General features: G+C 64.1%; 49 protein-coding genes (1 of these 49 running past the window's edge). 23 read left to right on the forward strand and 26 right to left on the reverse strand.

The features are described from left to right. Positions 1-243: 243 nt before the first annotated feature. Both HV773_RS31105 and HV773_RS31110 read right to left on the reverse strand, forming a co-directional pair. Positions 244-1,941 (reverse strand): Na/Pi cotransporter family protein, encoded by a 1,698-nt coding sequence (locus HV773_RS31105; RefSeq protein WP_175197823.1) that lies wholly within the window; start codon positions 1,939-1,941, stop codon positions 244-246. Between the two features lie 137 nt (positions 1,942-2,078). Further along, entirely contained in the window at positions 2,079-6,923 is a 4,845-nt protein-coding gene (locus tag HV773_RS31110) for an NAD-glutamate dehydrogenase (RefSeq protein ID WP_175197824.1), read from the reverse strand. Between the two features lie 318 nt (positions 6,924-7,241). On the opposite strand from HV773_RS31110, the gene HV773_RS31115 reads away from it, so the two are divergent. Next, positions 7,242-7,568: a hypothetical protein gene (locus HV773_RS31115; protein WP_175197825.1), complete on the forward strand. Its 327-nt coding sequence runs from the start codon at positions 7,242-7,244 to the stop codon at positions 7,566-7,568. Positions 7,569-7,609: 41 nt separating this feature from the next. On the opposite strand, the gene HV773_RS31120 is transcribed toward HV773_RS31115, so the two are convergent. The 12 genes from HV773_RS31120 to catA form a co-directional block, all read right to left on the reverse strand. Beyond that, on the reverse strand, positions 7,610-8,668 hold the full coding sequence (locus HV773_RS31120; protein WP_175197826.1) for a porin: 1,059 nt from the start codon (positions 8,666-8,668) through the stop codon (positions 7,610-7,612). 3 nt (positions 8,669-8,671) lie between these two features. Then, complete coding sequence (locus HV773_RS31125; RefSeq protein ID WP_175197827.1) at positions 8,672-11,032, reverse strand: glucose/quinate/shikimate family membrane-bound PQQ-dependent dehydrogenase; 2,361 nt, start codon at positions 11,030-11,032, stop codon at positions 8,672-8,674. 46 nt (positions 11,033-11,078) lie between these two features. Beyond that, positions 11,079-12,185 carry a porin gene (locus HV773_RS31130; protein ID WP_175197828.1) on the reverse strand — a complete coding sequence of 369 codons (1,107 nt, stop codon included), beginning with the start codon at positions 12,183-12,185 and terminating at the stop codon, positions 11,079-11,081. Between the two features lie 264 nt (positions 12,186-12,449). Next, positions 12,450-13,121: a trimeric intracellular cation channel family protein gene (locus HV773_RS31135; protein WP_175197875.1), complete on the reverse strand. Its 672-nt coding sequence runs from the start codon at positions 13,119-13,121 to the stop codon at positions 12,450-12,452. Positions 13,122-13,153: 32 nt separating this feature from the next. Further along, positions 13,154-14,452 (reverse strand): M20 family metallopeptidase, encoded by a 1,299-nt coding sequence (locus HV773_RS31140; RefSeq protein WP_175197829.1) that lies wholly within the window; start codon positions 14,450-14,452, stop codon positions 13,154-13,156. Positions 14,453-14,476: 24 nt separating this feature from the next. After that, complete coding sequence (locus HV773_RS31145; RefSeq protein ID WP_246282532.1) at positions 14,477-14,929, reverse strand: MarR family winged helix-turn-helix transcriptional regulator; 453 nt, start codon at positions 14,927-14,929, stop codon at positions 14,477-14,479. Between the two features lie 121 nt (positions 14,930-15,050). Then, on the reverse strand, positions 15,051-16,247 hold the full coding sequence (locus HV773_RS31150) for a benzoate/H(+) symporter BenE family transporter (RefSeq protein ID WP_175197831.1): 1,197 nt from the start codon (positions 16,245-16,247) through the stop codon (positions 15,051-15,053). 12 nt (positions 16,248-16,259) lie between these two features. Beyond that, positions 16,260-17,030 (reverse strand): benzoate diol dehydrogenase BenD, encoded by a 771-nt coding sequence (gene benD / locus HV773_RS31155; RefSeq protein ID WP_175197832.1) that lies wholly within the window; start codon positions 17,028-17,030, stop codon positions 16,260-16,262. A gap of 2 nt (positions 17,031-17,032) precedes the next feature. Then, positions 17,033-18,055, reverse strand: a complete 1,023-nt coding sequence (gene benC / locus HV773_RS31160; RefSeq protein WP_175197833.1) for a benzoate 1,2-dioxygenase electron transfer component BenC — start codon at positions 18,053-18,055, stop codon at positions 17,033-17,035. 54 nt (positions 18,056-18,109) lie between these two features. Further along, the gene (gene benB, locus HV773_RS31165; protein ID WP_175197834.1) at positions 18,110-18,598 is read right to left on the reverse strand and encodes a benzoate 1,2-dioxygenase small subunit; all 489 of its coding nucleotides are present in this window, start codon (positions 18,596-18,598) and stop codon (positions 18,110-18,112) included. Continuing rightward, positions 18,595-19,953: a Rieske 2Fe-2S domain-containing protein gene (locus tag HV773_RS31170; protein WP_175197835.1), complete on the reverse strand. Its 1,359-nt coding sequence runs from the start codon at positions 19,951-19,953 to the stop codon at positions 18,595-18,597. The genes benB and HV773_RS31170 overlap by 4 nt, the downstream gene beginning before the upstream one ends. 126 nt (positions 19,954-20,079) lie before the next feature. Next, positions 20,080-21,015 (reverse strand): catechol 1,2-dioxygenase, encoded by a 936-nt coding sequence (catA, locus tag HV773_RS31175; RefSeq protein WP_175197836.1) that lies wholly within the window; start codon positions 21,013-21,015, stop codon positions 20,080-20,082. A 192-nt stretch (positions 21,016-21,207) separates the two neighbouring features. Between catA and HV773_RS31180 the strand changes: the two genes are divergently transcribed. The 3 genes from HV773_RS31180 (at position 21,208) to catC (ending at position 23,712) form a co-directional block, all read left to right on the forward strand. Next, complete coding sequence (locus tag HV773_RS31180; RefSeq protein ID WP_175197837.1) at positions 21,208-22,125, forward strand: LysR family transcriptional regulator; 918 nt, start codon at positions 21,208-21,210, stop codon at positions 22,123-22,125. 136 nt (positions 22,126-22,261) lie between these two features. Continuing rightward, entirely contained in the window at positions 22,262-23,380 is a 1,119-nt protein-coding gene (locus HV773_RS31185; protein WP_175197838.1) for a muconate/chloromuconate family cycloisomerase, read from the forward strand. Between the two features lie 53 nt (positions 23,381-23,433). Beyond that, on the forward strand, positions 23,434-23,712 hold the full coding sequence (gene catC, locus HV773_RS31190) for a muconolactone Delta-isomerase (protein ID WP_175197839.1): 279 nt from the start codon (positions 23,434-23,436) through the stop codon (positions 23,710-23,712). Positions 23,713-23,752: 40 nt separating this feature from the next. Here the strand turns inward: catC and HV773_RS31195 are convergent, their stop codons facing one another. Further along, on the reverse strand, positions 23,753-25,078 hold the full coding sequence (locus HV773_RS31195) for a type II toxin-antitoxin system HipA family toxin (RefSeq protein ID WP_175197840.1): 1,326 nt from the start codon (positions 25,076-25,078) through the stop codon (positions 23,753-23,755). 3 nt (positions 25,079-25,081) lie between these two features. Further along, complete coding sequence (locus HV773_RS31200; RefSeq protein ID WP_175197841.1) at positions 25,082-25,345, reverse strand: helix-turn-helix domain-containing protein; 264 nt, start codon at positions 25,343-25,345, stop codon at positions 25,082-25,084. Between the two features lie 250 nt (positions 25,346-25,595). On the opposite strand from HV773_RS31200, the gene HV773_RS31205 reads away from it, so the two are divergent. After that, on the forward strand, positions 25,596-25,976 hold the full coding sequence (locus HV773_RS31205; protein ID WP_175197842.1) for a DUF427 domain-containing protein: 381 nt from the start codon (positions 25,596-25,598) through the stop codon (positions 25,974-25,976). A 44-nt stretch (positions 25,977-26,020) separates the two neighbouring features. Here the strand turns inward: HV773_RS31205 and HV773_RS31210 are convergent, their stop codons facing one another. Further along, positions 26,021-27,382 (reverse strand): MFS transporter, encoded by a 1,362-nt coding sequence (locus HV773_RS31210; protein ID WP_175197843.1) that lies wholly within the window; start codon positions 27,380-27,382, stop codon positions 26,021-26,023. Between the two features lie 381 nt (positions 27,383-27,763). On the opposite strand from HV773_RS31210, the gene HV773_RS31215 reads away from it, so the two are divergent. Beyond that, on the forward strand, positions 27,764-28,771 hold the full coding sequence (locus HV773_RS31215; protein ID WP_175197844.1) for a zinc-dependent alcohol dehydrogenase family protein: 1,008 nt from the start codon (positions 27,764-27,766) through the stop codon (positions 28,769-28,771). A gap of 16 nt (positions 28,772-28,787) precedes the next feature. On the opposite strand, the gene ftrA is transcribed toward HV773_RS31215, so the two are convergent. Continuing rightward, complete coding sequence (gene ftrA, locus HV773_RS31220; protein WP_175197845.1) at positions 28,788-29,810, reverse strand: transcriptional regulator FtrA; 1,023 nt, start codon at positions 29,808-29,810, stop codon at positions 28,788-28,790. A gap of 97 nt (positions 29,811-29,907) precedes the next feature. Here ftrA and HV773_RS31225 point away from each other — a divergent pair, with 97 nt between their 5' ends. The 3 genes from HV773_RS31225 (at position 29,908) to HV773_RS31235 (ending at position 32,305) form a co-directional block, all read left to right on the forward strand. Beyond that, on the forward strand, positions 29,908-30,318 hold the full coding sequence (locus HV773_RS31225; protein ID WP_175197846.1) for a rhodanese-like domain-containing protein: 411 nt from the start codon (positions 29,908-29,910) through the stop codon (positions 30,316-30,318). A gap of 91 nt (positions 30,319-30,409) precedes the next feature. Beyond that, the gene (locus tag HV773_RS31230; protein ID WP_175197847.1) at positions 30,410-30,715 is read left to right on the forward strand and encodes an NIPSNAP family protein; all 306 of its coding nucleotides are present in this window, start codon (positions 30,410-30,412) and stop codon (positions 30,713-30,715) included. 60 nt (positions 30,716-30,775) lie between these two features. Next, positions 30,776-32,305 (forward strand): sensor domain-containing diguanylate cyclase, encoded by a 1,530-nt coding sequence (locus HV773_RS31235; RefSeq protein WP_377730527.1) that lies wholly within the window; start codon positions 30,776-30,778, stop codon positions 32,303-32,305. A gap of 268 nt (positions 32,306-32,573) precedes the next feature. Here HV773_RS31235 and HV773_RS31240 read toward each other — a convergent pair whose 3' ends face one another. The 7 genes from HV773_RS31240 to HV773_RS31270 form a co-directional block, all read right to left on the reverse strand. After that, positions 32,574-32,849 carry an HU family DNA-binding protein gene (locus HV773_RS31240; protein WP_175197848.1) on the reverse strand — a complete coding sequence of 92 codons (276 nt, stop codon included), beginning with the start codon at positions 32,847-32,849 and terminating at the stop codon, positions 32,574-32,576. 174 nt (positions 32,850-33,023) lie between these two features. Beyond that, positions 33,024-34,370 (reverse strand): glutamine synthetase family protein, encoded by a 1,347-nt coding sequence (locus HV773_RS31245; protein WP_175197849.1) that lies wholly within the window; start codon positions 34,368-34,370, stop codon positions 33,024-33,026. 143 nt (positions 34,371-34,513) lie between these two features. After that, positions 34,514-35,071, reverse strand: a complete 558-nt coding sequence (locus tag HV773_RS31250; protein WP_175197850.1) for a helix-turn-helix domain-containing protein — start codon at positions 35,069-35,071, stop codon at positions 34,514-34,516. A gap of 14 nt (positions 35,072-35,085) precedes the next feature. Further along, positions 35,086-36,375 carry an NAD(P)/FAD-dependent oxidoreductase gene (locus HV773_RS31255; RefSeq protein ID WP_175197851.1) on the reverse strand — a complete coding sequence of 430 codons (1,290 nt, stop codon included), beginning with the start codon at positions 36,373-36,375 and terminating at the stop codon, positions 35,086-35,088. A gap of 98 nt (positions 36,376-36,473) precedes the next feature. Continuing rightward, a complete protein-coding gene (locus HV773_RS31260) occupies positions 36,474-37,184 on the reverse strand; it encodes an outer membrane protein (protein WP_175197852.1) in 711 nt (236 codons plus the stop codon). A 101-nt stretch (positions 37,185-37,285) separates the two neighbouring features. Then, complete coding sequence (locus HV773_RS31265; protein WP_175197853.1) at positions 37,286-37,942, reverse strand: response regulator transcription factor; 657 nt, start codon at positions 37,940-37,942, stop codon at positions 37,286-37,288. Then, positions 37,939-39,393 (reverse strand): sensor histidine kinase, encoded by a 1,455-nt coding sequence (locus tag HV773_RS31270; RefSeq protein WP_175197854.1) that lies wholly within the window; start codon positions 39,391-39,393, stop codon positions 37,939-37,941. Before HV773_RS31270 ends, HV773_RS31265 begins: the two co-directional genes overlap by 4 nt. A 490-nt stretch (positions 39,394-39,883) precedes the next feature. On the opposite strand from HV773_RS31270, the gene HV773_RS31275 reads away from it, so the two are divergent. The 14 genes from HV773_RS31275 to HV773_RS31340 all read left to right on the forward strand — a co-directional run bounded on the left by HV773_RS31275 (position 39,884) and on the right by HV773_RS31340 (position 57,585). Further along, positions 39,884-40,825, forward strand: a complete 942-nt coding sequence (locus HV773_RS31275) for a hypothetical protein (protein WP_175197855.1) — start codon at positions 39,884-39,886, stop codon at positions 40,823-40,825. Between the two features lie 117 nt (positions 40,826-40,942). Then, entirely contained in the window at positions 40,943-42,127 is a 1,185-nt protein-coding gene (locus HV773_RS31280; RefSeq protein WP_175197856.1) for a hypothetical protein, read from the forward strand. A gap of 58 nt (positions 42,128-42,185) precedes the next feature. Beyond that, positions 42,186-42,620: a hypothetical protein gene (locus tag HV773_RS31285; protein WP_175197857.1), complete on the forward strand. Its 435-nt coding sequence runs from the start codon at positions 42,186-42,188 to the stop codon at positions 42,618-42,620. Positions 42,621-42,641: 21 nt separating this feature from the next. Further along, the gene (locus HV773_RS31290; protein ID WP_175197858.1) at positions 42,642-42,875 is read left to right on the forward strand and encodes a hypothetical protein; all 234 of its coding nucleotides are present in this window, start codon (positions 42,642-42,644) and stop codon (positions 42,873-42,875) included. 18 nt (positions 42,876-42,893) lie between these two features. Beyond that, positions 42,894-47,657: a hypothetical protein gene (locus HV773_RS31295; RefSeq protein ID WP_175197859.1), complete on the forward strand. Its 4,764-nt coding sequence runs from the start codon at positions 42,894-42,896 to the stop codon at positions 47,655-47,657. Positions 47,658-47,683: 26 nt separating this feature from the next. Continuing rightward, positions 47,684-48,403 (forward strand): hypothetical protein, encoded by a 720-nt coding sequence (locus HV773_RS31300; protein WP_175197860.1) that lies wholly within the window; start codon positions 47,684-47,686, stop codon positions 48,401-48,403. Then, entirely contained in the window at positions 48,404-48,898 is a 495-nt protein-coding gene (locus HV773_RS31305; protein ID WP_175197861.1) for a hypothetical protein, read from the forward strand. Between the two features lie 2 nt (positions 48,899-48,900). After that, complete coding sequence (locus tag HV773_RS31310) at positions 48,901-49,548, forward strand: hypothetical protein (RefSeq protein WP_175197862.1); 648 nt, start codon at positions 48,901-48,903, stop codon at positions 49,546-49,548. Continuing rightward, a complete protein-coding gene (locus HV773_RS31315; protein WP_175197863.1) occupies positions 49,545-51,677 on the forward strand; it encodes a hypothetical protein in 2,133 nt (710 codons plus the stop codon). Before HV773_RS31310 ends, HV773_RS31315 begins: the two co-directional genes overlap by 4 nt. An 11-nt stretch (positions 51,678-51,688) precedes the next feature. Next, on the forward strand, positions 51,689-52,048 hold the full coding sequence (locus HV773_RS31320; RefSeq protein WP_175197864.1) for a superantigen-like protein SSL4: 360 nt from the start codon (positions 51,689-51,691) through the stop codon (positions 52,046-52,048). A 39-nt stretch (positions 52,049-52,087) separates the two neighbouring features. Then, positions 52,088-52,582: a GPW/gp25 family protein gene (locus HV773_RS31325; protein WP_175197865.1), complete on the forward strand. Its 495-nt coding sequence runs from the start codon at positions 52,088-52,090 to the stop codon at positions 52,580-52,582. Then, positions 52,575-54,023 carry a baseplate J/gp47 family protein gene (locus tag HV773_RS31330; RefSeq protein WP_175197866.1) on the forward strand — a complete coding sequence of 483 codons (1,449 nt, stop codon included), beginning with the start codon at positions 52,575-52,577 and terminating at the stop codon, positions 54,021-54,023. The genes HV773_RS31325 and HV773_RS31330 overlap by 8 nt, the downstream gene beginning before the upstream one ends. A gap of 55 nt (positions 54,024-54,078) precedes the next feature. Continuing rightward, positions 54,079-56,439 carry a hypothetical protein gene (locus HV773_RS31335; protein ID WP_175197867.1) on the forward strand — a complete coding sequence of 787 codons (2,361 nt, stop codon included), beginning with the start codon at positions 54,079-54,081 and terminating at the stop codon, positions 56,437-56,439. Positions 56,440-56,448: 9 nt separating this feature from the next. Then, entirely contained in the window at positions 56,449-57,585 is a 1,137-nt protein-coding gene (locus HV773_RS31340) for a hypothetical protein (RefSeq protein ID WP_175197868.1), read from the forward strand. Between the two features lie 46 nt (positions 57,586-57,631). On the opposite strand, the gene HV773_RS31345 is transcribed toward HV773_RS31340, so the two are convergent. Next, positions 57,632-57,671, reverse strand: partial view of a pyridoxamine 5'-phosphate oxidase family protein gene (locus HV773_RS31345; RefSeq protein WP_175197869.1) — the 3' portion only. 641 nt of this gene lie beyond the right edge of the window; only the last 40 of its 681 coding nucleotides appear in the window; the start codon falls outside the window, past its right edge; its stop codon occupies positions 57,632-57,634.

The raw sequence follows: 57,671 nt of genomic DNA on the forward strand, positions 1-57,671 counted from the left end.
CAACGACCGCCTCGATGACCTTGACCCGCTCGAGTTCGCGCATGCTTGCCGTGATCAGCTCACGTCCGTTCATGGTTCGCCCCTGGTCGACGCCTCGCGTGAGCGTGCGCTTCAACCAGGGCAGGAATCGGACATTTCTAATGAGCCAGAACCGGACATTTCAAAAAAGCCGTAACACCAAAAACTTCGATAATTTGTCTTATGTAAAATCAAAGATGGAAAGGAGCCCGCCCGCACAATCTCCTATTTTCCCTGCATCTCCCCAACGACCTTCGCCATCCCTCGAGACAGCCGCGCAATCTGCCTATATAGCTCGATCATATCAACGGCCAATTGATAATCCAGCACCGCTGACTTCTGCGCCAGATCCAGATCGCCGAGAACACCTTGTCGAGCCTGTACGGCAAGCGCCTTGATCTCGGCCTTCGTTCCGGCATCGCGAGACGCCGCATCCGCATCGGGCCCGCCAATCGCCGCGATAACCGCACCCAGATTCTCCACGACGACTTCCGCAAAACGCGAGTTCGCAACATCGTTCAGCCGCGTGAGTTCGATTTGCTCAGTCAACCGCTGCTGGCTTACCGCCATCAGATTGGTGCCAATAAGGTCGCCGACGCTCTCAAGACTCGTGACGATCTGCGTAAAACCCACCATCCACCGTCCCTCTTCTTCCGAGTGCTCGGTCTTCGAAAGCTGCCCAATGTAATGCAGAATTTCCGCCGAGAGCCGGTCCGCTTCCTTGTCCCGCTCCAGCAACGCATTGATCTCTTCAATCGACCCGCTCACCACCACATGGGCGCCGTCGCGCACGATCCCGACGACCTCATCGCCCAGCCGGATCACCTCCAGACGAACGCGCTGAAGTCCAAGCGATGGTACGGCCATGGACGTTTCGTCGAGGTAAGCAGGATTGCCGATCGGCTTCGTTTCAGGTTCGCGCGAGCGCACGATCATTCTCGCCAACCGCGCGATCCCTCCCGAGAACCAGATCAGCACCAAGGTGTTGGCCACGCTGAATATCGTGTGCGTGTTGGCGACCTGACGCGGTGTTTCTGCAGCCAGCCGGGCAACACCGTGCAATTCAGGGTATGCAGGGGAAACGAAGCGGGCCAGGTCGGCCATTTGCGGAATAAAAAAGGCCCAAAACAGAACACCGAGAACGTTGAATATGAGGTGCACCACGCCAACCTGAATCGCCTCGGTGGATTTGCCGATCGAGGCAAGCAACGCGGTTCCGCAAGTGCCCACGTTGGCGCCCAGGATTAGTGCGATGCCCGCATCGAGCGGCATCAGCCCCTGTGCGCCGAGCGCAATGACGATGGCAAGCGTGGCGGCGGAGCTTTGCACGATCGCTGTAAAAATGGCGCCCGCGAGAATGCCCAACAACGGGTGCTCCATGTTTTGCATCGCGTCGATGAACGGCGGGTACGTTCGCAACGGCCGCGTGGCGTCGCCCATAAATTCGATGCCAAGAAATAGGAGCCCGAGCCCCATCACCACTTCGCCGACTCTGCGAATCAGTTCGCGCTTGCCGAACGCATACAGGGCAAAACCAATGGCCAGCATGAACGGCGTCAGTTTCGAAACGTCGAATGCAATGATTTGCGCAGTGACGGTCGAGCCGATGTTCGCGCCCATGATCATCGGAACCGACTGGGCCAAGGTCATCAAGCCCGCGGAGACGAATCCGACCAACAATACGGTGGTGATCGTGGACGAATTCAACACCGCCGTCACCAACGCGCCGGCCAGTACGCCACGAAACCGGTTGGCCGTGAGGATGCCGATCAATGCCTGGAGTCTCGAGCCGGCGATGGCCTTGAAGCCGCCGGTCATGAATTGCAGCCCGAGCAGGAAGAGCGCGAGCCCACCGATAAGCAGGCCGAACATCGGCACCAGGTTCAGACTGGCCTGATCGATCGCCGAGGGATCGGGTGTCATGATTGCGCCTCGCACCGGACTGTCGAGTCCGCTAGCGTGATCTTTTAGTTTACTGACGCAATGCGAATCCTCGCATTATCCAGGTACGGGAACCGCCCCGCCATTGAACAAGCGGTTCCCGCGCGACGCCCTGCACCTCAAGGCCGTTCCAGCGCCGCCATTGCGCGCACGATCACCAGCAGAACGGAAAGGCTCACGCCGCTCGTCGCACGCAACTCCGTAAGCAGGTGCTCGTAGCGGGCGAGCGCCGCCTCGTGCTGTTCGCACCAGGCATCCACGAGTGCTTGTGCATCGGTGGTCTCGGGCGCGGCGGCGAGCGCGTTGGTGGTGAGCGCGCACTTGAGGCGCGCCACCTCCGCAAGCGCGGCCGCGCGCGCCATCGTGTCCCAATGCGTGGGCGTGGGCAGCGCCGCCGCGCGCTCGCTGATCCAGCCGTAGTTCAGGCGCATATCCAGCGCAAAATACGCTGCAGCCACGTGCTCGAGCGGTCGATCACATGCCGCCGCCACATCGGCGATATCGAGCAGTGCGATGGAAATTTCACCGCTCGCCACACGCACCGCCAACGCGCTCTCCACACCCGCGTTCACGAGCTCCGCCTGGCGTACCGACAACGCTTCGAGATCGCTGGCCGGCAGCAGCGTCGGCAATTGCGGCGCGAGCCGCTGCGCCGCATCGCGGCAACGCGCGAGCAGCGCGCCCTCGCTGTCCACCGCGCCAGCCTGCAAATGCCGCAAGAACCAGAGCGCAGCGCGCTCCAGCAGCCTCGCAACGTCGACGAACATGCGCGCCTGCACGTCGTCGGGCACGCGGTTGTCGAGCGCGTCGATGTCGCGCCACACATCGGTCAGGTCGAACACGTCCCGCGCCATGATGCAGGCGCGCACGATGTCGCCTGGCAGCACGTCAGATTCTTCCATCAGTCGATGCACGAATGCGCAGCCCACGCGGTTCACGAGCGCGTTCGTCAGGTGGGTCGCGAGAATCTCGCGACGCAGCGGGTGGCGCTGCATCGGCTCGCTGAAGCGCTGTTGCAGCGGCTTCGGAAAATAGTCGATCAACAAGTTGGCGACGAGCGGATCTTCCGGCACGTCCGATTCGAGCAGCGCATCGTAGAGCCACATCTTGCTGTAGGCGAGCAGCACGGCGCGCTCGGGCGACGTGAGGCCGAGCTTCGCGCCCTGACGCTCCGCGATTTCGTCGTCGGTGGGCAGGAACTCGATCGCGCGGTTCAGGCGGCCCGCGCGTTCGAGCCAGCGCATGAGCCGCGTTTCCGCGTCGAGCAGTTCCGTGCTGTAGCGGCCCGCGATCGAGAGTGCCTGGGTCTGGTAATAGTTGTCGCTGAGCACGAGCAGCCCGACTTCGTCGGTCATGTCGGCGAGCAGCGTGTTGCGCTGCTTCATCGTCATCTCGCCATCGGCCACCACGAGGCCGAGCAGAATCTTGATGTTGACTTCGTGGTCCGAACAGTCGACGCCTGCCGAATTGTCTATGGCGTCGGTATTGATACGCCCGCCGCGCTGGGCGAATTCGATGCGGCCAAACTGCGTGACGCCCAGGTTGCCGCCCTCGCCCACCACCTTGCAGCGCAGTTCCGCGCCGTTCACGCGCACCGCGTCGTTCGCCTTGTCGCCCACCTGAGCGTGGGTTTCGCGCACGGCCTTCACATAGGTGCCAATGCCGCCGTTGTAGAGCAGATCGACCGGCGCGAGCAAGATTGCGCGAATCAATTCGGTCGGCGCGAGCGAGGCCGCTTCGATGCCGAGCGCGCTCTGCACGGCGGACGAAAGCGGAATGGTCTTCACGGAGCGCGCGAACACGCCGCCGCCTGCCGATATGGCCGAGGGATCGTAGTCGGCCCAGCTCGAGCGCTCGAGCGCGAAGAGCCGGCTACGTTCCGCGAAGCTCGTTGCCGGATCGGGATTGGGATCGAGAAAGATGTGCCGATGATCGAATGCAGCAATGAGCTTGATATGCGGCGAGAGCAGCATGCCGTTGCCGAAAACGTCGCCCGACATGTCGCCGACGCCGACCACCGTGAAATCGGTCGTCTGCGTATCGACGCCCATTTCGCGGAAGTGCCGCTTGACCGACTCCCACGCGCCGCGCGCGGTGATCGCCATTTTCTTGTGGTCATAGCCTACCGAGCCGCCCGAAGCAAAGGCGTCGTCCAGCCAGAAGCCATACTCGTGTGAAATCGCGTTCGCGTAATCGGAGAAGGTCGCCGTGCCCTTGTCCGCCGCAACCACCAGATAGGGATCGTCGGGGTCGTGGCGCACCACATCGGGCGGTGGCATGATCGCGTTGTTCACGAGGTTGTCGGTGAGATCGAGCAAGCCGCGCAGGAAGGTCTGATAGCACGCCACGCCCTCGCGCATCCACGCTTCGCGGTCGGTAGGCGATGGCGGATTTTTCACCACGAAGCCGCCCTTCGAGCCCACCGGCACGATCACCACGTTCTTCACCATCTGCGCCTTCATGAGGCCGAGCACTTCAGTGCGGAAGTCCTCGCGCCGGTCGGACCAGCGCAGGCCGCCGCGCGCGACGCGCCCGCCACGCAGGTGCACGCCTTCCACGCGCGGCGAGTAGACCCAGATCTCGAACATTGGCTTGGGCTCGGGCAGCCCGGGCACCTTGGCCGGATTGAACTTGAACGACAGCGATGGAAGCAGTGAGCCGTCCGCTTCGCGACGGTAATAGTTGGTGCGCTGCGTTGCGTTGATGACGCCGAGAAATTGCCTGAGAATGCGGTCTTCGTCGAGATTGGGCACCTGATCGAGCGCGCTTTCGATGGCCTTTAGCGCACGCTCAGTGCGTGCCTCGCGCGCTTCACCCGCTTCGCCCGCTGCTGGGTCGAAGCGGATAACGAACAGCTCGACCAGCTGGCGCGCAATGGCCGGGTTGCCAGTGAGTGCGCGCTCGATATAGGCGTCGCTGAACGTCGATCCCACCTGGCGCAGATACTTCGCATACGCACGCAGAATAGTGACTTCACGTGCGCTCAAATACGCGCGCAGTACGAGGCGATTGAAGTCGTCGTTCTCGATGCGCGCGCTCCACACGGCATCGAATGCGTCTTCGAACAGGTCTTTCACGCGTTCGATGTCGAACTCGGCATCGTCGGCGAGTTCGAGGCCGAAGTCGTGCACCCACGCGGGTTCGCAGCCCGGCGATGCGATGATGTACGGACGCTCTTCATCTACGCGCACGCCCAGATGCTCGAGCATCGGCAGGCTGCGCGACAACGCGATGGCTTCGCCCGTGCGGTACACCTTGAAACGGAACGCACGCGGCCCGGCTTCAATGGGCCGGTAGAGATTCATGGCAATGCGCTCCGTGCCCTGCACGCGCTCGATCAACTCGATGTCGCGCACCGCCGTGCGCGCCGGGTAGTCGTCACGATAGCCGGCGGGAAACGAATCGGCGTAACGGTGCAGGAGCCGCGTGCCCTGCTCTTCGCCAAATGCGTCAAGCAAAGCGTCGGCCAGATCGTCCTGCCAGCGCCGCGTGACCTGCACGAGCCGCGCCTCCAGCTCGCGTGTGTCCACTTCCGGCATCGTGCCGGTTTTCGCATGGACTACGAAATGAATACGCGCGAGAGCCGATTCGGAAAGTAGCGGCGTGAATTCCACCGATTCGCCGTTGAATGCTTCCTTGAGCAGATTGGCAACGCGCAGGCGCAGATCCGTGTTGTACTTGTCGCGCGAAACATATACGAGGCAGGACACGAAACGGCCGAAGCGGTCGCGCCGCACGAACAGGCGCGTGCGCTGATGCTCCTGCAAGCGCAATACGCCCATGGCGACGTCGAAAAGGTCGTCTTCGTCGGCCTGGAAGAGTTCGTCGCGCGGCCACGTTTCGAGCACCGTGACGAGCGATTTGCCGAGATGCCCTTTGGGCAGGAAACCCGCGCGCCGCACGATGTTCGCGCACTTGCGGCGCACGATCGGAATTTCAGAACTGGAGACCATATAGGCCGTGGAGGTGTAGAGCCCCACGAAGCGCCGCTCGCCGCATACCTTGCCGTCAGGCCCCACGAGCTTCACGCCCGCATAGTCGAGATAGCCGGGACGATGCACGGTCGCGCGCGAATTCGCCTTGGTCAGGAAGATAGGCCACGCGCCCGTGATGATTTCCGTTGCTGCGCTGGGCAACGGCGTAGTGTCGGGCGTGCCGGGCGCGCGCAGCGACTCGCGCAGAATGCCGAGGCCCGAGCCCTCCACGCCGCGCAGGGCGAAGCCGTCGCCCTGCTCGACCAGCGCGTAGTCGCGCTGGCCAAGGAACGTGAAATGGTCGGCGGCCATCCATTCGAGAAACGCGCGCGATTCGACGTCTTCGGCGCTGCTCTCGCGCGCCTTCATCGTCTTGATCGTGGCGCGCGCCACCTCGACGATCTTTGGCCAGTCCTCGACCGCCGCGCGCACATCGCCTAGCACTTTGCCGATGGAGCCGCGTAATTCATCGAGTTTTGCTGCATCGCCGCAGCGGTCGACTTCGAAATGAATGAACGAGGCGAGCTGCGATTGTCCGTCGTCCGTGCCCGCGCCGCCTACGTCTACCCGCACGATCGCGCCGTCCTGGCCGCGCCAGACGCGAAACACGGGGTGCATCACCGAATGCAGCGCGAGCCCGAGCTTGTTGACGGCCATGGAGACCGAGTCGACAAGAAACGGCATGTCATCGTTGACGATCTCGATCACGGTGTGGTCGGAGTGCCAGCCGTGCTGCTCGAGGATCGGGTTGTAGACCCGCATGCGCTCGCTGCCGGGCACGAAGCGCTGCGCCGCCTGCCAGTGCGCCATGGCAGCGCCGTAGAGATCGGCCACGCTGCGGCTGCGCAGGTCTTCTGCGTCGACGAAGTCGTAGTAATGCCGTAGAAAGGGTTCGACGATCTGGAAGGTGGGTTCGGGTAAACGCCCACGTGCGAATTCCACGAGATCGGAGAGCAGATGGGTGACGAATTCCTCGTTTCTCACTTGCATGGCGGACTCCAGGAAGGACGGCCATGGACTGCATCGGCGGGGAGTCCATTATGCACCGGCCGCGCGCTGGAAAGCGCCGGGATGTCCGCATTGCCCAGTGTTGTTGAACGGTGTTATGCGCCGCAATGCAGCATTTTCAGGGCCACATTTGGCGGTGTGCTGTTCGATTTACGGGGTCGAATACGGGTTGTAATAAAGCGACAATTAGCGCCTAAAAATGACTGTATTTCGATTAATGGATTCGTATACTGCCGTCGTAAAGTCGAATCTGCCGGAGCAGCCTGCTGCCAGCGCTTCCCGGCTTTCAGGAGACAAGCGGTGGATTCGTTTAGCAATACGAGGCAATTGACGCTGTGCGCGATGATCGCGTGCGTAGCGCTATTGGCCCCGGCGCTTGCCCAAGCGCAGGAAGTCGGCGCCACGGGCGGCGCGCTCAGTGGCGCGTTTTTCAACGGCTCCAGCGTTTCGGCCAAGGCCGCGCGCAACGTCATCGACAGCGCCAAGGTCGACAATCTCGGCATTCCCCAACTCGATTCGTCCGGACAGTCGAAGACGCCGCCGCCGCGCGTGATGCCTTTCATCGACGGCGGCTATGGGCGCAGGCGGCCGGCAGTGGGCCTCGACTTTTCGTTCGAGCTTGGCTAGGCGCGCAACGCCCGGCCTGTCTCGTCACTGGTTTAGCTTGACTAGAACCAGTCGATCATCCCGATCTGCACGCCGCGCACCGTCGCGCCCGGCCACGATGGCGGGAGACCGATGACGCTCACGCCGCGCAGCGTCATTTCGCCTTGCCCATAATTGCGCAGCCAGCCCGCGCTCGCGTAAAGCAAAACGCGCTTCGAGACGTCGTACTCGCACGCCGCGCTGAACTGGTCGGCGTCATTATCGCCGCCGGAGCGGTCGCGCATATACGTGTAGCCCAGCGAAGCGCGAAAACGCGCGCTCACCGCGTAGCGCGCCGACACTGACACGCCATCGTTGTGATAGCGCGGCGCGCCGCCGTCGCCGTTGAAGAACGAGACAAAACCCGTGAGCGGGCCGTACACGTACGAAACGCCGCCGAGATTCGCGCGTAGCGCGCCGTTACCGTGCGTTTGCTGGTGCGCGTATGAAATGCGGAATGGGCCGTTGTGGTACGCAAAGGTTTCGATGTTTCCGGCGATGCCGTTGCCATCGCCATCGCCTGCATTGCGCAGCGCGGTCATGAGCGTCGTCGAGAAACCGTGGAATTCGGGCGAAAGGTACGTGATGGCATTGCTCACGTACGGTGTGATCTTCGAGAGATTGTTGAGTCCCGAGGCGATGGTGCCCGCACCGAACGCGTCGAGCCCGCCCTTGAACGGAATATAAATGGGCGAGTACTGGCGGCCCACGCGTAGCGTGCCGTACGACGTGCCCAAGCCGATCCACGCCTGGCGGTTGAAGATCGTATTGTTCACCGCGAACGTGCCATCGTTCGAGCCGAAGCCGTTCTCCAGAGCGAACAGAATCTGCACGCCGTTGCCGATGTCCTCGGCTCCGCGCAGGCCCACGCGCGAACCGCGATACGCGCCCGAGTCCATGCGCGCGACGTAGCCCGCGCCGGGGTTGGTGATTTCGATGCTCGTGTCGAGCAAGCCGTAGAGCGTGACGGTGCTTTGGGCATGCGCGTCCCTCACGTGTGCCGCCAGCACAAAGAGCGAGACGAACGCAACGAGCGCGCCTCGCGGCGCGCTCCGTTCGCAAAAGCGAGGACGAAATCGCACGCGTTACTGCGGCAACGCGTAGGCGATCACGTAGTCGCCGAGCTTCGTGCCGAACGAGCCGTGCCCGCCCGCAGCGATCACCACATACTGCCGCCCGTTGACCGAATAGCTCATCGGCGTGGCCTGGCCGCCTGCCGGCAGACGGGCGCGCCAGATCTCCTTGCCGGTGTTCACGTCGAACGCGCGGATATAGTTGTCCGCCGTCGCGCCGATGAACGCCACGCCGCCCGCCGTGACGATCGGGCCGCCCAGCATCGGCATGCCCATCTTGAACGGCAGCGGGATCGGCGAGCTGTCACGCACCGTGCCGATACGCTTCTTCCACACGATCTCGTTGGTCTTCAGATCGATCGCGGCCATGTAGCCCCATGCCGGCTGCTTGCACGGCAGACCGAACGGCGAGAGGAACGGGTTGAGCGTCACGCCATAGGGCACGCCGTATTGCGGCTGGATGCCCGACTCCGTGCCGCTGCCCTTGGCGCCCGGCTCCGGCTCCTGCGGGTTGCCCGGACCACGCGGGATCAGCCGGGAGACGAACGGCAGCGCGATCGGGTTGGCGATGGCGATCTGGCGGTCCGTGTCGACGGCAATGCCGCCCCACTCGAACATCCCGAGGTTGCCCGGAAACACGAGCGTGCCTTGCAGCGAAGGCGGCGTGAAGGTGCCTTCGTAGCGCAGCTTGTGGAACATCACGCGGCACACGAGCTGGTCGTACATCGTCGCGCCCCACATGTCGGCGTCGGTGAGCAGGTTCTTCGGGCGGAACGTGAGCTCGGAGAACGGCTGCGTCGGCGCGACGTGGTCGCCGGGCGCCGCGCCCTGCGGCACCGGCATTTCAGGCGCCGGCACGACGGGCTCGCCGGTGCGGCGGTCGAGCACGAACAGGTTGCCCGTCTTCGCAGGGCCGTACACCACCGGCACGGTCTTGCCGTCCTTGTCGGTGATGTCGTCGAGCGTGGGCTGCGAGGGCATGTCCATGTCCCACAGATCGTGGTGAGCGGTCTGGTAGAACCAGGCGAGCTTGCCCGTGGCGACGTGCAGCGCCAGGATGCCGCTCGCGTAGCGCTCCATCAGCGGCGTGCGGTCGCCGCCCCAGATGTCCGGCGTCCTCACGCCCATCGGCAGATAGACGATGTCGAGCTTTGCGTCGTAGGCGGCGGGCGCCCACGAGTTCGGCGAATTCCACGTGTAATGCTCGCCCGGGCCCGGAATCTTGTTCGGATCCTCCGCGCCCGTGTCGAACACCCAGAGCAGTTCGCCCGTGCGCACGTCGAAGCCGCGGATCACGCCCGACGGCTCGCGGTTCGAGAAGTTGTCCTCCACCGCGCCCGCCACGACGATCACCTTGTTCGTGACGACCGGCGGCGAGGTGGGCTCGTACATGCCCGGCGTCTTGACCGGCATGGCATGCTGCAGGTCGAGGTCGCCGTTGTTGCCGAAGCCCGCGCAGCGCTCGCCCGTGATGGCGTCGAGCGCGTAGAGGTGGCCGTCGTTCACGGGCAGCAGGACGCGGCGCGCGCACGCGCCGTTTGTCGCGAGATCGATATACGACACGCCGCGGCAAGTCACGTGCTGGAACGACGGATCGGCTTGCAGCTTCGGATCGAATGTCCACTTGAGCTCACCCGACTGCGCGTCGAGCGCGAAAATCTTCTGGTGCGGCGAGCACAGATAGAGCAGATTGCCGATCTTCAGCGGCGTGACCTCATTGGTGATCTCAACCGGATCGTTTGGCCCTTTCGTGTCGCCCGTGCGGAAGGTCCAGGCCACCTGCAGGTTCTTCACGTTTTCCGGCGTGATCTGTTGCAGCGGCGAATAGCGCGTGCCTTCCTGAGTACGACCGTAGGCCGGCCAGTCGGCAGGATCGATGCCGTCGGGATTCGCAGCAGGCGTCGTGCCCGCCGAAGCGCCGAACGAGCCGTTGATCGTCTGTGGATCGTTGAAGCACGCGTAGACCAGCACGCCCGCCCAGATCACGAGCGCAGCCACGAGCGCGCTCACACCGCCCTTCTTCGCGCCTTCGAGACGCCAGCTCACGAGCAGCAGCAGCCACACGCCGAAGACGACCAGCACGCCGGAGCGCGGCGCGAGCGCCCAGAAGTCGGGCCCCGACTCCCACAGCGACCAGAGTGCCGTGCCCACCAGCACGAGCGCATAGAGTACGAGCGCGGCGGGACGGCGCCGGTACAGCAGCCACGTCACACCAAGCAGCACAACGCCGGTCACGACGTAGTACGCCGAGCCACCGAGCGAAAGCAGCCATGCGCCGCCGATCAGCAGATAGAGCGCTGTAAGCGCGGTGAAAACTAGCGTAATGCCGCCGATGAACCCCAGCGACGTCGACGATGTCGGTTGCCTGGACATGATGGTCTCTACCTCCGTTTGAGGGCGCCGCTTTCACCGCTCTTGATCAGAATACGTGCATCATGCCGACGTACGCACCGGTTTGCGACTCACCGGCCATCGGGCTCGTGGGCGAGCTCGAATCGCGCGGCGTGGCGAACACCGAGAAGGTGCCGTTCTTGCTGTTGTTCACGTACGCAACGGTGCCGTAAAGGAAGGTGCGTGCGCTCAGGTTGTAAGTCGTCCCGAGCGCGTAGAGCATGGCGTGGCTCGACGGATCGTGCGCCGCATCGCCACTACCCTCGCCCACGTGAATATAGAATCCCGCGGCTGTCACGGCCCAGCGCGGCGTGGCCTGGTAAGTCGCGCCCAGCCAGTAGTGGTCGGCGCTATGCGCCACACCCACGGGCGAGTCGGGCGCTGAATAGTGCGTGTAGGCGGCCTGAATCTTGAACTTCTGCACGCGCAGATTGCCGCCCGCGAAATACTCGCGCGACGCAGTGAAGATGTTGGAAAGACGGCCGTTCTGATCGCGCAACTCGTCGTAGATGCCGCGCACGTCGAAGAGCGACGAGTGATACGAGAGCATGATGCCGTCCGAGCGGCCGAACTCGCCCGGTGCGCCGCTGTTCCAGGCGCCCGGCTGATTGCCGAACGCATATTGGCCTTGCACGTCGAAGCCGTGCCAGACAGGGCTGTGATATTCGACGTTGTTGCTGGTCTGCTGCCAGTTGCGGCCGCGCACGAGCGAAGCCGATGACACGGCCTGCTGCACGAACGGATCGAATTCCCACACGCCGTCACTGTCGATGAAGAGATTGCGGCCCGCCTGCAACTGGCCCCACGTTTCGTTCTTCATGCCGACGTAGGCGCGGCGCGAGAACATCCGGCCGCCACCCGTAGTGCCGTTCATGATCTGCACCGCCGTTTCGAGGTCGAATAGCGCGCTGGTGCCGCCGCCCAGATCCTCGGTGCCTTTGAGGCCGAACATGCTGGTGCCCCAATCGCCGCCCTCCGCGCTCCAGCGGCTCGAACTGCCGCCCGTGCCGTTGGCGATATGGTTCAGGTATTCAATGCCGCCGTCGACGCGGCCGTACAGCGTCACGCTCGATTGTGCCGAAGCAGCCGTGCTGGCTGCGAGCAGGACGCACGCGCCTAGTTGCGTTCGTTTCAACTCAGCCTCCGCCGGGCCGCCCCAAGGAGGCTGAGCGCCCCCTCGGGGGGCAGCGAGCGAAGCGAGCGTGGGGGTCGTTTCAACTCAGCCTCCGCCGGGATTCACGCGGCACCTGGGGCAAGGCATCGTTCAATGCAAGCTGATCCAGTCGCGCTGCGTCTGGAAAAATATAGCGCGTAATTGAGGCGAATGCTTTTTTGCTGCGCTCCGTGATGAAATCCGGCATAGACTGCCGCGCTTCATCCGCCATCTTGAACGCTATCGTCAGTTGTGCCGATCGTCGGTTGGATTTGCGGGTGAATGTGAGCGCTTCGCGCCTTCACGCGTATGAAACACAGGCAAGCGCCAGCCGAAGTACAACGCCGCGAGCCGCAGCGCCACGCAGGCCACGGTCGCGACCCATGGTGTCCAGACCGACGACCACTCGGCAACGTTGAACCCGACCTGCAACGCCGCGCCCAGCAGCGCTGCCGACGCATAGATCTCGCGCTCCAGAATCGCCGGAACGCGCGAGAGCAGAATATCGCGCAGCACGCCGCCGCCCACCGCGCTCACCATGCCGAGCAGGATCGCCGTTTCTGCGCTATTGGTCCAGATCCACGCCTTCTGGGCACCCGATACCGCGAACAGCCCTAACCCGATCGCATCGAAGAACAGCACCGGATGGCGCAGCCGCCGCACTTTCGGATAGGCGGCAATGGTGAGCGCCGCCGCGAGCAGCGACACCGCCAGATACGCCCAGTTGGACAGCCCCGCTGGCGGAATCGCACCGATGCTGACATCGCGCACGATGCCGCCGCCGCACGCCACCATAAAGGTCACGACGATGATGCCGAACAGATCGAGCCGCCGCTGCCGCGCGGCCACGGCGCCCGAGATCGCGAATGCGAAGGTGCCGACCAGATCGAGGACCGTGTACGCCGTATGGGCGTTCATATGCGCGCCGACGTGCGCGCCCAGTGCTGCGCTCACGCTGCCTCGCTTTCCTGTCCGATTTTGCGTTCGCGCTGATTCTCGTGGCCAAGCCACGCGCCGGCGGCGCACAGCATCGCTTCGATCCCGGAGCGCAGCGTCGTGTCGATAACCGGTGCGAACAACGGCGAGTGATTGCTCGGGATCTCGTTGATCTTCTTCGCCGCTTTGGCCTTCGCGTAGATCTCGGGATCGGTGCCGCCGACGAACCAGAAGGCGTAAGGCACGCCCCATTCGCGGCCAAACACGCTGAAGTCCTCGCTGGCCGCCGCAGGCTTCGTTTCGTAAGCGCGCTCGCCGAAGTGCGCTTCGAACGCCGTGCGCAGGCGCGCGGTGGTGGCGTCGTCGTTCACGGTAAGCGGAAAGCTCGAGATCGGCGTGAATTCAGGCTCGCGCGGCGCATTCGAGGCCGCGCATTCCGCGCAGCAAATGCGGCGGATCGCGCCGAGCATGTATTCGCGCACGTCCTCGTCGTAGGTGCGCACATTGAGCTTGAGCGTGGCGTCGTTGGGAATGATGTTTTCCTTCGTGCCCGCCTGCAATGAGCCGATCGTGAGCACGGCGGTATCGCTCGGCGCGATCTCGCGCGAAACGATGGTCTGCAGGCGCAGCGTGGTGGACGCCGCCATGATCACGGGATCGATCGACGTCTGCGGCTGCGAACCATGCGAGCCGCGGCCGAAGAGTTTGACCTTGATGCTGTCACCGGCCGAGAGAATCGTGCCGCTGCGATACCCGACTGTGCCCGCCGAGCCCACCATCACGTGCTGGCCAAGAATGACGTCGGGCTTCGGAAAGCGCGCGATCATGCCGTCGTCGACCATGCTGCGCGCGCCGCGCCCTACTTCCTCGCCGGGCTGGAACACGGCCATGAGCGTGCCGCGCCAGGCGTCGCGGTGCTCCGCCATCAGACGCGCGGCGCCCAGCAGCCAGGTCACGTGCATGTCGTGGCCGCACGCATGCGCGACGCCCACGTGCATGCCGTCCTCGTCCTTTACAGTAACCTTGCTCGCGTAGGGCAGACCGGTGGCCTCGGTCACGGGCAGCGCGTCCATGTCGGCGCGCAGCATCACGACCGGCCCCTCGCCGTTGCGCAGCAGCGCCACCACGCCGGTTACGCCCACTTCGCGCGCGACTTCCAAGCCGAGCTTTTCCAGGTAATCGGCCACGATTTGCGCGGTGCGGAACTCCTGCATCGAAAGTTCAGGATGCGCGTGCAGATCCTTATAGAGCGATTCAAGCTCGGGCAAAAGCGCGTCGATGCCAGATGCGAACGATGAGGCCAGATTGGGCATGTGTCACTCCTTGTAGGCGGCGTGTCAGGTTGCGCCGGTGGCGCTCTCCAGCAAATTATCCGAAAGTTTTTCCAGCAGGCGGTCGAGCGTCTTGCGCTCGCTGAGCGTGAGTGCAGCCGAGAGTTCGGCTTCGAGCGCGGCCCCGACCTTCGCCGATGCCTTCGCCACCTTGACGCCTTCGGGCGTGCCGCTCAGTGCGACGCTGCGGCGATCCTGGGCATGCGTATCGCGGCCGATCAGGCCGCGCGCCTCCAGTTCGGCCAGCGTCTTCGAGAGCAGGGTCTTTTCGATCAAGGCACGCTGCGAGACGGCCTTGGGGGTGATGCCGGCTTCGGCGCAAACGAGCCTCAGCACGCGCAGCGCGCGCACGTCGAGCCCCCAGCGCTCGCGGTAAACCGCATTGGCGCGCTCGCTCAGAAGCGCGCTCGCGAGATCGAGCCTGAAAGTGAGAAAACCGGAATAGAGTCCTGTAGACAAGCGCATACTCCCATGGCGCGCACCGGCAAGACCGGTGACGCATGGGAGTATAGTTAACTAGTTGAAAATTTCAACTAGTTTCGCGCAAATAACGCTTCGCCGTGCGCGCTGTGCCTCTGGTTCATTTCTGAATCATGCTCACGCCGGATTGGCGTACATACTTCCATCGCAGCAATGCATGCGCCGCGAGACCGAACAGCAGCCCCCAAAAAGCCGCGCCCAATCCGAACAGCGACATGCCCGATGCCGACACAATGAACGTGACCAGCGCGGCGTCGCGCTCGCCGGCATCGGCCATCGATGCAGCCAATGCGCTCGCGACAGTCGGGAACAGCGCAAGCCCCGCTAACGCGGCAATCAACTCCTTCGGCAACATGGCAAACAGCGAGAGCACCGTCGCGGCGATAGCGCCAAGAACGATATAGAGCACGCCGCCCGAGACCCCGGCGACGTAGCGCTTGTTTGGATCTTCATGCGCCTCGTGGCCCGTGCAAATGGCCGCTGTGATAGCGGCCAGATTCAGACCATGGCAACCAAACGGCGCAAGCAAGGCGGAGGCCGCCGACGACCATGCAATGACCGGCCCAGCCGTTGGCTGCGTGTAACCCGCATTGCGCATCACTGCCATGCCCGGCACCCACTGCCCCGTGAGCGCGACCACCACCAACGGCAACGAGATGTTGACGATGGCCTGCCAGTCGAAACGCGGCGTGGTCCAGACGGGGCTCGTGAGTTGCAGAGACGGCGCGTGGCCGGTGAGCTTTCCGCCCGCGACCGAGATCAATGCACCGACCAATAGCACGCCAACCACGGCATAGCGCGGGAACGCGCGACGGCCGATAAAGAACGCGATAAACATCGAGCCGACCAGCACCGGCTGCGCGGGCAACACAACGAATAGCTTCGAGGTGAAACCGAACAGAATGCCCGCCAGCATCGCCGCCGAAATGCCCGCTGGCAGCCTGGAAACGATCTTGTCGAACGTTCCCGTGACACCCACGAGACAAATCACGAGGCTTGCGGCGAGATACGCACCGACCGCCGCCGCATAATCGACGGTGGGCAGCAGCGAAATCAGCAGCGCCGAACCTGGCGCCGACCACGCGATAACCACCGGCACCTTGTAGCGCAACGACAGCACGATGCCGAGCACGCCGGAGCCCACCGCGATCGTCCACACCCATGACTCAAGCAGCGCATGGGGCAAGCCTTGCGCCGCCTGGAACACGATGACGAGCGGCCCGGCGAACGAAATAAGCGTGGCGATGCATCCGGCAAGCACAGCCGGCAGTGAGCAATCCTTTATCAGTTGACGCATGGGGTTCATCGATTAGCCGTTGTCTCCACCCGCGACCGGCAACACGGCGCCGGTAATGTAGCTGGCTTCGTCCGATGCCAGGAAAAGGATCGGAGCGATCTGTTCTTCGAGCGTGCCGTAGCGCTTGAAGAACGTCGATTCGGTCACCTGCTGCACCGCTTCGTTCGTCCACGCCTGCTCCTGCTCGGTGTCGCCGGCCGCATTGCGCGGAACCCGGCGGGCAGGCGCACGGGTGCCGCCCGGGGCGCTCGCAACCACCCGAATATTGTACTCGCCGTATTCCATGGCCAGCGCCTGGGTTAGTGCGTTGACGCCGCCCTTGGCCGCCGAGTACGGCACGCGACGAATGCCGCGCGTGGCGTTCGACGAAACGTTGACGATGGTTCCGCCGCCCCGCGCGAGCAAATGCGGCAGCACCGCATGGCACGCATACAGCGTGGGCATCAGCGAGCGGCGAATTTCGGCATCGATCTGCGCCGGCTCGAATTCGGCGAACGGGCGCATGCGAATCGCGCCGCCCACACCGTTGATCAGGATGTCGATGCCGCCGAATTTCTCGGCAGCAAACGCCATGGTTGCCTGCGCGCCTTCGTAGGTCTCCAGGTCGGCGACGAATCCCGCGGTCTGCGCGCCTTCAGCCTCGGCAGCAACTTCGGAAACGAAATCGGCGCGATCGACGAACACGACCTTGCCACCCTCGGCGGCCGCACGCAGCGCCACGCCCCGCCCAATGCCCTGCGCGGCGCCGGTGACAACGATGACCTTGTCTGTGAATCGTTGCATGTTCAAGCCGCCTTCGCCGGTGCGTTGGGAGTGAACTTCTCGTAGTGGAAGCTGTTTGGCTTCACGCCTTCGTCGTCGAAATACTTGCGCACGGCGTCGACCATCGGCGGCGGCCCGCACAAGTACACGTCGACATCGCCGTCGTTCAGCGCATCGGCCGGAATGTGCTGCGTGACCCAGCCCTTGCGCGGATGATTCGATTCCGCTTCGGCCACGACCGTCGCAAAGCTGAAATTCGGCAGCTTCGCCACATACGCCTCGACCTCCTCCACCTGCACCAGATCGAGATCGCGCGTGACGCCGTAAATCAGATGCACCTTCTGCTGCGGGTTCGTGCGCGCCAGCACTTCGAGCATGGAAAGGAACGGCGCGAGGCCCGTGCCGCCAGCAAGGAACAGCAACGGCCGCTGCAAGTCGCGCAGATAAAAACTGCCGAGCGGCCCATGCAACTCCAGCTTCTCGCCAGGCTTAGCCGATTCCAGCCACGTGCTCATTACGCCGCCGGGAATCTTCTTGATGAGGAAACTGATCTTCGCTTCGCCCGGCGCCGATGAAAACGAATACGAGCGATGCTGCCCACTGCCGGGAACGTCGATGTTCACGTACTGCCCGGGCAAGAACACCGGCGCGTTCGCATCCACATTCATTTCGAGCACGACGGCTGCATCGTTGTGCTGCTGGACTTTCGATACGGTCGCCGCGAATTTGGCGTGCCCCGTCTTGCATGCGGACGACGAAGTGGGAACCGCAATCACGCAATCGCTTTGCGGCACCATCTGGCAGGTCAGCACGAGGCCGCCGTCTTTTTCGTCTTCGGTCAGCGCATCTTCGATGTAATCGTCGCCGAGATCGTAGCTGCCGCTCTCCGCGCGGCACTTGCAGGTACCGCATACGCCGTCCGAGCAATCCATCGGGAGATTGATCTTCGCGCGAAAGGCAGCGTCGAGCACCTTCTCACCCGCTTTACAGTCGATGAAACGGGTAACGCCGTCCTCGAAATTCAGTGCAACCTTGAAACTGGACATGGGAACCTCCTCCACTGCCTCTGATACCTGTCTCTGATGGATTCTGGCTCGACGTCAAACGTGGTAGATGTCGAGAACCTGCCGGATATAGTCGTTCTTCAGCACGATCTTCTTGTATGCAATCAACAAGTCGTCGCCAGCCTTACGCAAGGTCACGAACATCGTGCCGAAATACTGATCGTTCACTTTGTAGCGGTGGCTCAGCGTGTGAAAGTTGTAGCGCACGTCCACTTCGTTTTCGCGCTCGTCCAGCACTTCCACATTCGTAACGTTGTGACTGGTGCGTGGCTCGGGCGTCGAAGCGCCGCTGCGCTCGGTCTTGATGCGAAACACGCGATCCTCGAGCCCGCCTTTGTCGGGGTAATACATCAGCGAGATCTGGCTTTCGTGGTCGTCGGTCAACTGGTCGTCGTCGTCCCAGGCGGGCATCCAGTAGGTGACGTCGTCCGTATAACAGGCGAGCCATTCGTCCCACTGACGGTCGTCCAGGAGTCGCGCTTCACGGTAGAGCGCAGCGCAAATTTTCCGATATTCGAAGCTCATGCCTGCGCCCCTTCCTGTTCCTTTTTCAGCGCGTCACGCATCACGCGCACCCAGTATTCGTGCTGACACACGAACAACCCTTCGTCTTCGCTGCGCTCGCCCGAGATGAGCGGCTTCAGCCCCATCTTGTTCGCGTTGTCGTCCGCACCTTCGACCCACAACGGCGCACCGCGCGACAGGTCGTTCCACATTGCCGTAATGCCGGCGTAGCCGTTCTGGCACGCGCGGAATTCTTCCAGGTCGTCGGCGGTCCCCATGCCGGAGACGTTGAAGAAGTCTTCGTACTGGCGAATGCGCGTCGCGCGGTCGGCAGCGCTCTCGCCCTTCGGCGCAAAGCAGAAGATGGAGACTTCGGTTTTATCCACGCTGATCGGACGCACCACACGAATCTGTGTGCTGAACTGGTCCATCAGGAACACATTCGGATACAGGCAGAGATTGCGAGTCTGATTGACGATGAAGTCCGCCTTCACCTCGCCCACGCGCGCCTTGATTTCGTCGCGTTGGCGATAAACCGGCCGCACTTCGGGATTCATCGTTTGCGTCCACAGCAGGATGTGTCCATAGTCGAAGCCATAGACGCCGGCCACGGATTTGCTCCAGCTATTCGCGTCCACGGCCTGGGTGCCTTCTTCCTTGCGGCGTCCCATGGTCGCGGCGTAGTTCCAGTGCACGGTGCTGACGTGATAGCCATCGCAACCGTTCTCCATCTGCATCTTCCAGTTGCCTTCGTAGATGTACGAGGAATTGCCGCGCAGCACTTCCAGACCTTCCGGAGCCTGGTCGACAATCTGGTCGATGATCACGCGGGCTTCACCCAGGTAGTCTTCGAGCGGCACAGCATCTGCATTGAGACTGCCGAACAGGAAGCCACGGTAATTCTGGAAACGCGCAACCTTTTTCAAATCATGCGAGCCGTGCGTATTGAATTGCACGGGATATTCGGTGGTCCGTTCGTCTTTTACCTTCAGCAGCTTGCCGGTATTGGAAAAGGTCCAGCCGTGGAACGGACACGTAAAGCTGCCCTTGTTGCCGTGCTTGCGCCGGCACAGCATCGCACCCTTGTGCGCACAGGCATTGATGACGGCATTCAGCTCGCCAGTCTTGTCGCGCGTGATGACCACGGGCTGCCGTCCAATCCACGTGGTGTAGTAATCGTTGTTGTTCGGAATCTGGCTTTCGTGCGCGAGGTACACCCAGTTGCGCTCGAAGATGTGTTTCATCTCCAGCTCGAACAATTCGGCGTTGGTGAAGATATCGCGGCGGCAACGGAATATACCGGCCTCTTTGTCGTCCTGCACCGCGGTAGCGAGCAGATGATCCAGTTCGTTGGCTTTGTCGATAATGGCGGACATGGTTCCTCTCCGTGGACGCGAACTGGCCCCTGCACAGAACTCGCGCATCGGTATCGAATGATTTTTGCGGGATCCCGCTGTGGCGGCAGAGTTATCCGGCCACCGTCACAGCGGGTTGTTGCAGGCTTACGCGGCGGCTGAGACGCGCGGGCGATTGACGATCTGGTTGTCCTTGCCTTCCACCAGGGTGGTCAGCGCGAGGTTGAACTCGATGTCCTTGTACGTGTCGGCCTTCAGGCCCAACGCCGCACCGCCGGTTTTCTCAACGACGTGAGGAATCAGTTCCTCACGCGTGGCGTAGGCGAAGTCGTCCCAGATCAGCGGATCGCCTTCGATATTGAATTGCGTCGTGAGCTTGCGATGGCTGTCGCTACTGACGAAGAAGTGCACGTGCGCGGGACGATTTCCGTGACGGGCAATTTCGTCGAGGAGTTGCTGGGTCGCGCCCTGGGGAGGACAGCCGTAGCCCACCGGCATCAGCGTGCGGAATTCGTACTTGCCGTCGGCGCCGGTCTTTACCGCGCCGCGCAGGTTGAAGTCGGTTTGCGCGCCAGTCGGGTCGAAGTGCGAATAAAAGCCCTTCGAGTTGGCGTGCCAGCATTCCACCACTGCGCCGGCAACCGGCTCGCCATCCGGACCGGTAACCGTGCCGTGGATGATCAGCGGGCCTGCGTCCGCATCCGGATTGATGTCGATTTTCGAAACGCCATCGCGCAAGGTTGCGCCGGCCACATACAGCGGACCTTCGATGGTGCGCGGCGTGCCGCCTTCGATGCCGGCAGCCTTGTCCGCCGCGTCCATGCGAATGTCCAGGTACTTCTCCAGACCAAGACCCGCAGCCAGGAGCGCGGCCTCGCCGTCCTTGCCAAGCTTGTTCAGATAGTGAATGCCGGTCCAGACTTCATCGGGCGAAATGTCGAGATCGTCGATGGCTTTGAACAAATCGCCGAGCAAACGGTTGAGAATCTGCTTGAAGCGGGGATTGCCGTTCGCGCCGCCAAGGTTGGTGGCTGCTTTCAGCAGGTCTTGCACTTCCTGGGTGTCGAATACCTTCGCGCTCATGGCTACTGTCTCCACTTCTTTATCTTCAGGGGAAATGTCTCGGGCATTTCTCGCCGCTTCAATCGGACCGGAGTTTTCATGCTCCGAAGGTATAATCAATCGCGGCGAATGCTGTGAGAGAAGCATAGTTTGGCGGCAGCAGGCGCGTCCAACACTGAATTAGTATCGGGATCATATCCGGCAGGTATGAACATGGAGCTAAGACACCTGCGTTACTTCGTGGCCGTGGCCGAAGAGCGCAATTTCACGCGCGCCGCCCAGCGGCTGCACATTGCCCAGCCGCCGCTTTCGCGGCAGATCCAGCAGCTCGAGGAGATGCTGGGCGTGCAACTTTTCGAGCGCGACTCGCGCCCGCTCAAGCTCACGGATACTGGTCGATTCTTTTATCAGCACGCAGTGCAACTGCTCGCGCAGACGGCCGAGCTGGAGTCCATGACGCGGCGCGTGGGCAAGATCGAGCGCAGTCTTTCGGTGGGCTTTGTCGGCTCGACGCTTTACGGCATGCTACCGAAGATCATCCGGCGCTATCGTCAGGAGAATAGTGAGGTCGAATTGAGCCTCATCGAAATGTCCACGACGGACCAGATCAAGGCGCTAAAGGAAGGCCGCATCGACGTGGGGTTCGGGCGCATTCGTCTGGAGGATCCGAGCATTCGCCGTGTGGTGCTGCGCGAGGAACGCCTGATCGTGGCGCTGCCGCTCGGGCATCCGCTCGTCGCCGCCAGACCAACGCTTTCGCTGCGCGAACTCGTCAACGAGACCATCATCATTTACCCGAAGCACCCGCGCCCCAGTTACGCCGACCAGGTGCTCGCGGCTTTTCACGATCGCGCGCTCGAACCCCAACACATTTATGAGGCGCGCGAACTGCAGATCGCACTCGGGCTCGTGGCGGCCGGCGAAGGCATTTCGATCGTGCCGAGCAGCGTCTACGGCCTCAAGCGCGATGACGTGTCGTATAAGGATCTCGACGATGCCAAGCTCGTTTCGCCCATCATCATGAGTACGCGCATGCTCGACGAATCCGAGGATGTGCGCCGCATGCTCGAACTCATCTACGTGCTCTATGCAGAAGAAAAAATGGAGCATCTCGCGCCGCCCGAGCGCTGAGCAAGCACGCTATCCAATGCGCATGCTTCGCAGGCGCCATACCCGGCAAGTATCGATTCAGACATTTTCGGTGTTGGACACGCCGCCCGCGTGACCTGCATACTCGGCTCAACTCACTTGATCCAATCTGCCAGGTATGAACGCAACCATCAGCTCCATTGAAGCGATCCTTGTGGATCTGCCAACCATTCGCGCCCACCAGCTCGCGATGGCGACCATGCAGCAGCAGACGCTCGTGATCGTCCGATTGCGCTGCAGCGATGGCGTCGAAGGCATCGGCGAGGCCACCACGATCGGCGGCCTTTCGTATGGCGACGAAAGCCCCGAAGGCATCAAGCTCACCATCGACACCTATCTCGCGCCCGCGCTCAAAGGTGTGGACGCAACCAATGTTCACGCGGCCATGGCGCGGCTCGACAAAGTCGCGCGCGGCAACCGCTTCGCGAAGTGCGCGCTGGAAACGGCGCTGCTCGATGCTCAAGGCAAGCGCCTTGGCGTCCCGGTCTCCACGCTGCTCGGCGGCGCGGTGCGCACCGCCCTGCCCACGCTGTGGACACTCGCGAGCGGCGACACGCAGCGCGATATCGAGGAAGCGGAGCGCTGGCTCGGCGAGCGCCGCCACGACACCTTCAAGCTCAAGATCGGCCGGCGCAGCGTGCGCGAAGACGTGGCGCATGTCTCGGCCATCAAGCGCGCGTTGGGCGACCGGGCGCGCGTGACCGTGGACATCAACCAGGCCTGGAACGAAGCCGAGGCGGCAACCGGCATCGCCATGCTCGAAGCGGCCGGCATCGACCTGATCGAGCAGCCGGTGCCGCGCGAACAGCGCGCAGCGCTCGCGCGGCTTGCTGCTCGCTTTGTGGTCCCGATCATGGCCGACGAAACATTGATGGGCCCCGAAGATGCGCTCGACCTCGTGCGCGGCGCATGCGCCGATGTGTTCGCGCTGAAGATCATGAAATCGGGCGGCCTCTACGGCACGCTGCGCACGGCTGCTGTGGGCGACGCGGGCGGTATGGCGCTGTATGGCGGCACCATGCTCGAAGGCAGTGTGGGCACGCTCGCGGCGGCGCATTGCTTCGCGACGCTGCCAAGGCTTGCGTGGGGCACGGAATTGTTCGGGCCGCTGCTCGTGAAGGACGATATCGTGGTCGAGCGGCCTGTGTATCGCGACTTCTGCCTGCATCTGCCGCAAGGCCCCGGGCTGGGCATTGCAATCGACGAAGACAAGCTCGCTCACTATCGTCGTAGCTAGTCGTTCGCTAGTGATTCGTCTTCCTGATTATTTAAGTTCATCGAGGATAGAACATGCTTTTTCTGGTGCGTATGGATGTACACATTCCTGCCGATATGCCCGCCGTGCAGGCCGATGAAATCAAGGCACGTGAAAAGGCCTACTCGCAGGACCTGCAACGCCAGGGCAAATGGCAAGCGTTGTATCGCGTCGTGGGCGAATACGCGAACTACAGCATCTTCGACGTGGAGTCGAACGACGAGCTGCACACGCTGCTTGCCGGGCTGCCGCTCTTCCCATACATGACGATGCATGTCACACCGCTCGCCAAGCATCCCTCTTCCATCCGCTGATCGCTCCGCTCGCCGCTCGCGTGCAAGCCGATGCGAGCGGCTAAGACGCGAGCCGTTGCGCGGAGAAGCGCAGTCCGTCGAACAATTTCGTCGCCACACGCTCCGGAAATCCTTCCGGCAGCGTGGCGGCCACCTCGTCGATGACTGCTGGCGTGCGCGCGACAAAACGCTCGACGATCGATGTAGCGTCGGCACCGTAGTGACATAACTGCGCGGTGGTGTCGAAATGGCTACGCTTCACGTCGCGCATGCGGTAGTGCCGCCCCTTGCCCCACACCGCCATCGCCAGCGTGGCCTTGTGCCACGACCACTGATTGCCGCCGTCGCCGGCCACGGGCCAGATCGACATGACGTCGTAGAGCGGCGCAAGCTGAAAGCGCCCGCCCGGCAAGAGGCGCAGACTGAAGTTCTTCGCATGGCCGTCGGGCGCGGCCAGCATCCAGAAGGCAATCTGCGCGGTGAGAAAGGTTTCGATGTCTTCGCGCGCGGTTTGAGACTGGCGCAAGAGGTCCGCAATCTCACGTATGCCCGGGCCGCCCTGGGATTCGTACTTGAAGTGCGGCGGCACACCAAGCGCCTGGCAAAAATCCTCCTGCGGCAAGCGCAACAGCATGCCGCTGCGTGACACCGCGCGGTCGAAGCGCTCGACCGCTAGCACTTTCTGCGCGCCAAACGTGACGATCTGCGCGTTCGACACAGGCAGCCCATAGGCCTTGAGCAAGGCGAGACACAGCCACTCGTTCTCCACCGAGGTATGAAAATCCACCTTGCGATGACCGATCAGGCCAAGCGGCAGCTTGAGGATGTGCGTCGTGGGCGTGGCGCCGTGCGGCAAATGCCAGCGCCCTTCGTGATAGAGCAGCGCGGTCTTTTCCTGCGCACCCGCGAGCGAAATGCGCAGTTCTTCGTCGGGGTCGCCCGTGCCACCCGGCAGCGCACCTGAGGTTTCCAGCAGGAGTCGTTCGATGGCTGCATCGTCGAGCGGCGTGCCTTCGATGCGTTCGATGCGCTGCGGTATCTCGTCCTCTTCAAGCAATTGCACTGCGCCCACGCAGTCGCGGCCGACCGCCTTGAGGAGGTCGAACGCGCCAAGTGACTCGGTGCTAAAGCGCGCCGCGATGCGCCGGCGAATCTGCGTGCTGTCGGGCAGCAGATTGTCAAAGTAGTTATAGACGCGCGCGCCGCGCAACGGCCGCTCGCCCAAGCCGAACGGCAACGAAAGCGAAAGTGGCCGCCCCGCCGCCGAGGCCTTCCAGGCGGGGTCATAGCGCAGTTCGGTTTCGCCCAATGGCGGCACCGTCCAGGTGCCGACACGCTCGCCGTTGGCCCAGATCGAGAGTGTGCGGGAGTGCGATTTGCGCCCCATCGGCTACCACTCCGGCCGGTCTTCGCGCGCCTCGTACAACTCGCCGTGCTCGCGCGACTGCACGCACAGTTCGAGTTCGTAGAGCGAGAACAGCGCAAGCATCTGATTGAGCGAGATGCTCGCTGTGCCGGTAGTTTCAAGCGCCGACAGGCGCGGCTGCCCGATGCCGAGCGAGGCGGCTGCCTGCGCCTGGGTCATGCCGCACGCCTTTCTGGCCGACTGGAGGATCTCGGCGAGTCCCGTCGGCGTATGGACGATGATCTTCATGGGATATTCCTGAAAAGCATAAAACGAGTATATGCCTGTAGACGATATTTTGGCAATATCTCTTACAGGCATAAACAAGGAATATCACTATCACCGATATTATCCGAGGCACTTCGGCACGCTTCGCACACGCTTCGCACAAACAAGCAGCCCAGGCGGCAAAACCGGTTTTCGCCCTACACTGCAAGGCATCGGCCGAACCGCATCACCTGGCTCCGGCCCCCGATTCATGCCCGCAAGGAGTGCCGCCATGCACACGAAAACCGTGAAAATTCCTGGCCCGGAGCATCCCATCACGATCGAGCCTTGCCCATTGCGCGTAGTCGTGAAAGTCGCGGGCAAAACCATCGCCGATACGCGACAAGCGTTGATGCTGCGCGAAGCGAACTACCCCGCCGTGCTCTACGTGCCCCGTGAAGACGCCGACATGTCGCTGCTCGCGCGCACGGACCATGCCACGTATTGCCCCTACAAAGGCAACTGCAGTTACTACTCAATCGTGCCGGGTGGCGAGCGCTCGATCAACGCCGTGTGGACCTACGAGTCGCCGCACGACGCCGTCGCGTCAATCAAGGACCACCTCGCCTTCTACCACGACAGGGTGGACTCCATCGAAGAACTGGACGTCTGAACAAAACGGCGCGCGACACTTCTCGACGCGCCGTCCGTTCACGCTCAACGCATCTTTTGCGCGGCGGGCACGCCCATCAGCAACGCCACGCCACTCGCCACCAGCAGCGCGGTGAGGACATATAGCGCGTTGTCCATGCTGCCCGTATGCACCTTGATGAGCCCGATCGCCCACGGACTCACGATTCCGCTCGTAATGCCGATGCTGCTGATGAGCGCGATGCCGGCAGCCGCTGTCTTGCCCGTAAGGTAGGCCGACGGCACGGCCCAGAAAATCGGCAGCGCGGCGAAGATCAGCACGGCAGCCAGCGAGAGAATCGCCATCATCGCGGCAAAGCTCGCCAGGTGCAGCGTGAGCAGCGAAAGCGCCACGCCGCCGCCGATGGTGCATGCCGCGAAATGCCAGCGACGCTCGCCGCGCCGGTCAGAACGGCGCGCGATCAGCATGAGTCCCACCGCGCCTACCGCGTTCGGAATCACGGTATAGAGGCTGATCGCCAGCAGGTCATGCACACCGAAGTCGCGAATCATCAGCGGCATCCAGAAGTTGAGCGTGAGCGATGCGCAGGTCAGCGAAAAATAGATGAACGCGAATAGATAGACACGCGGATTGCGCAACGCCGCGCCGAACGAATGTGACGACGTCTTTACGTGCTTGCCCGCGGGTTGATCCAGAGTCGCTCCATCGCGCTGCGCGAGCAGGTGAGCCTTTTCCGCATCACTGAGCCAGCGTGCCTGCTCCGGACCGTCGACAAGCCAGAACGCCGCCATGAGGCCCAGCAGCACAGCGGGCAACCCCTCGATCGCGAACATCCAGCGCCAGCCCTCCAGACCCAGGACGCCACCCATGTCGCGCATGATCCACCCCGAGACGAGTCCACCCAGCACGCCCGCCACCGCGACACCGGCGAAGAAGATCGAGAACACCGCAGCACGGCGGCGCTGCGGGAACCAGTAGGTCAGGTACAGCACGATGCCAGGGAAGAAACCCGCCTCGAACACGCCAAGCAGGAAACGCAGTGCGTAAAAGTGCGTGGGCGTATGCACGAACATCATGCAGGTCGAGGCGACGCCCCACAGCAGCATGATGCGCATGAACGTGCGGCGCGCACCAAAGCGTGCGAGCAGCAAGTTACTCGGCACCTCACACAGCACGTACCCCACGTAGAAAATGGCCGCGCCGAGGCCGTACATGGCGTCGCTGAAGCCGAGGTCGTGCTTCATCTGCAACTGCGCGAAGCCGATGTTGATGCGGTCGAGAAACGATACGACGTAACAGACGAACAAAAACGGAATGACGCGCCACGAGACTTTTCGGTACAGCAGGTCGTCGCTGGTCGGCGAAGCGACGGCGGACGGCGCGAGCGTGGGGTCGGATGCGCGGTCCGTAATGATCGATTGCGGCATGTGCCTGTCTCCAGATTTTATGGAAACCCGCGCCACGCGGATCTCCGTTTAGTGGCGTCTGACGCGCCTTCGGAATGACTCGATGAAAGCTCCAGTAGCGGCAGCCCAAATTCGGGGGCGGATGATTGCTGCGACGACACGCGCTCTTGTGGCTACCGTGAGCGCATCATAGGAGTTGCATAATTTATTTGTCAATAGCTAATCATTTAGTCAAACGTAAACTATTGCGGCGACTCCCAGGTGCTCCCGGCAACAACGGCTTTCGGGCGTGCATTCCCACAGGTTCGATTGCGCGCACGCGTCTATGCTTCGTCTGTTGCCTGCAACGGCAAGCTCGCCAACACCCACGACGCCGCGCTGCGGCGTGTACAGGAGATCGTCATGAAAGCCATCCAGCTGATCGCGCCCGCCGGGCTCGACAATCTCAAGCTCGTGGATCTCGCCCCGCCAGGCGAGCCGCAAGCTGGGGAGATTCGCGTGCGCCTGCATGCCAGTTCGCTGAACTACCATGACCTGGGCGTCGTGCTCGGGAAGATGGGCGCCGCCGACGGGCGCATTCCCATGTCAGACGGCGCGGGCGTAGTCGAAGCCGTGGGTCCTGGCGTGAACGAATTCGCCGTGGGCGATCACGTGGTGTCCACGTTTTTCCCGTCATGGCTCGACGGCGAGCCCACGCTTGACAACTTCGCCACTACACCCGGCGACGGCGTGGATGGCTACGCGCGGGAAGCCGTGGTCGCGCCGGCCACGGCCTTCACGCATAGCCCACGCGGCTACAGCCACGCCGAAGCGGCCACGCTCACGACGGCGGGACTGACCGCCTGGCGTGCGCTGGTTGTGAACGGCGTGCTCAAGGCTGGCGAGACGGTGCTGGTGCTGGGCACGGGCGGCGTGTCGATCTTCGCGCTGCAAATCGCCAAAGCGATGGGCGCGACCGTGATCGCCACGTCGTCATCCGACGAGAAGCTCGAACGCGCGCGGCGACTCGGTGCGGACCACACGATCAACTATCGCAGCGAGCCGCAATGGGCGTGCAAAGTGCTGGAATTCACCAACGGGCGCGGCGTCGATCACGTGGTCGAGGTAGGTGGACCTGGAACGCTCGAACAGTCCATTCTGGCTACGCGCGTGGGCGGGCATATTGCGTTGATCGGCGTACTGACCGGTATCGCGGGCCCGGTGCCCACCGGCACGATGATGCGTCGACAGCAGCGCCTGGTAGGGTTGATCGTAGGGAACCGGCAGCATCAGATCGACCTTGTGCGCGCCATCGACGCGACCGGCATCAAACCCGTGATCGACCGTTCGTTCCCGCTGGAGGCGATCGCCGATGCCTTCCGGCTGCAGCAGGAAGGTGGCCACTTCGGGAAAATTGCTCTGGAGTACTGATGCGCTAGTCGATGGATTATCCGAGCAGGGAAGCGCGTCGCTTTGTGCCGGTTGCGCGCGGCCGCTTGCCCTGTTCGCCATGCGCGAATTGATCGCGATACGCGGTGGGGCTCGTAAGCGTGATGCGCCGAAAATGCCGCCGCAGTGACTCCTCGGAGCCGAAGCCCGCCAGATCCGCCACGCGGTCCATCGGCAAGTCCGGCCGCGATTCGAGCAGATCGCGCGCGAGGCTCACGCGCTCGCGCACCACCCACGCGTAAGGGCCCATTCCCGTTGCATCGAGAAACTGCCGCTGCAGCGTGCGCGTACTCATCGCGGCACGCGCTGCAAGCGAAGCCACGCTATGGTCGAGGCGCGGATTCGCGCGCACCCAATCCATCAGCTTGGCGAGCGGACTGCTTTCATTGCGTGGCATCGGGCGCGGCACGAACTGCGCCTGGCCGCCCTCGCGATGAGGTGGCACGACCAGCCGTTGGGCCACGCGATTGGCCACCACTGCGCCGTGATCGCGGCGCACTAAATGCAGCAGCATGTCGATGCCTGCCGCCGATCCCGCCGAGGTCAACACCTGCCCTTCGTCGATATAAAGCGCATCCGGTTCGACAAGCAGCTTCGGATAGCGCTGTTGCAACCGTTCGGCGTAACGCCAATGCGTGGTCACCCGTTTGCCGTCGAGCACACCCGCTGCGGCAAGCACGAACACGCCCGAACAGATCGAGCATAGCCGCACCCCGCGTGCATGCGCGGCGCGCAGTTTCCTGAGCAGCGCTTCGGGGGGACGCTCATCGGCATCGCGCCAACCCGGTATCACGATCGTCTGCGCGCGATCGAGCATCGCCAGCGTATACGGTGCGGACACGGTAATGCCGCCCGCCGCGCGCAGCGGACCGCTCTCGGCAGCACACACGGCGAAGCGATACCAGGCAACGTCGAGCTCCGGCCGCTCGAGTGCGAAAAACTCCGTCACACAACCGAATTCGAAAGTGCAAAGGCGGTCGTAAGCGAGTGCGACAACGAGGTGAGAGGTGGAATCAGACATGGCGCGATGTTACTGGAAATTGTCAATTGCGCCACTGTCGGAGCCACAGTGTAGGGCGAGAAAATAAAGGCACCAACACCAAGACAAGGAAGCAGACATGTCATCCGTATCCGAAGTCCCTGCTGCACCGAGCGCCGAGGCGCTCGCCCATTTCAGCGCATCACTCACCTTCGAAACCGATTGCGCCGACGTGCACGCCGCGTTGTCCCGCGGCGCCTCCTCAGCGGACTTCGTCCTGCTTGACGTTCGTGGCCCCGCGCATTTTGCGCGCGGCCACGTGCCCGGGGCGGTAAGCCTGCCGCATGGCAAGATCGTCGCTTCGAAACTCGAAGGCTATCCGCTGGACACGCTCTTCGTGACCTACTGTGCGGGCCCGCATTGCAACGGAGCAACACGTGGTGCAATCCGGCTCGCCAAGCTCGGGCGCCCCGTCAAGATCATGACCGGCGGCGTCACCGGATGGCTGGACGAAGGGTTCGAACTGGCTGCAGGCGAAGCCGTGGTGTAACTTCACATGCACGGCAAGCGCAGCCTCTCGCACTTGCCAGTGCTCCGCTACACTCGTTCCTCCACTCATCCTTTGACCCATCATTCAGGCCATGATCACCTGCTCCCTGCGCTACGTAATCGACCCCTACCGCCTGGCCGAATTCGAAGCCTACGCAAAGATGTGGATCCCGCTCGTCGAAAAATTCGGCGGCCAGCATCACGGCTATTTCCTGCCCTCCGAAGGCGCCAATAATATTGCGCTCGCCCTGTTTTCGTTTCCGAGTCTCGCCGCATACGAGACCTACCGGACGCAATCGCAAAGCGACCCCGCCTGCCAGGCCGCCTTTCAATACGCAACCGATACGCGTTGCATAATCAGCTACGAACGCAGTTTCATGCGCCCGGTATTCGGGTAGGATGCGGGTTATCTGCCGCGCCGCCCGCGCGCCCGCCATCCCCATTTCACCGCACGAAACATGCAACAAGGCACCCAGGCAACCGCCACCAGTTTTGCCACCATGGGCGTCGACCTGCTCGACTTCTTCGACGTCACACCCACTTCGCTTTGGCTCGAAGACTATAGCCAGTTGCGCGCCCTGTTCGACCGGTGGCGCGAGGCGGGTGTCACGAATCTGCGCGCGTGGCTCGAAGAAGACCCGCGCCGCGTAGCCGAGTGCTCGGCCTGTATCCGCGTGCTGAAGGTGAACCAGCACACGCTCGCGCTTTACGGCGCACGCAGTCATGAGGAACTCACTGCGCGTCTCGCCGACGTACTGCGCGACGACATGTTCCAGGCGCACGTGGGCGAACTCGAACAGATGTGGCAAGGCCACACGACGTTCCGGAGCAAGAGCGTGAACTACACGCTCGGCGGCCGGCGCATGGACATCCTGCTGCGCGGCGTGATTCTGCCTGGCCACGAAAGCGACTGGAGCCGCGTGCTCGTCTCGATCGAAGACGTCTCCGCACTAGAGGATGCACGCCATCGCGCAGCCATGAGCGAGCAATACGCGCACGGCATTTTCGAGCACGCGCCCGTATCGCTGTGGGTCGAGAATTTCACGGCAATTCGCCAACTGCTGGACGAAGTGCGCATGCAAGGCATCGTCGATTTCAGGACGTTTACCGACGTGCACCCCGAATTCGTCGAGCGCTGCATGAGCGAAATCCAGGTGATCGACGTCAATCACTACACGCTCGGCATGTATCGCGCGCCCGACAAGGACACGCTGCTCTCGCGCCTGCCCGATGTGTTCCGCGACGAAATGCGCCCGCATTTTCGCGAGCAACTTCTCGATCTATGGGAAGGCCGTCTTTTCCAGCAGCGCGAAGTCGTCAATTACGCACTCGATGGCAGCGCGCTCAACGTGCATCTGCAATTCTCGGTGTTTCCCGGCCACGAAGAATCCTGGGATCTCGTGCTGCTCGCGCTCACCGACATCACCGCGCGCAAGAAGGCCGAAGCCTACCTTGAATTCCTCGGCAAGCACGACGTGCTCACGAAACTGAAAAACCGCTCGTTCTACGTGGACGAAATGAACCGCCTGCAACGCAAGGGGCCGTTCCCGGTCAGCGCGATCGTGGTGGACATGGACAACCTGAAGGCTGTCAATGACCAGTTGGGCCACGCCGCCGGCGACGCGTTGCTACGCCGCGCAGGCGAGGTGCTGACGAAAGCGATTCAAAAGCCTCATCACGCCGCGCGCATCGGCGGCGACGAATTCGTGGTGCTGATGGCCGGCAGCGGCCCGCGCGACGCCGAAGTGGTTGCAGAGAGCATCACGAAACTTGTTGAATTGAACAACCAGTTCTACGGCGGACCGCGATTGAGTTTTTCGCTGGGCTGGCAAAGCTGCGAGGAAGGCGAAAGCGTGGAAGCGATGTTGCGTGCCGCGGACGCAGCCATGTATGAGGCCAAACGGCGGCGTAACGAGTTGCAGCGCACTGGCGCGGATGATGCAGGTGACGCGAGCCTGGATAGCCCGGTAGCCAATGACGGCGTATGAATTCAACGCGAGCGTGACACCTTCACGCTAAAGCGGGAAGCGAAAACGCTGTAATGAACTGAAATAACCAGATTGACACTCTGGCGGTTGGCGCCAAAAAAACGCCGAAAAAAGAACTACCGGGAGCAAGGCGTGATGCGCCCTGCTCCCGGCTTATGATGCGCTTCGCCACCGCAACCTGCCGCACGACCAGCAAGACGGCGGGAACAGCAACTCGCTGCCCGCCACCTTTACGGTTGTGCCGCGCACGCGGCGGCGGCCTGCATCACTACGCGTTGACGGCGTCCTTGAATGCCTTGCCGGCCGTGAACTTCACCGTCTTCGCCGCTGCGATCTGGATTTCCGCACCCGTTGCCGGGTTGCGACCCACGCGGGCAGCACGCTGGCCGGTCGAGAACGAACCGAAGCCGACGAGTTGCACGGAATCGCCCGACGTGACCGCCTTGGTGACCACTTCGAGGATCGCGTCGATTGCGGCTCCGGTGGCTGCCTTGGTCTCGCCCGTGCTTGCGGCGACTGCGTCAATGAGTTCCTGTTTGTTCATCTGCTACCTGTGTTGAGTTGAGAAAACCTGCATACCCTACCTCACACGGGCCAAACAGGCAAATTACGTTGCATATCGAAACGCAAAGCACACGGGGCATACAGGCCGGACGACTCCCGGGAATGAATCCTGCATGCGATTTTCTCGCCGATTTTGTCACTATTTTGCGTTATTTTACAAAAACCAGCGGTATTCCCGCGCACCAATCGAATTCATAAAATCGAGGTGATCCTGGCGTTTATTTTCACAATAAACCATGGTGAAATCGTCGCCGAGCCCCTCGCGCACCCCGGCATGCCCGCGCATGGCGGCCACAGCCGAAAGCATGTCGCATGGAAAATCGACACCGCTCGTGCGGTCTTGATTGAGCGATGCAATCGGTTCGCGGCCCGCTTCCAGGCCATGTTCGATGCCCGCGAGGATGGCCGCGAGCACGAGATACGGGTTGGCATCTGCGCCCGCGAGCCGGTGCTCGATGCGCAGATTCGCTTCGTCAGACTCGGGAATGCGGATGCAGGCATCGCGGTCTTCGAAACCCCAACTCGCCCGGCTCGCCGCATTGACCATCGCGCCGTAGCGCCGGAACGCGTTGTGATTGGGCGCAAAAACCGGCATGCAATGCGGCAGCAGCGCAAGGCAGCCCGCTACCGCATGACGCAACGCTCGCTGCTCCCGCGCAGCGAGCACATTGCGGCCGGACTCGTCGTAAAGGCTCACGTGCACGTGCATGCCGCTGCCGGGCGCGTCGAGAAATGGCTTCGACATGAAGCTCGCGCGATAGCCGTGCCGCAGCGCCACCCCGCGGGTGCTCCGGCAAAAGAGCGCTGACCAGTCCGCCGCGCGCAACGCGTCGTCGCAATGACCGAAGTTGATTTCGAACTGCCCCGGCCCGAGCTCGGCGGTAATGACCGTTGCGTCCACACCCTGCTCGCGCGCAGTCTCCACCATCTCGTGCAGCACGGGCGCGAAACGCGAAAGGCGTTCGATATGCATGTTCGGCTGGTTGTCTTCGTCATCGCATAGCGGATCGCGTGCGTGCCGGGGCAGGCCTTCGTTTAGCTTCGCGTCGAACAGATAGAACTCCAGCTCGAACGCGACCACGGGCTTCAGGCCGCGCCTTGCAAAACGATCGAGCACGCGCGCAAGCACCTGGCGCGGCTCGAAGCCGATGGGCGTCGCGGTGCCGTCCGAGGTAATCAGCATTTGCGCGAGCGGCTGCTGCTCCCAGCGCGCCAATTTGAGCGTGCCGGGCACCAGACGGCGCGGCACATCGGGATCGCCGTCGTGGAAGCAATATTCGCCGATCGGATACACTCCGCCTTGCGCACCAAGCAGGATGCAGTTTTGGGGCAGCTTGAGCAGCGAGCCGGCCGCCACTTTTTCGAGCATGGCGATAGGGTAACGCTTGCCGTAGAAATGCCCAGGGATGTCGAGGCAGATCAGGTCGACGTATTGCACGTTGGGATGAGCCGCACGAAACGCGCGTACTTCGCTCAGGAGGTCAGTTGCGGTGGTGCTCACGTCGAGTTCCTCTTTAGCGAGAAATGGTGGACCTGCTATTTAATCCGGACTCCAAATCGTCATGAAAACACGCGCGCCGGCAAGGCGCGTGTCTTCCGTAGCTTCGTATCAAGCAGACATCGAGGCAGACATCGAATCAGGCCTCAGGTGAACACCCAAAGCACGCGTGCGTCCTTGTCCGAGCGATTCGCATAACTGAAGCGGCAGCGCGCCGGCAGTTGAAAGCTGTCGCCGGCTTTGAGCGTGACTTCTTCGTCCTCCCCATCGAGCCAGATGGTGAGTTCGCCTTCGAGCACGAAGCCACCCTGCTCGTCGCTGTCGTCCACGGGGCGTTCGCCGCTCGTGGCGCCTGGCTCCAGCAGGCTCTCCAGCATCGAAAAACCCGACGACATGCTCGGCGACACCAGCACATCGGTGATCCCGCCGCCGTAATAGAGCGTGCGCCGCTCGCCGGGCCGCGTGACCCACGGCAGCGCGCGCGGCTTGCTCACGCTATAGAAGTACGTGGTAGGCGTTTGCAGCGCCTCGCCGATGGCGGTGAGATCGGCGACCGTAGGCCGCGACATGCCGCGCTCGACCTGCGAGAGAAACCCCACCGAGCGGCCAATCCGTTGCGCGAGATCGGCCAGCGTCACCTTCTTGTGCTTGCGCAGATCGCGAATGAGGATCGCGAGGCCTTCTATCTCTTCTTCCTTGTCCATGCCGGATACCTCAGTCAAACCACGTCGCGCATGCGATACCAGAACTTGCCGAGCGCTTCGAGCGGCGCGGCCAGCGCGTCGCCGCCCGGGAAACGCGGATTATGAATGGCCTCGTAGAGCGAGAGCAAGCGCGTGTCGCCGAGGATCGCGTCGGACACGGCGCGCGCCGCGGCCAGCGTAGGCAGCACGCCATGTCCCGAGAAGCCCTGGAGCCAGTAGCGCCCGCGCGCGTGCCCGACGTCCGGCGTGCGCCGGATGCTGATGTCGATATGGCCGCCCCACGCGTATTCGAGTTCGACGCCACGCAATTGCGGATAAACGCGTTCGAGGCTCGGCCGGATCGCCGCGCGAATATCCTTGGGAATGCCGCCGAGATAGGTGCACGCGCCACCGAACAGCAGCCGGTGGTCGGGGCTCAGCCGGAAGTAGTCGGGAACGAACTGGTTGTCGATTACGCAGCTATTGCGCGGCAAAAGCGTATGCGCGAGTTGCGGATCGAGCGGCGCGCTCGCCACCTGATACGTGCCGACCGGCAGGACACGGCGCGCAAGCTCGCGGTCGAGCCGGTCGATATACGCGTTGCAGGCGAGCACGAGCGTGCCCGCGCGGATCTGGCCCTGGGGTGTGGTCGCGACGAAACCGGTTGGCGTTTCGCGCCATTGCTGCACGCGGGTCTGCTCGAAGATGCGCCCGCCCGCGCGCTCGATGACCGCGGCAATGCCCAGCGCCAGCTTGAGCGGATTGAGGTGACCGGCCTCGGGATCGTAAAGCGCCGCGAGATAGCGCGGGCTGCCCACCCATTCGGGCATCTCCTGCTCGGCGATGACGCGCAGCGCGTCGTAGCACCATTTGCGCGCGGCTTCGTCGCGCGCCTCCTCCAGCAGCGCAATACGGTTGCGCTTCACGGCGGTCCAGAGGCTGCCGGGCCGGTAGTCGATGTCGAAACCGTGGCGTGCAGGCAGTTCGCGCACCTCGCGCGCCGCCCAGCGCATGCTGTCCCATAGCTCGCGCGCGCCTTCGAGCCCCAGCGACTGCTCGAGCGGCCCCATATCGCACGACCAGCCGAGCAGCGCCTGCCCGCCGTTGCGACCGGACGCGGCCCATGCCACGCGGCTCGCCTCCACGACAACCACGCGCCGGCCCGCGAGCGCCAGGCGCAATGCCGTGTGCAACCCGCTGAACCCAGCGCCGACGATCAGGACATCGGCATCGCAGTCGCCCGCCAGGGCCGGGCGCTCAGGCGCCTCACCGGGCAACGTGCGGGCGTAATAACTTTCCACATGACGGGTCGACTCGACGAACATGGCGGCATCCGTGAAATTTCATCTGCTTAATTTCATGAAAAATTATCACGACAATTTCACGGATGCAATCGTCTTTTCACGCGTTCCGGTTTTGACGCTTAAAACCGCCCGCGCAAACCGATGAAGACTTCGCTCGAGCTGAGTTTGGCCTTGAGTTGCTCGTCGCGTGCGAGCACACGGTTAGCAAACGTGTTGTAGCCACTTTCGATATTGCCCATGTCGACATAGCGATAACCGACGTCGACCGCAAAGCGCTTGTTGATCGCGTAGCTCACGCCCGCGCCGCCCGCCCAGGCAAGATTCGTTTGCGTGCGCGACGCGAATTGCCGGCTGGGGTTGGTTTGCCAGCCATCGGCCGAAACAATCGCCACGCCAAGCCCGAGCGAGCCGAATACCGAGAAGCCGTGGCCAAGATCGAAGTCACGATAGCCATTCAACATCAGCCGCTGCGAGGACACGTGAAATTCGTTCGCGTTGGCGTTGAACGGCGCCCAGTAGCTCACAAAATTGCCACTGCGCTTGAACGTGTATTCCCCTTCTGCACGCCAACCGTTGCCGAACTGGTAGCCGAGCGCCACCGCGCCGGTCACGCTCGATTGCACGTCCGGGCCGCCGACGCGGTTCGTGACGCGCGGGCTCGTGAGTTCCATATTGACCGCGTTGTCGAACGCCCCGACGACGCGCGCCGTTGCGTAATAGCCCGCATCGCTCATTGATGCATCTTGCTTCGGCGCTTCATTCGTATCCGCAAACGCGGCGCCGGAAATCAGCAAGGCAACCGAGGACGGCAGGGCAAAAACTTTAAACATGTAAATCGCTTCCTTATCGATGACAGTAACCAGGACCGTCATGGTAGAAAGCGTGCCCTTCTCAAAGAACCCGTCCGTCTACGGATGCCGCCTCCGTAGTGCTACGGAGGCGGCATGCCAACGAGCGCCGCGTAGTCGCGCACGAGATCGACGAGCGAGTCGACTTCCAGCTTGAGAAACACGTTGGCACGATAGGTTTCCACCGTACGCGGCGACAAGCCCAATTCGCGCGCGATCTCCTTGTTGCTCAAGCCGCGCACGATGTTCTCGAGCACCTCGCGCTCGCGCACGCTCAAGGTCGCGAGACGCGCGGCGCGCGTGCGTTCGGCGTCATCGCGCTCACGCTGGCCGCGCTGTGCGCGCACGGCCTGCTGGACCGCGTCGATCAACTCGTCGTCGTCGACCGGCTTGCGCAGAAAATCGAGTGCACCTTGCTTGAAGGCACGCCGGCAAGCATCCACACTGCCGTGCCCCGTGAGCACGATCACCGGAAAATCGCATCGCTCGCCGAGAAGACCGAGCAGGTCGAGACCGCTCATCCCCGGCATGCGGATATCGAGCAGTACACATGCGATCTCGAACTCGACATCGTCGAGCGCCTCGAGAAAGGCGCTCGCATCCGCGTAACAGCGCGTGCGCAGGCCAACCGTGCGCAGCAGCAGCGCGAGGCCATCGCGCACGGCATCGTCGTCATCGACGATGGCGACCACGGGCGTGGCGTCCCGCGCATTGTCGTGCGTATTTTCATGCGTGCTCATTGGCGCACTCCTTCTGGTGCTTGCGCGAGCGGCAAAAGCAGCGTTGCCTCCACGCCGCCCTCCGGCATATTGCGCAGCGCCAGCGAGCCGTCCTGGCGTTGCGCCAGCGTCTCGCACAGCGGCAGGCCAAGGCCCAGGCCGCCGGGCCGCGTCGTGAAGAATGGCTCGAACAGATGCGGCAAAGCCTCGGCCGGCACGCCCGGTCCATTGTCGGCAACGCTGAAGCCATAGTGCCGCCCCGCGCGGCCCCCGCTTACGCGGATCTCGCCACGTTGCCCCTGGCGCGGCGAATCCTTGAGTGCCGCGCGGGCGTTCTGGATCAGGTTGTGCAGGATCTGCTCGATCGCAACCTGCTCGGCGAACGGACGCTCGCGCGGCGCATCGTTGCGCCAGACGAGCGCGATGTGCTCGCGCGCAAGTTCGTCACGATACAGAAACAACAGCGTGTTCATGAGGGCATCGGGATCGAGCGCGCACCGCTTGCCGCCATGCGCGGACGTCACAGCGCCACGCAGGCGTTCGAGAATCGCCGCGGCACGCCTCGCCTGAGCAACGCACGTCTGTAATGCGCGGCGCACGTCGTCGCGCTCGGCAGGCACATCGAGCAGGCGCTCGGCGGCGCGCGCATGTGAAACGATCGCGGTGAGTGGCTGATTGAGTTCATGCGCGAGACCGGCCGCCATCTCGCCGAACGTGTCGAGACGGTCGAAACGGTCGAGCCTTGCACGCGCGGTTTCGCGGCGACGTACTTGCCGCAGGCGCCATGTGCCAAGCGCAGCGGCAGCGATCAACGCGCAAACCGTGTTCCATAGCACTATCGCCAGCCACGGCAAATCAGCGGCGCGCAACGTCCGCGTAGTCAGCAGCACAAAGTCCTGGGGCCGAGCAGGCAAATGCTTTTCCAGGTGAAGTGTCCAGCCGAATGGCGCATCCGCCGCCGTGCGCTGCAGCAGGTTGAACGCGCGTGAGTGCAGCCGCAACGTGGCCGACGACAATGAAGCAGGCCAATCGCCCGCCTGAAGCAACTGTTGGGCATCGACGCGCACCGCCCATCCACTACTGCCGATCAACCAATACGCCGACGCACCGTCGAACGTCAATGAAACCTGCCCGGCATGAGCATGCGCCGGCGGCGCGGAGGGTGTCGATGCATTCGCGCCCACCCACCCGCTTGCGGGCCGCCAGAACGCAAGGCCCGTGAGTTGCGGCATGCTCGCGTGCAGGTTCTCGAGCACCTGTGCGGGAGATGCCGAAAGTGGCGCCGCGCCGAGCGTCGCGAGAATGGCTTCGTGCTGCGCCGCGCGTTGGCCGAGCAGACGGATGGCGATACTCGAATCCTGAAGGAAGCGGGCCCGAACATCGGCCACGGATTGCTCCACGACGAACACGGTTCCGGCGAAGCTGAACACAAGCCACGCCAACACGGCAGCCACACGAGCAGAGAGTTTCACTCAGTGACTACCCAGGGATGCCTTTCGACGCCGACCAGACCGAGGCGGCAAATCCGAAACCGCGCAGGCAACGGGTGGAGTGAATTGTTCGGTAATGTTTTGCATGCTCGCGATTGTACACGCGGGATATTGGCTACATTGCGTCGTAGCGTTTTCGATGCTCGACGAGTAGCTGATCTTCACTTTCTATTATCACGCTTCGGATACCAAAGTTTGTTTTCCAGAAGCGTGAAAGTGCTTTCAATCATTTAAACGTGAATAAACATTCGATAGTGAGATGCTTAAATAAACTCCACTGGCCGATTCGCGCGTATGGCGCGTCACGATTGGAGAACGAGCAACCCATAATCGGGCCGATTCTTGACAAGATTCACCCATCGTCTACGCTCAACGGACGGCCAAGCCTTTTGAATTTCAATTCAAAACCGTGCTGTCTGTTTTCATCGTGATGCCACGATTGTTTGCAGGCTAGCGAAGAAGGGGCGCCAGCGTGAACTTCGTCGATACGATCCTCATCAGGCTTGCTGATCCCGCGGCGCGCGGTGGTGTTTTCGACAGCGACAGCCTCGCGCAGATCGCATCGACAGCGTACGACACCAGCGCAATGCCAATTCAAGGACCGTACAGCGCGGTTTTCGACGACATTCAGCTCGGCCTCGCGGTCCCGCGCGTCGCCACCCTCGAGGGATACTGGGGACGCTCGACAACGGGCGAGCGCACCGACTCGCAGTTCGTGTTCTCCGGGCTCGGCGAAAGCTCGATTCGCGTGGATGCATTCTGGCGCGGCTCGATCATCGCCCGCTCGACACCCCCTACCGGACATGTAAGCGCCACGCGCGGCACCATTGTCGATGCTGGCCAGATCGACGCGGAGATCGTGGCTGCGCTCGGCGCCCTGCCGGCCGATCCTACCGCACTCGAAAACGAGCGGCGCACGCGCTTGCTGACGCATCTGCGCGCGGCTTTCGCGCAACCCGATCTGATGACCGGTGCGCTGCTCGACCAGTGGCTGCACGACAACGGCGCATCGTCGGTCGGCGACCTGATCACGAACCTGCGCGGCGTGCTCCATGCCTATCCCCTGCAGATCACTTTTTCGCCGCCCAACGACGTGCCGTCGCTGCCGGAGCCGCTGCCAATCGGAACCGCGCTGCTGATCCGCGACGTAGGATTTTCGGTCGGCGACCTGCTCACGGAATCGCGGATCGTGCGGCAGCAGCTCGGCCAGATGGGCCTCACCCGGGCGGTGGATCCCTCGCTGCCGATCCTCGAGCCGCTGCCGATCACCTGGATCGTGCCGGCCGCGGCATTCGACGACTCCGGCTGGCCTGGCGCCGCCGCAGGCATGGCCGCCGACGCTGCGCGAACCGCACGGCGCACGGCGGCGGCCGGCTGGCTGGTGCTACAGGGAATTGGCCTCGCCGTGGTTTGAGCAACCATGTTAGCAATCCATAGCGATATGAACCGATAAACCTGGCATTGCGAAGTTTCCCCGGGCCGGCATGGATCGCCCGTTTCGTGTTCAGAACTGACATCAAAGGAGCAACTTATGTCAGCAACCGTCCCTGCGGCGTTCCCCTTCATCCTGGTCAACATCGATACGTCGGCGCTGATGCCCATCGCGCAGCGCTCGCCCGGCGTGATCGCCATCGTTGGCAAGACCCCCGCCGGCGCAGACGGCGGCGATGCGGCATTCGACATGCCGACCGTCGTCGACACGGCGTCCGACGTGTCGCAGCACTTCGCCAAGATCAATGCAGACGGCAGCGTGGCCGACACGACGCTGTCGACCTCGCTCAAGCTCGCGATGCTGCAAAGCCCGACGCCGTCCAAGGTTTACGGCGTCAAGGTGAACGGCAACGACTATGCCGGTGCGCTGGCGTCGCTCGAAGCCGCGGACGACGTCGACTTCGTCTGCCTCGCGAATGAAACTGACGTTGGCGTGCCCGCCGCCGGCGGCAATCCGCCAACCAATCTGCTCGCGCTCAAGGCGCACGTCGAGACCCTGTCGTCGCAAGGCCAGAAGCGGCTCGGCGTGGCGATGGTCAACCCGGCGACCGCGAAGTCCCCCACTTACGTTCACGACATCGACGCCACGGCCACGCCGCTGAAGAGCGACTTCAGCCGCATGGTGCTGGTGGCCGCGCGCGGCGCGACGGTCGACGTCGCCTCGGCCGCCACTGGCGCAATCGCAGGCTACGCGCCGCAGGTCTCGATGGTGCTCAAGCAGGTGCGCGGCGTCAGCGTGCCGACCGCCAGCCAGTACGGGCCAAGCGAGATCACGGGGCTCTCGGAGGCCGGCATCGTGCCGATCATCCAGCCCTCGCTGATCGTCGGCGGCGGATTTTACTTCGGCGAAGGCCGCTGCTACACGACCGACGCGAGCCTGCTCTACATCGACATCGTGCGCGTGCTCGACGACATCGATTTCCGGCTCAAGGCGGGCTTGATCGGCCTGATCGGCGATTCGCGCATCACCAAGGCGGGCCTCACTCAGGTCAAGGTCCGCATCGACGCGATCCTCGGGCCGCTGCTCAACGCCGCCGTGATCGACGACTACTCGACCACCATCCCGGTGCTGAACATTCTGATGACGCCCGAGTCGGCCTGGAGCGCGACGGACAGTTCACGGGTCGTGACCGCGCGCGCGAACCGGACTGTCGACGTGTTCGTGTCGATTACCTATGGCCCGGCAGTGCACCAGCTTCGCGTCACGCTGGCGCCGAGTTTCTGACCGACCGCTTCGCTACCCGCGCTTACCCGCGCGCTTCGCATCCGAAGAGGAGCCCAACATGCCCGACTGGAACACCCGGCTGGCCGTGTCCTATACGGCAAACAACCAGACGAAAACGATCACCCCGATCGATTCGTTCACCCCCACTTTCGCGCTCGCCGCGGAGCCATTGCACTCGATCGAGCACACGCACATCGGCGTGATCTACTCGCCGCAAGCGATGACGTTCACGATGACCGTGAAGGCCATCGGCACCATCGCCGCCGAGCTCACGGCGCTAGCGATCAACCGCACGCCGTTCGACGTCACGCTGCAGGAATCGGCGAACGGCAACGACTGGTCGTACGCGTCGGTGGTGATGAGCAACTGCGTCATCACGTCAGCGGTACCGTCCACCGCGACCATTTCGGGCGCGCCTACGGCGACGTTCTCCGGCTTCTGTCTCAGCGCGGCCGAAACCGACAAGAACAACACCACCGCCACGCTGCCCTAACCCCGCCTGGAGTAACCGACGATGCCTAATGGACAAGACACTCAGGATCCGAACTCGGGAGCCCTCGTACACGACGGCCATTCAGTCGGCTGGTCGCTCGGCTCCGAAGCGGACGAAACGAGCGGCAGCGGCCCGCCGGAGGTGCATTACCACTTCCCCGTGGAGATCGAGGTCCGCAACACGGTGGCGGCCATCGACGAGGACCGCCTGATTCACGCCACGCTGGAACGGCTCGCCCGCGAGCTGACCGGCTGATACCGTTTCTCTGCGCGTATGCGGATCAACGTCAACATCCCGGTGCGTTTGTCGGTGGACCTCGACGCGATCGAGCATCGTCCGGCCGACCTCGACGCTGCGCTCGCGGCGGCGATGGCGCGCGCAATGCGGCGCTCGTCGGCGGTGACGGCGCGCTCCGGCGACCCAACGGCCATCGTCGTGCACGACCCGACGTTCCTGTGGCGCGGCGCGAACCTGCGCAGCGTCACGGCCGACACGCGCCAGGACACCGAGGCGCGCCTCGCGCGCGTGATCCAGCGTTCGGCGCGCACCCAGGCGACAAGCCCGGCCACGGGCACGACGGCAACGAGCGCGAGCCTGCGACGGCGACCATGGCGCGGCTGGCAAACGCTGACGAGCATTAACTTTCACGCCAAGGTCGGCGAGTACCTCGCGTACCTCGACTCCTCCATTCACAGCCGCCTCACCGACTACGCCACCCTCTACGCAGACTACGAGGAGCAGTTGAAATGGGTCTCGCTGTGGGTCGTGCGGGTCGACCGTCCGTACCGGCGCGACGATCTTTCGGCGGAACTGTCCGCACGCGCGTCGGAGCTGAGCCGTGCGCACCCCGGACGCGAAGACGGGTTCTGGGTGATCAACTTGTCGGAGCCTGACCGCCAGCGCGTGATCGAAGTCGATCGCGACAACCTCGTTGCGGGCGCCACCCCCGACCTGCGAAGCAACAGCCGCTACCTTAGAGTCTACGGCGGCGAGCTCTACCTGATGCCCGGCGCGCAGGCGATCTTCACGATGATGGTCCTGCCGACCATCTCGCTGGAGACCTATGCGCGGCTCGGCACGCCGGCCGACGTCGAGGTCCGCAACCGCGACCTGGAGTTCCTCGTCTACCAGGACGGGTTTCGCGATGCGCTGGGCGTGTCGTGGACCGATTTCATCGCCGGAATGGGCGACGAGACGACGACGCTGCACGTGTCGCCTGTCGAGGTCACAGCGCCGGTGCTCCCGACGACGCTGCAGCAACTCGTCGAGACACGCGACCCGCTGCCGCCCGCCGGCCCGATCGCCTACCCCAAGCGCGACCTCTTCCTGCTCAACCAGAGCACTCTGGACACGCTGCCGGAAACCGTGCGCACAGCCGTCGCGCCATTGACGACCCCGGCCACGCTGGCACTCGATGCGGACGGCCGCTGGGGCCGCTGGCAGGTCGGCTGGCGCGGCGCGGTGCTGTCCGCGAGTTTCGCGCTGAGTGAGAACCAGCAGTTCACGGTCAGCCATCGTGCGCGGGCCGAGCAGATCGCGGATGCCATCGTCACGCTGCTCGGCAGTTATCCGCAGGGCGATTCGCTGGCCGAAATCCCCTGGTGGAGCCGACTCGACGCGCTCTGCACCAGCGACCTCGGGGCCCGCGCCGGCGGGGCCGGTGGGCTCACGATATTCGACCTCTGGATGGAAGCGCTGGAGCGGCGTGACGGCGGCCGGTGGTTCGACGCGCTGTTGGACAAGATGGCGAGCACGCGAGGCGATGCAGCCCTGCACTTCATCCAGGCGGCCACGGTGTCCGCGCACTACAACGCGCATCCGCGCATCAGCCAGATGCGGAGCGACTACAACAACGCGACGCGCGCAGCGCTCAAAAACCGCTACTTCCCGGACAGCGGCGCGATATGGCTGCACCACGACGCTGACCGGCGCGTGGCGCGCAACGGCGTCGTTGCCGACGCGTACGCCGACTATGCATCGCACGCGCGTGTGAAGCATCTGCGCGAAGAACGGCGGGCCGAGTTCGACACCGCGCTGGAGACCGCGGCCAATCAGTTGCTCGCGGACATCATGGCCGGCCGGGTTGCCAAGGACTTCAACAACCAGGAGTTCGCGAACGAAGCGATCAACCGCGCGGTAGCCGCGATCCACCTCTCGAACGACGACTTCGAAACCGTGACCCAGATCACGTCGTTGCGCGTGACGGCAATCGAGTTTGTCGTCGACCGCGGCATCGAACGCTACAACGTGACGTTCAACATGGTCCAGAAAATCGAAGGCGAATCGAGCTGGACCGACCTTCCCGGCACAAGCCGCACCAGCACGGAACTCGAATTCGAGTGGCTGCTGTTCGGCTGGGATCTGGGCCGCATGGGCGATCGGCTGGAGACGGTCGGGCTCGTGATCGGCGGCATTGCGGTGATCGCCGTCGCGTGGGAAGCCGGCATCGTCACCGCACTGGTCGAAGCAGCCGGCGGCACCGGGGCCGTGCTGACCTCGGTATTCGTCTCGGAGATCCTCTATCTCGCCACCGCGAAGCACTACAGCCTCGAAGGCTTCGTGATGGCGGCAATCGACGGCTATCTGTTCGCGCTGACTTTCCGCTTCGCGGGCATCGGCGGGCGCGCGATCGCGCTGCGCATCGGACGCGCGACGATGTCGGACATCGTCGGTGGCTGGGTCGCGGAGCGGTTGTTCGTGGGCGTCGTCGGCGGGTCGCTCGGCGGCGGCGCGGTGGTGTTCTCGCATGGGCTCGCCGACACCCTGCTGCACGACGGGCCGGGGCCGAGCCTCGGCCAATACGTGCGGGGCATGACGATGGGCGCCGTGTTCGGACTGTTCGGCGAATTCGTGATTGGCCCGGCGCTGCAGGGCGCGTTTCGGGTCGGCGGACAAACCGTGCTGAACACCGCCGACGAAGCCATCGGGGTGATCCGCAGATCGGGCGTGTCGCCGGCCCGCTATGCGGCCGAGATCTCGCAGGCGCTGTCCGCGATCCGCGAGCGTCTCGCGACCTTTCTCGAAGAGTCGAGCGTCCAGACCATCATCACCGGCCTGCGCGAGCGCATGGCGACGCTCGGCGAAGGGCTGAGCCTCGGCGCCATCGGGCGGCGCTTCGAGTTCTCGATGTTCCGCCGCGTCTTCGAACTCGCGGACATCGGCATGGGTTCGGTGGAAACCGACGGGCTCGAACGGTTGTTGTCGACGACCGAGTCCGGTGCGGCGCGCATGTCGCAAGAAGAGTTGCTAGCGTTCCTGAACCGGGTGGCGCTCGACAAAGACCGCGCGAGGCAACTGCTGAACGCGCTCGGGCGGCTTACTGACGAACGCGCGGGCGCGCTGATCGGCGGCGGGCAGCTCGAAGGCCTGGCGTCGTCGTCCAATCTGCTGCACCACCTGACGACTGGCGACATCAACCGCATCTGGGACGTGCTTGCCGGGCCGTCGTTCCGGCTCTCGGCCGCCGATTGCGACGCCTTCCTTGGCCGGCTCGCGCACTTTACCGACGAACAGCAGATATCGGCGCTGGAAATACTTCGTCGTCCGGATCAACTCGTGACGCCGGAAGGCGTCGCGCAGGCGCTCGAAAAAGGCGGCCTGGACGCCGGCGTCGGCGAGGGACTCGACCGCCTGTACGGCGCGCTGGAGTCGGCGGCAGCGGACACGCTGATGCGCGCGATCCCGGCCGCCGACGCGCCCGGCTACCTGCACTGGCTTGGCTCGCAGCGGCAGGAAATCGTCAACCAGCTCGCGCAGGACGGCTACCTGGCGCCGCTCGCGAGCGCGCCGCATGCGCTCGACTTCATCGGCCGTAACGGGTTTGACTCGTTGCGCTCGCTCACGGGTGCGCACGGCCCGTTTGGCACCACGATTGCCGAGGCGGTGGCCGGCCTCGACGCCTTTGCCGGGGCGCTGCGCGCGTTCTCGCAGGACCAGCAGGATCTCGCAGTCGCCACGCTGCTGCGCGCCGGCAACCGGGTTCCGCCGGACTCGCTGCTGTTCGTGCTGCAACAGCAGCTGACGCTCGACGCAGAGCTTCAGCGCGCGCTGGACAACGTGTACGCCGAGCGCTCGGGCATGACGGTGCAAGAATTTCAGCGGCTCACGGGCGCGCGCTTCGACTCGGCGCTGCGCGGGTTGTATCGCTCCGACCTGCAGATCTGGCGAGAACTGGGACACATCGAGGCCATCACCCGCCACGACGAGGTCATGGAGATGCTGCGCCACGGCGCCAATCGCGCCCTGTTCCGGACTTTCGTGGGCCGCTATCCCGGCAACGAAGGCGTGGCAATCGACGCGCTCGGCCGGCTCCTCTCGCGCGTGCGCGCGCTGAGCGGCGGCAACTTGCAGCGCTTCGAGATGACCGACCTGATCCAGGCGCTCCAGTCAGTGAGCGATCGCGGGCCGACGCCGCTTGCCGAAATCGACCAGATCGCCGCCGACATCGGCCAGTCGGGTTTTCCGACCCGCACGGTTGGCACCGGGCCGAGGGCCACTACCTTCCCTTCCGCAGCGGAGGAAGCGCGCGCGTACGTACGGCTGCTGGGCGACAACGTCACGCCGGCCCAGGCGCAAACGATGCTCACGCTGCCAACCGATGTCAACGTGTCTACAGTTGAAGTCGCGGGTGAAGGCGAGAGAGGTCCAGACGTCCTGCTCACGACCGACACAGGGCAAACCATCGGGCGCGAGTCGGTGGCCACGCGCATTCCCACCGTCGACCGCGCCGATCCGCTCGGCTCGCTCCAGCGGAACCTGAACAGCGTGAGTCTCAGCACCAAGGTTGACGCCTACGCCAGTGGCGGCACCTACGCCAGGCGTGGTGGGATTCGCTGGCTGCGCCGGGAGATCGATGTGCGCATCGATCCCTCCGTGGATGGCTTCTCTTATGACGCTCTGCTCGCGCAGATGCAGGCGGACGGATCGCTCGCGCCATTTCTGGACCGCGTGATCCGCGATAACGCCGGCTGGACGAATATCAGCCGGATTCGCTTCTACAATTCGCGAGGCGCCCTGGTTCACACCTGGACGCCCTGACCGACGAGACCCTGCGGGACGAAACGATGCGCGCGATAGACCTGAAATTGGACCTGCCACTGACGGGCGATCTGGCCGGCAACCCGACCACGATCCTCCGCCGCCTGGTGGCGCGCTGGTCGCCGGAGGTCTTTCTACCGATGGAGTGCCGCGCGACGGTCTCCGGGGAGCCGTTCTACTGGCCGCTCTCCGCCGCCCCGGAACTCGACGCGGCCCCCTGGCCCGGCGAGACAGTCGCTCAGCAGCCAGTCACGAAGCTTGATGGACACACCGCATTGAAGCCCGACGTCTTCGAGCAGCTTCCCGCCGGAGATCGCTATGCGGTGCAGTTGATTGGCGGCCTTCGCTTCGTCGAGCCGGACCTGTCTGCCGAGCCGGCCTGGTACGGCCGGGTCACGGCTGAGGACGCCGCTGGCCAGCCGCCGATTCTGCTCACGCTTGCCTATGTCAGTTTCCATTGGCAGGCGAACTGGCGCGAGATCCGCATGCGCTTCCCGATGCTCGGCTACCCGCTCAGCGGCCAGCTCCCGCGCTTCGACGACAAAGGCAGGCCAGTCGGGCAACAACCGGCGGACGTCGTGGAGCGCAATCGGCGCAGCGTGATCGGCGCGTTCTCGCACTGCGCGAGCGCGCTCGGTTTCGAGCCTGCGCAAGTGTCGTGGTCGGTGGAAACCGAAGAAGGCACGCCCGCGGCCGTGCACGAAGCCATCGCCGCGTTACTGCAGGAAGCAACCGGGAGGAAATAGATGGCCTCCAGCTACCAGAACTACGCGACCATCCCGTCGGCGATCATCTCGGACGGCATCCTGCCGATTCCGATCTGGGCCGTCACGACGATGAAGCTCACCGAGACCTACCACCTGCCGCCAATCGGCTCCACCGGCGCGCGGGCGATCGTGGGCGTGCACGACGACACCATCGACCTGACCGGCGTGCTGGTCGGCATGGAGCGTTTCGCATGGAAGCTCGCGCTCGAAACGCTGGCCGAGTCGAGCAAGCGCGGCACCGCGCTCGGCTCGTTCACGGGCGGCAAGGTATCGGGCCTGATCCTGATCACCGCGATGACGATCCGCACCGACATGCAGATCCAGTCGCTGACCTTCACGGCCAGCACGACGAAACGCGAAGCGCTCGACGTATCGATCCAGCTCGCCTACATGCCGCTGCCCGGCGCGCTCGGCAAGCTGCTCGATCTCGCGAGCGTCGGCGTGGGCGCGCTGATGGACGTGGGGGGGAACTGACCATGCCCGCGCCGCCCATCCCTGTCGACCGCTACCTGACGCCCGCCGACCCGCCAGCCGCCCCCGACGGCTTCGCGACCCTCGCGCAGAAGATCATGACCGGCATTCCGCAGCCCATCACGCTCGACGCCAACTTCACCGCCGTGCTCGCGGTGCCTACGGGACTCGGCGGCGAGTGGCAACAGGCAGACCCGTCCGCCGTGGTGTCGGTTAGCACCGTGCAGACGGACCCATGCGATCCGGCGGCGAATCCCGTTGTAAGCGCACCGGTCTGCAACGTCGAGCGCTCGACGGCGCGGCTGCTGATCCAGCGCGACGGCACCAACGTCGCGTCGATCCCGCTCACCGCCGGCTCGACGTTCACTGTGCCCGCCGACGGCGGCACGGCAGCGGGGCGTCTCGAAGTCTCGGTGCTGTCATGGGATCTGCGCGCGGGCTCGATGATCGGCCCCGGCGACTACGGCTCGACGCTCACGCTCGCGTGGCGCCGCAACGACACGGGCGTGCAGACCTTCGGGCCGGTGCCGCTCAATCCGTTCCTGCGCCTGCGTCTGCCGCCGAGCATCACGATGCGCTCGGTGGTCAGCCTGAACCTCGCGCAGGCAATTTATGACCGGCTGCGCATCACGATCCCGAGGGTGTTGCGATGAGCCTCCCGACGCTGTCTCCGAACCAGGTGATGATCGGCAACGCGTCCGGCTGGGCGCTCACGTTTCACACGGAGGACAAGGACGGCAAGATCTCGACCGACACCAATGCGCCGACCATGTTTTGTTCAGCCGACTATGAGGCGCGGCTGAGCGTAACGCTGCCGGCCGGGCTGGAGCCCGGCGCCGGTTCGATCACAATCGAAGGCATGACCGATGCCGATTACACGAAGATCGCCCAGACCGGCAAGGCGACGCAGCCGACGGTCGTGCGGCTCTACCTGTACTGGATCGACGCGAACGCGAGCCCGCTCGGCTATCTCGCCAATCTCGGCGGACTGACCGACACGCTCGGCCGCTTCGATCCCGCGTCGATGGCGTCGTCGCTGGTCTCGGAGCTGCGGATTGTCAAGGTGTCGCGCGCGGCGGGTGTGCGCCGCTATGAAGCAACGATCGTGGGCAAGGAGCGGGTCTATCAAAACGTCTTCACGATGCGGATCGCGAAGCCGGTGAGCGCCAGCAAGCTCAGCGAAGCAGTCAAGGCGATCGCACAAGCCACCAGCGTCGACGTCAAGTTGCAGGGCTTTGGCGCCGATGGCTCGATGCCGACGAGCAGTGGAAATTCAAGCGGAAATTCAAGCGGCAATTCAAGCGGCAGTTCAGGCAGCAACCCGGGAACGAGTCCCGGCGACGAACAGGTAACGATCGAGACGGGCGGCACCTATGCTGCCGCGCTCACGGACCTCGCGAAACGGATGGAGCAAGCAAGCGGCAAGTACGGCCGCGGCCTGATGGTAATCCGCAACGGCACGCTATATTTCGGAATCCGTCAATTTCCGCTCGAAGGCAGCTTGAAGACGTTGACGCTCGGCAGCGGACTGCTCCTCGCCGAGACGCTCGACCAGGTGCAGGCCAATCCTGACGCGTCCCCGGATTCAACAACATCCTCCGCGCCCGCGGCCCCCGCGGCTTCCCCTGCCCCCGCGGTCGCGCTTTCCCCAAAACGCCGCCAATTCAAGCTCACACTCAAGGGCCGGCCCGACATCAAGCCAGGCGACACGGCAAAATTCGACAGCCCCCCCGAGGAAATGACGACCCAGCCGGGTTTTCTGGATTCGTTGCTCGGCGGCGCATTCGCTGGCTCGATTCTTCCCGGCATGGGCGAGGACACGATCACCCATCCGATCAATCTTTACGTGACCTCGGTGACGCACGCGCTCGGCCGCGCAACCGGATTCGTGACGACCGTAACGGGCGTCGAAATCGTCGACCTGTCGCAGCCATGGGATACCGCGACCGGCGCGGGTGCCCATGCGCCGGGCCGTGCGACCGGCACCACGGGTGCCCGCTCGGATGGCGCCGCATCGGCGGCCGCCGCAATCCGCCAGACGGTGCGCGAGGGCGCAGAAACGCCGCGCAGCGTCGACATCGGCGAGGTGCGCGGTTTTCATCCGTCCGGCGACGGCTCGACCGAGCCGCCCGGCCAGACCGAGCGTGTGTTTCGCGGCCTCGTCGATCCGGACGGGCGCGCGAATCAGGCACGGCGCCTCGACATCCGGCGCGACACCCCCGCGCCGCTCGAAGGCGTGAGCTACGCGACGCCGTTCGCGTGGGGCAAATGCGGGCTCGTGCTGCCGCGCTACCCCGGCATGCGCGTGGTGCTCGCGCATCGCAACGGCCAGGCCGAGGATCCGGTGGACATCGGCGCATTGTGGACATCGGGGCACGGACCCGCCTCGCAGCCAGGCGACTACTGGCTGACGCTGCCCGCCGGGGTCGACGAGGGAAACCGCAGCCAGGCGGCCGACACAGCGACGCCGGCCGAGTATGCGGGCAAAGTCACAAACGACCTGATCGACGCCGACGGCAACCGCATCATCGAGGTCGGCGAGCTCACGGTGCGGGTGGGCAGCGACCATCTCGGGAACGCGGGCGAGCGTCCTGACCGGCCATCGGACCAGGGGTCGGTGACGATCGAGCACACTGGCGGCCAATCGTCGATCGTGATGAAGCAGGACGGCAGCGTGACCATCACCGCGAAGAACATCACGCTCGATGCCGGAACCGGAACCATCACGATGAAAGCGGACAGCGTCGACGTCCAGGTGAATTCCAACATGAACGTTCATTGAGGAGCACCGCCATGTCAGGAGTGCTGACAACCGCGAGCAATGTGACGTGCGGCCACGCGGGAAACGTATCGACCTCGAGCTCCACAAAGCTGCAGGTGAATGGCGCGGCCGTACTGCTGAAAAGCGGTATTGCGGGCCAGTCGATCGCGGGCTGCTCGACACCGCCCGCTTCCGATGCATCCGGCCCGACCGCGAAGCCGTGCGCGACGGTCGCCTCGGTGACGGGCGGCCCCGCGACCAAGCTTCAGGCCGGCGGCCAACCCGTGATGCTCGACACGCTGGCGGGCACCACGGACGGCATGGTGGCCAAGACCACCCCGCAACAACTGCTCGCGGGCATCGCCGGCCAAACAAAACTCACCGCCAGTTAGCGCAAAGACGTACGTCAGGGCACCCCTCAGGGAGGACCGATGACCGACCAACAGAAAGACCCGTTGCGGCGCAGGGTGCTGGGCTGGGGCGTCGCGTGCGCCCCAGCCGAGGCGAACGCCGATATCGGACGCGACATTCGCTTCGTGACGACGAACGGCCTGCTCGATCTCGCGTGCGTCGAGCTGATCGACAACCTGGGCCAGTCGCTGTCCATCGCGCTGACCACCGCGCTCGGCAGCGACCTGTTCAACGTCGGCTACGGCTTCGACGGCATCAACGCGATCGCCGAGGAAACCAACCCGGTCCTGATGCGCGAGCGCATTCGCATCGCGGTCATCAAGGTGCTGCGCGCCGACCCGCGCATCCGTCGCATCGTCGACGTCAAGCTCGAGGATGGCCGTCTCGACCCCATCACGGCCGGCAGTCGCATCCTCGATGTGCGTGTGGCGTTCGAAACGCTCTCGGGCGACACGTACGCCATCAATATCGATCAAATCGCGCTCGGCGCGGGCCAGGTGACCACGAATGGCTGACCAGAACCCCACCAGTATCGACACCGCCGATGTGCTTGCGGTGGACGCGTCCGTAATCCGGACGACCAGCGCGGCCCCGTTCGGCGTCACGCCGCAAGGGTTCTACGCGAAGCCGTTCGCGCGGCTGCTCGCCGAGAAGCTCGCGCTTGGCCGAGCGCTGTTCGGCACCGACCTCGACCTCACCTCGGGCTCGGTTGTGCGCAAGCTCTTCGAGGTTGCGGCGCTGGAAGACGCCCGCACCTGGACGGCGCTGGGCGCGATCTACGACAACATGTTCGTGGTGTCGGCCGAGGGCCAGGCATTGAGCAGCCTCGGCGCGGAACTCGGTCTGCCGAGGCCATACCTGGAGGCGACCGGCAAGATCACGCTGAAGCTCACGGGCACGCTCCCGGCCGGCGTCGCGCAGATCACGATCCCGCGCGGCGCGCGGCTGCTGACGCCGGGCGGGCATCACGCCGCAACCGACGAATCGGCGACGATCACCGCCGCGAGCCCGCAGGTCGATATCGCCGTGGTCGCCTTCTACCCAGGGCCTTCGCACAATCTCGATCCGGCCGTCACGGCAGCCGACAACAGCCATCCACAAAAAATCGACCGCTGGAACCCGTACGACACGAAGCTCGCCGATCTGCGCGCCGCCGAAGAAGCCGCGAACAAGGAACTCATCAGCATCACGCACAACGAAAAGCTGACCGGCGGCGAGCTGCAATGGCCCGACGCGCGCTACCGCTCGATGCTGCTGCGCGCGCCGCACTCGATCTGGACCGTCGACGCGATCCAGATCGCGGTGTCGCTCGTGCCAGGCGTGCGCCAGGCGCTGATCCGCGACGCGTGGGGCGGGCTCGACATCAACCAGTCGATCTTCGGCAACTTCAACTTCATCGAGCGCGTATTCGGCAGCGAGCGAGACCTAGGGAATCCTTACTATTTCACCGTGCTCGTGTCGCCCACGGACTCGGCGATCTGGGACGGACCCGACGGTCTCGAAGCGTCGGTACTCACGGCCATCGAGGATCTGCGCCCGCTCGGCATTTTCCCGCAGGTGCAGCAGGCCGAGCAGATCGGCATCTGCGTGAACGCGGACCTGGTCGTGCGCGGCATTCCGATGCCGTTCGGCTCGAAGGCGTCCGTCAATGCATCGGCACCGGCCCAGGCGCTGAAAGCGCGGCTCAACGAGCGGCTGCGCCGCTACATCGACAGCCTGTCGTTCGGCGAACCGGTGCGGGTCTCGGAAGTGATCTGGGCGATGATGAGCGAGTCCGGTATCACCGATGTCCAGAACGTCATGCTGCTCCGCTATCCGCCAGCGATGGAAAACATCGACTTCACTCAGGCGCAGACGAACGGCCCCGCCGGACCCGGCTGCGGCCTGAACATCGATCTGGCGATCAACCAGGTGGCCGACTTCGTGGACACCGCAACGGTGCTGACGATCATATGAGACGCGCAACCGCCGTGACGGGCCACACGCGAACGCTGCGCCGCAAGGAGGCGCCATGCCTGACATTCTGAAGCCCGACCGCTGGGCGGCATCATCGCAAGGCAATATGTTCGCGAATCTCACCGCGCCATTCGCGGGCGGCGCGCAGGTGCGGGACATCGCGTGCGACGCCACGGGCCACGCGGCGATTGCCGACGTGACCCGCGATCCGCTGCTCGTCGTGGCGCCAGCCGCCGCGCTCGGCGCGACCGGTCTGCAGGTCAGCGCCGTGCTGCTTCCGGGCAACGCGCCGGCAAGCTTCGGCACGGCCGTGTTCGCTCCGTGGACCGAAGCGGGCGCGTTCGTACCGCTCCATCTGCCGACGGTCGATCCGGACGTCCGGACGGCCGCGCCGTTCACGCTGGTCCTGACGCTGACCGCCATCGCCGCGGACGGCACGACCAGCGCCATCGCCGTCAACCAGATCGCAAACCAGATCCAGCTTCAATTGATCGAAGGGATTTTCGGCCGGCTGCTCTACGCGCTTTCAGCGGAGAAGCACACGATCCGGCGTCAGGCGCGCGAATTGGCAGCGATGCGGCAACTGGCCAGCGCGGCGGGCGACGCGCTCGACCGCGTCGGCGCGGAAGTGGCCGTGCCGCGCCTCGCCGACCGGCTCGCTGCCGATGCGGGCCACATTGTCCTCCAGCCGTGGACCGACGCCGGCGGCGCACCGGTTCCGGAACCCGACGACAACTACCGGCGCCGGCTCGCCCTGTTCCGGCCGTTCCTGCGCGCGACCCGCGCGCGACTCGACGAAGCGCTGAACGGCCCCGGCGCCAACAACGCGCCCAATGCCGGGCTCCTCGCCGGCCTTGGCGTGCAGGCGCGCCTGCAGATCGACGAACAGGTCAATCCGTTCGCGGTCGCGGTTCATTTGATCAGCACCGGCAGCGACGCTGTCCGCACTAACTTCCTCGCTTACGTTCGCGCGGTCCATCTGATCTGGCCGCAGGACGAACCGACGGCGAACGGGGTTCATTTGGCGCGGGCGCTGTCGACGGAACGCCGCGCCAGCGTCGAGACCTTGCGTGCGAGCCTGCGCCAGAGCTTCAACTTTCCGACCCAGGCTGCGCTGGCGCCGCTGCTCGCATCGGCGCTGGATCGCGTCGGGCGCTGCCGGCGCGCACTCGGCCAGGCTGCGCACTGGACCGTCACGCGCGCGCAGGATGGCACCGCAAACAGCCGCTACCAGCTTGGGCTGGGCGCCGACCTCCAGCCGCCCGCCGCTGCGGACCTCGACGCGCTCGCGGCAGCTGTCGCCCACCCGCCGGCCATCGCCGATGCCGAACTTGCGGCGCTCGTGAGCGCGATGACGCCGGCGTCGTCCGCGACCGACCCAACCGGTGCGTGGTTCCTGAATGCGTGCGGCCTGCAGACCGCCTATTCGGTGGACGCCACAACCCTCTACGTTTCGCACCTGCCCGCGTTCGGGCTCGTGATCGCCGGGCCGGCAAACGGCGCTGTGAACGCATCGGCCACGCTGCAGGCCGCTTACCAGGCGCCGGGCGACCCGACGGCGAACGTCGTGATCCACGATGGCCTGGCCGCCACGCTCGCACAATGGACGGCGTCCGGCGGCACCGCATGGACCGCGCTCTCGGCTATCGACGCCACCACCGCATGGAACGCCGCCGCGCCCCACGCGGCAGCAGACCCGGCGCTCAACGTGTTCCGTGCCGCCGGCCTCGCCGATCTCACCGTGCCCGCGCCCATCGTCGCGCAACTCGAGGCGCTCCCGCCGGAACTGGTCGCCGTCATCGCCCTGCCGGCCGCGCTGGCCACAGCGGTGCTGACTGGCATACCATCGGCAGCCGACGACCTGAAGCGGCTGGTCGGTCTTTTTGCGGCCAACGGACTCGCCTCGGCGCTGCCGCTCACCACCACCGACCACCGCGTGATCCTGACGATCGGCGCGATCGGCCTGCCCGGCGCGGGCGTGAATCTCTCCGATCGCCGCTCGGTCGGCTTCCGCTGGTACACCGTCCCGCTCGCAGGCAGCGGCGGCACGGTCAAGCCGATCGGCAGCCGGACCGTCTTCACTTCCGCGACGGCCGGACTCACGGCGGTTGTGGTGCTCGGCTACGCGCGCCGGCCCGGCCTGAACGACCCCTACGAATTCCGGGCCAGCGTGCCGAACGGCACCCTGCTCACGATCCCCCAGTACGAGTACCTGATGAACACGCTCGGGGAAATCCTGCCGATCGGCGTGCTGGTCAATACCTTCGATCTGCGCCAGAGCGGCGTCGACCTGAACGGAGACGGCCACGCCGATCCGCTCCCGCCCAGCGCCGCGCGCACGTTCCGCCCATTCCGGCAAGACCGCCATCGCGGCCTTGTCGTTCCGCCACTGCCCGCCGCCGACACAGGCGCATAGGAGACCGAAATGGCTGTCGATACACTGCAACTCGATGGAATGGCGATCTCCGATGTGATGAAGTCCATTCGGGACACGGGCGTTGGCGATTCGGAAGCGTCGATCATCCTCGGCAACTGGCTGATCCAGCAAGGCGCGCGGCAACAGCGCGTCTTCAACTATCAGACCGATTTCCCGGCTATCGAGACGGACTGCGTCGAAACCTTCACGCCGACCTTTCACCACACGGACTGGGTGGACGGCGAGAGCGTGGTGCAGGCCCAGCAATCGGCCGGTGAAGAAGGCTTCAACTCGCGCCTGCACAAGATCGAGCAGGACTTCGCCGCCGTGCGCACGGACCTCGGCCAGGTGTTCGCGTGCCTCGCGAACATGCGCGCCGAGATTCGCAGCCTGCTCGACGAAATTCGGACCCAGATCAATCTGATCAACGCGGACTTGTTCAACCTCGCGCAGGGACGCCCGAGCTACGAGCCGCCGAGCTTCTCCCCGGTAGCCTTCATTCCGCCCTTCGACGCGACGAACGCTCATTTTGTTGGTTCAACGAAGTATTTCAACAAGGATGTCGCGGTCTGGCAGACCAGCCAGGGAACCATCATGCTGCCGAACGTGACACCAACGCCGTCGAACCCGGCCAGCGATCCGCGCGTGTCGGGCCCGGCAAGTCTGGCGAAATTCATGACGTCAAATCCGCAATTCCTCCAGCAGTTCGGCGGCAAGCCGGTCAGCAAGGCCGACCTGGTCAAGAACTACGGGACGCAGACGCTCGACAACGGCATGAGCGTCGCAGACGCCGTGAGCATTCTTCCGGATACGGGTTCGTATGCGAATTCGGACGCACTCGCATCGGACCTCGCCGAGCGCCAGGCCGGTGCGATTCGCTCGTCGGGCGGGAGCGACGTCGTCAATGCGGCGCTTGGCGTTCAGGGGGCGACCGGTGCGGCGTCCAGCGCGCCGGTCACTAACCTGCCCGGCTTGTCATCGAGCGCCGCCGCAGCGTTGAACAAAGGCGGTATCACCACGATCGGGCAACTTGCGGCCGCCAATCCCACCGATGTCAACAAAGCCCTGTCGACAGGAGGCGTGGCGATGAACTCGGGCGACGTGGCCGCGACGTCAGTGCTGGCCAAGACGTTGACGCGTGTTTAGCGCGGCCATATCCGGGTGAGGGGCGGGCATGACCCGCCGCCCCGGCTTACCTCCCAGCACGCCGAGCCCACGCCGTCACATAGTCA

It is taken from the genome of Paraburkholderia caffeinitolerans, assembly GCF_902859945.1.
Classification (GTDB): domain Bacteria; phylum Pseudomonadota; class Gammaproteobacteria; order Burkholderiales; family Burkholderiaceae; genus Paraburkholderia; species Paraburkholderia caffeinitolerans.

Excerpts from the sequence above, each read along its gene's own strand:
- HV773_RS31295 (WP_175197859.1), top strand. The coding sequence starts at position 42,894 with ATGCGGATCAACGTCAACATCCCGGTGCGTTTGTCGGTGGACCTCGAC.
- HV773_RS31335 (WP_175197867.1), top strand. The coding sequence starts at position 54,079 with ATGCCTGACATTCTGAAGCCCGACCGCTGGGCGGCATCATCGCAAGGC.
- HV773_RS31180 (WP_175197837.1), top strand. The coding sequence starts at position 21,208 with ATGGAGCTAAGACACCTGCGTTACTTCGTGGCCGTGGCCGAAGAGCGC.
- HV773_RS31305 (WP_175197861.1), top strand. The coding sequence starts at position 48,404 with ATGGCCTCCAGCTACCAGAACTACGCGACCATCCCGTCGGCGATCATC.
- benD (WP_175197832.1), bottom strand. The coding sequence starts at position 17,030 with ATGCAACGATTCACAGACAAGGTCATCGTTGTCACCGGCGCCGCGCAG.
- HV773_RS31105 (WP_175197823.1), bottom strand. The coding sequence starts at position 1,941 with ATGACACCCGATCCCTCGGCGATCGATCAGGCCAGTCTGAACCTGGTG.
- HV773_RS31150 (WP_175197831.1), bottom strand. The coding sequence starts at position 16,247 with ATGCGTCAACTGATAAAGGATTGCTCACTGCCGGCTGTGCTTGCCGGA.
- HV773_RS31280 (WP_175197856.1), top strand. The coding sequence starts at position 40,943 with ATGTCAGCAACCGTCCCTGCGGCGTTCCCCTTCATCCTGGTCAACATC.
- HV773_RS31215 (WP_175197844.1), top strand. The coding sequence starts at position 27,764 with ATGAAAGCCATCCAGCTGATCGCGCCCGCCGGGCTCGACAATCTCAAG.
- HV773_RS31140 (WP_175197829.1), bottom strand. The coding sequence starts at position 14,452 with ATGCCCAATCTGGCCTCATCGTTCGCATCTGGCATCGACGCGCTTTTG.
- HV773_RS31265 (WP_175197853.1), bottom strand. The coding sequence starts at position 37,942 with ATGAGCACGCATGAAAATACGCACGACAATGCGCGGGACGCCACGCCC.
- HV773_RS31300 (WP_175197860.1), top strand. The coding sequence starts at position 47,684 with ATGCGCGCGATAGACCTGAAATTGGACCTGCCACTGACGGGCGATCTG.
- benC (WP_175197833.1), bottom strand. The coding sequence starts at position 18,055 with ATGTCCAGTTTCAAGGTTGCACTGAATTTCGAGGACGGCGTTACCCGT.
- HV773_RS31240 (WP_175197848.1), bottom strand. The coding sequence starts at position 32,849 with ATGAACAAACAGGAACTCATTGACGCAGTCGCCGCAAGCACGGGCGAG.
- HV773_RS31235 (WP_377730527.1), top strand. The coding sequence starts at position 30,776 with ATGCAACAAGGCACCCAGGCAACCGCCACCAGTTTTGCCACCATGGGC.
- HV773_RS31260 (WP_175197852.1), bottom strand. The coding sequence starts at position 37,184 with ATGTTTAAAGTTTTTGCCCTGCCGTCCTCGGTTGCCTTGCTGATTTCC.
- HV773_RS31330 (WP_175197866.1), top strand. The coding sequence starts at position 52,575 with ATGGCTGACCAGAACCCCACCAGTATCGACACCGCCGATGTGCTTGCG.
- HV773_RS31225 (WP_175197846.1), top strand. The coding sequence starts at position 29,908 with ATGTCATCCGTATCCGAAGTCCCTGCTGCACCGAGCGCCGAGGCGCTC.
- HV773_RS31285 (WP_175197857.1), top strand. The coding sequence starts at position 42,186 with ATGCCCGACTGGAACACCCGGCTGGCCGTGTCCTATACGGCAAACAAC.
- HV773_RS31110 (WP_175197824.1), bottom strand. The coding sequence starts at position 6,923 with ATGCAAGTGAGAAACGAGGAATTCGTCACCCATCTGCTCTCCGATCTC.
- HV773_RS31200 (WP_175197841.1), bottom strand. The coding sequence starts at position 25,345 with ATGAAGATCATCGTCCATACGCCGACGGGACTCGCCGAGATCCTCCAG.
- HV773_RS31310 (WP_175197862.1), top strand. The coding sequence starts at position 48,901 with ATGCCCGCGCCGCCCATCCCTGTCGACCGCTACCTGACGCCCGCCGAC.
- HV773_RS31195 (WP_175197840.1), bottom strand. The coding sequence starts at position 25,078 with ATGGGGCGCAAATCGCACTCCCGCACACTCTCGATCTGGGCCAACGGC.
- HV773_RS31185 (WP_175197838.1), top strand. The coding sequence starts at position 22,262 with ATGAACGCAACCATCAGCTCCATTGAAGCGATCCTTGTGGATCTGCCA.
- HV773_RS31315 (WP_175197863.1), top strand. The coding sequence starts at position 49,545 with ATGAGCCTCCCGACGCTGTCTCCGAACCAGGTGATGATCGGCAACGCG.
- catC (WP_175197839.1), top strand. The coding sequence starts at position 23,434 with ATGCTTTTTCTGGTGCGTATGGATGTACACATTCCTGCCGATATGCCC.
- HV773_RS31255 (WP_175197851.1), bottom strand. The coding sequence starts at position 36,375 with ATGTTCGTCGAGTCGACCCGTCATGTGGAAAGTTATTACGCCCGCACG.
- HV773_RS31290 (WP_175197858.1), top strand. The coding sequence starts at position 42,642 with ATGCCTAATGGACAAGACACTCAGGATCCGAACTCGGGAGCCCTCGTA.
- HV773_RS31230 (WP_175197847.1), top strand. The coding sequence starts at position 30,410 with ATGATCACCTGCTCCCTGCGCTACGTAATCGACCCCTACCGCCTGGCC.
- benB (WP_175197834.1), bottom strand. The coding sequence starts at position 18,598 with ATGAGCTTCGAATATCGGAAAATTTGCGCTGCGCTCTACCGTGAAGCG.
- HV773_RS31170 (WP_175197835.1), bottom strand. The coding sequence starts at position 19,953 with ATGTCCGCCATTATCGACAAAGCCAACGAACTGGATCATCTGCTCGCT.
- HV773_RS31325 (WP_175197865.1), top strand. The coding sequence starts at position 52,088 with ATGACCGACCAACAGAAAGACCCGTTGCGGCGCAGGGTGCTGGGCTGG.
- HV773_RS31135 (WP_175197875.1), bottom strand. The coding sequence starts at position 13,121 with ATGAACGCCCATACGGCGTACACGGTCCTCGATCTGGTCGGCACCTTC.
- HV773_RS31210 (WP_175197843.1), bottom strand. The coding sequence starts at position 27,382 with ATGCCGCAATCGATCATTACGGACCGCGCATCCGACCCCACGCTCGCG.
- HV773_RS31320 (WP_175197864.1), top strand. The coding sequence starts at position 51,689 with ATGTCAGGAGTGCTGACAACCGCGAGCAATGTGACGTGCGGCCACGCG.
- HV773_RS31205 (WP_175197842.1), top strand. The coding sequence starts at position 25,596 with ATGCACACGAAAACCGTGAAAATTCCTGGCCCGGAGCATCCCATCACG.
- HV773_RS31125 (WP_175197827.1), bottom strand. The coding sequence starts at position 11,032 with ATGTCCAGGCAACCGACATCGTCGACGTCGCTGGGGTTCATCGGCGGC.
- HV773_RS31250 (WP_175197850.1), bottom strand. The coding sequence starts at position 35,071 with ATGGACAAGGAAGAAGAGATAGAAGGCCTCGCGATCCTCATTCGCGAT.
- HV773_RS31340 (WP_175197868.1), top strand. The coding sequence starts at position 56,449 with ATGGCTGTCGATACACTGCAACTCGATGGAATGGCGATCTCCGATGTG.
- catA (WP_175197836.1), bottom strand. The coding sequence starts at position 21,015 with ATGAGCGCGAAGGTATTCGACACCCAGGAAGTGCAAGACCTGCTGAAA.
- ftrA (WP_175197845.1), bottom strand. The coding sequence starts at position 29,810 with ATGTCTGATTCCACCTCTCACCTCGTTGTCGCACTCGCTTACGACCGC.